Source organism: Avrilella dinanensis, assembly GCF_002807015.1.
GTDB lineage: Bacteria > Bacteroidota > Bacteroidia > Flavobacteriales > Flavobacteriaceae > Flavobacterium > Flavobacterium dinanensis.
This window is the reverse complement of the sequence record NZ_NIPO01000001.1, coordinates 1,379,542-1,437,212: the sequence shown is the minus strand read 5'-3', so window position 1 is coordinate 1,437,212 and position 57,671 is coordinate 1,379,542. Positions and strand designations below refer to the sequence as shown.

General features: G+C 36.7%; 55 protein-coding genes and 1 tRNA gene (2 of these 56 only partly in view). 28 read left to right on the top strand and 28 right to left on the bottom strand.

The window, feature by feature from the left end:
- The 5 genes in view from porL to CDL10_RS06795 are tightly spaced (at most 58 nt apart) and all read left to right on the top strand, a layout consistent with a single transcriptional unit that may run on beyond the window.
- Positions 1-409 carry the 3' portion of a type IX secretion system motor protein PorL/GldL gene (gene porL, locus CDL10_RS06815; RefSeq protein ID WP_100677835.1) on the top strand. 347 nt of this gene lie to the left of the window's left edge, so the window shows 409 of its 756 coding nt (coding positions 348-756); its start codon lies beyond the left edge, outside the window; it ends in the stop codon at positions 407-409.
- Between the two features lie 22 nt (positions 410-431).
- On the top strand, positions 432-2,012 hold the full coding sequence (porM, locus tag CDL10_RS06810) for a type IX secretion system motor protein PorM/GldM (RefSeq protein WP_100677834.1): 1,581 nt from the start codon (positions 432-434) through the stop codon (positions 2,010-2,012).
- 14 nt (positions 2,013-2,026) lie between these two features.
- Positions 2,027-2,917, top strand: coding sequence for a type IX secretion system ring subunit PorN/GldN (gene porN / locus CDL10_RS06805; RefSeq protein WP_100677833.1), 891 nt, complete (start codon positions 2,027-2,029; stop codon positions 2,915-2,917).
- A gap of 58 nt (positions 2,918-2,975) precedes the next feature.
- On the top strand, positions 2,976-4,037 hold the full coding sequence (locus tag CDL10_RS06800; protein WP_100677832.1) for an NAD(P)/FAD-dependent oxidoreductase: 1,062 nt from the start codon (positions 2,976-2,978) through the stop codon (positions 4,035-4,037).
- 6 nt (positions 4,038-4,043) lie between these two features.
- Positions 4,044-5,966 carry an ABC-F family ATP-binding cassette domain-containing protein gene (locus CDL10_RS06795; protein ID WP_100677831.1) on the top strand — a complete coding sequence of 641 codons (1,923 nt, stop codon included), beginning with the start codon at positions 4,044-4,046 and terminating at the stop codon, positions 5,964-5,966.
- Positions 5,967-6,015: 49 nt separating this feature from the next.
- Here CDL10_RS06795 and CDL10_RS06790 read toward each other — a convergent pair whose 3' ends face one another.
- The 9 genes from CDL10_RS06790 to lysS all read right to left on the bottom strand — a co-directional run bounded on the left by CDL10_RS06790 (position 6,016) and on the right by lysS (position 17,055).
- The gene (locus CDL10_RS06790; RefSeq protein ID WP_100677830.1) at positions 6,016-6,402 is read right to left on the bottom strand and encodes a hypothetical protein; all 387 of its coding nucleotides are present in this window, start codon (positions 6,400-6,402) and stop codon (positions 6,016-6,018) included.
- Between the two features lie 183 nt (positions 6,403-6,585).
- Positions 6,586-7,395 (bottom strand): T9SS type A sorting domain-containing protein, encoded by an 810-nt coding sequence (locus CDL10_RS06785; protein ID WP_100677829.1) that lies wholly within the window; start codon positions 7,393-7,395, stop codon positions 6,586-6,588.
- A gap of 81 nt (positions 7,396-7,476) precedes the next feature.
- On the bottom strand, positions 7,477-7,812 hold the full coding sequence (locus CDL10_RS06780) for a T9SS type A sorting domain-containing protein (protein ID WP_100677828.1): 336 nt from the start codon (positions 7,810-7,812) through the stop codon (positions 7,477-7,479).
- Positions 7,813-7,920: 108 nt separating this feature from the next.
- Positions 7,921-9,093: a hypothetical protein gene (locus CDL10_RS06775; protein ID WP_100677827.1), complete on the bottom strand. Its 1,173-nt coding sequence runs from the start codon at positions 9,091-9,093 to the stop codon at positions 7,921-7,923.
- A gap of 154 nt (positions 9,094-9,247) precedes the next feature.
- Positions 9,248-11,977 carry a TonB-dependent receptor domain-containing protein gene (locus tag CDL10_RS06770; protein WP_100677826.1) on the bottom strand — a complete coding sequence of 910 codons (2,730 nt, stop codon included), beginning with the start codon at positions 11,975-11,977 and terminating at the stop codon, positions 9,248-9,250.
- A 156-nt stretch (positions 11,978-12,133) separates the two neighbouring features.
- A complete protein-coding gene (gene rnpA / locus CDL10_RS06765; protein ID WP_243389303.1) occupies positions 12,134-12,523 on the bottom strand; it encodes a ribonuclease P protein component in 390 nt (129 codons plus the stop codon).
- A gap of 28 nt (positions 12,524-12,551) precedes the next feature.
- Entirely contained in the window at positions 12,552-13,937 is a 1,386-nt protein-coding gene (gene aspA, locus CDL10_RS06760) for an aspartate ammonia-lyase (protein ID WP_100677825.1), read from the bottom strand.
- Between the two features lie 96 nt (positions 13,938-14,033).
- On the bottom strand, positions 14,034-15,155 hold the full coding sequence (locus tag CDL10_RS06755) for a Fic family protein (RefSeq protein ID WP_100677824.1): 1,122 nt from the start codon (positions 15,153-15,155) through the stop codon (positions 14,034-14,036).
- Between the two features lie 211 nt (positions 15,156-15,366).
- Positions 15,367-17,055 (bottom strand): lysine--tRNA ligase, encoded by a 1,689-nt coding sequence (gene lysS, locus CDL10_RS06750; RefSeq protein WP_100677823.1) that lies wholly within the window; start codon positions 17,053-17,055, stop codon positions 15,367-15,369.
- Between the two features lie 115 nt (positions 17,056-17,170).
- Between lysS and CDL10_RS06745 the strand changes: the two genes are divergently transcribed.
- Both CDL10_RS06745 and lipB read left to right on the top strand, forming a co-directional pair.
- Positions 17,171-17,335, top strand: coding sequence for a YqaE/Pmp3 family membrane protein (locus CDL10_RS06745; RefSeq protein WP_100677822.1), 165 nt, complete (start codon positions 17,171-17,173; stop codon positions 17,333-17,335).
- 4 nt (positions 17,336-17,339) lie between these two features.
- Positions 17,340-18,038, top strand: coding sequence for a lipoyl(octanoyl) transferase LipB (gene lipB, locus CDL10_RS06740; RefSeq protein WP_100677821.1), 699 nt, complete (start codon positions 17,340-17,342; stop codon positions 18,036-18,038).
- Between the two features lie 39 nt (positions 18,039-18,077).
- Here the strand turns inward: lipB and CDL10_RS06735 are convergent, their stop codons facing one another.
- The gene (locus CDL10_RS06735; RefSeq protein WP_100677820.1) at positions 18,078-18,770 is read right to left on the bottom strand and encodes an SCO family protein; all 693 of its coding nucleotides are present in this window, start codon (positions 18,768-18,770) and stop codon (positions 18,078-18,080) included.
- A gap of 275 nt (positions 18,771-19,045) precedes the next feature.
- On the opposite strand from CDL10_RS06735, the gene CDL10_RS06730 reads away from it, so the two are divergent.
- Positions 19,046-19,453 carry a DUF2059 domain-containing protein gene (locus CDL10_RS06730; protein WP_100677819.1) on the top strand — a complete coding sequence of 136 codons (408 nt, stop codon included), beginning with the start codon at positions 19,046-19,048 and terminating at the stop codon, positions 19,451-19,453.
- A gap of 98 nt (positions 19,454-19,551) precedes the next feature.
- Here the strand turns inward: CDL10_RS06730 and CDL10_RS06725 are convergent, their stop codons facing one another.
- Together CDL10_RS06725 and CDL10_RS06720 are read right to left on the bottom strand one after the other, a co-directional pair.
- Entirely contained in the window at positions 19,552-20,247 is a 696-nt protein-coding gene (locus CDL10_RS06725) for an ABC transporter ATP-binding protein (protein ID WP_100677818.1), read from the bottom strand.
- A gap of 2 nt (positions 20,248-20,249) precedes the next feature.
- Positions 20,250-21,740, bottom strand: coding sequence for a DUF5687 family protein (locus CDL10_RS06720; protein ID WP_100677817.1), 1,491 nt, complete (start codon positions 21,738-21,740; stop codon positions 20,250-20,252).
- Positions 21,741-22,075: 335 nt separating this feature from the next.
- Here CDL10_RS06720 and CDL10_RS06715 point away from each other — a divergent pair, with 335 nt between their 5' ends.
- From CDL10_RS06715 to CDL10_RS06695, 5 genes are read left to right on the top strand one after another with little or no spacing between them, the layout of a single operon-like run.
- Entirely contained in the window at positions 22,076-22,420 is a 345-nt protein-coding gene (locus CDL10_RS06715; protein WP_100677816.1) for a PadR family transcriptional regulator, read from the top strand.
- On the top strand, positions 22,420-23,109 hold the full coding sequence (locus CDL10_RS06710; protein WP_100677815.1) for a hypothetical protein: 690 nt from the start codon (positions 22,420-22,422) through the stop codon (positions 23,107-23,109). Before CDL10_RS06715 ends, CDL10_RS06710 begins: the two co-directional genes overlap by 1 nt.
- On the top strand, positions 23,094-23,774 hold the full coding sequence (locus CDL10_RS06705; RefSeq protein WP_100677814.1) for a hypothetical protein: 681 nt from the start codon (positions 23,094-23,096) through the stop codon (positions 23,772-23,774). The genes CDL10_RS06710 and CDL10_RS06705 overlap by 16 nt, the downstream gene beginning before the upstream one ends.
- On the top strand, positions 23,771-24,448 hold the full coding sequence (locus CDL10_RS06700) for a hypothetical protein (RefSeq protein WP_100677813.1): 678 nt from the start codon (positions 23,771-23,773) through the stop codon (positions 24,446-24,448). The genes CDL10_RS06705 and CDL10_RS06700 overlap by 4 nt, the downstream gene beginning before the upstream one ends.
- Complete coding sequence (locus tag CDL10_RS06695) at positions 24,445-25,146, top strand: hypothetical protein (RefSeq protein ID WP_100677812.1); 702 nt, start codon at positions 24,445-24,447, stop codon at positions 25,144-25,146. The genes CDL10_RS06700 and CDL10_RS06695 overlap by 4 nt, the downstream gene beginning before the upstream one ends.
- Before the next feature lie 248 nt (positions 25,147-25,394).
- Here the strand turns inward: CDL10_RS06695 and CDL10_RS06690 are convergent, their stop codons facing one another.
- The 5 genes from CDL10_RS06690 to CDL10_RS06670 form a co-directional block, all read right to left on the bottom strand.
- Complete coding sequence (locus CDL10_RS06690; protein WP_100677811.1) at positions 25,395-25,949, bottom strand: hypothetical protein; 555 nt, start codon at positions 25,947-25,949, stop codon at positions 25,395-25,397.
- Position 25,950: 1 nt separating this feature from the next.
- The gene (locus CDL10_RS06685; protein ID WP_100677810.1) at positions 25,951-26,637 is read right to left on the bottom strand and encodes a hypothetical protein; all 687 of its coding nucleotides are present in this window, start codon (positions 26,635-26,637) and stop codon (positions 25,951-25,953) included.
- Between the two features lie 218 nt (positions 26,638-26,855).
- On the bottom strand, positions 26,856-27,125 hold the full coding sequence (locus CDL10_RS06680; protein ID WP_091102980.1) for a hypothetical protein: 270 nt from the start codon (positions 27,123-27,125) through the stop codon (positions 26,856-26,858).
- 56 nt (positions 27,126-27,181) lie between these two features.
- The gene (locus CDL10_RS06675; protein WP_133119465.1) at positions 27,182-28,198 is read right to left on the bottom strand and encodes a hypothetical protein; all 1,017 of its coding nucleotides are present in this window, start codon (positions 28,196-28,198) and stop codon (positions 27,182-27,184) included.
- A gap of 95 nt (positions 28,199-28,293) precedes the next feature.
- The gene (locus CDL10_RS06670; RefSeq protein WP_091099120.1) at positions 28,294-28,620 is read right to left on the bottom strand and encodes a hypothetical protein; all 327 of its coding nucleotides are present in this window, start codon (positions 28,618-28,620) and stop codon (positions 28,294-28,296) included.
- Between the two features lie 226 nt (positions 28,621-28,846).
- Here CDL10_RS06670 and CDL10_RS06665 point away from each other — a divergent pair, with 226 nt between their 5' ends.
- A complete protein-coding gene (locus CDL10_RS06665; protein ID WP_100677808.1) occupies positions 28,847-30,664 on the top strand; it encodes a hypothetical protein in 1,818 nt (605 codons plus the stop codon).
- Positions 30,665-30,935: 271 nt separating this feature from the next.
- On the opposite strand, the gene CDL10_RS06660 is transcribed toward CDL10_RS06665, so the two are convergent.
- The 9 genes from CDL10_RS06660 to CDL10_RS06620 form a co-directional block, all read right to left on the bottom strand.
- Positions 30,936-31,388 carry a carboxymuconolactone decarboxylase family protein gene (locus CDL10_RS06660; protein WP_100677807.1) on the bottom strand — a complete coding sequence of 151 codons (453 nt, stop codon included), beginning with the start codon at positions 31,386-31,388 and terminating at the stop codon, positions 30,936-30,938.
- Positions 31,389-31,455: 67 nt separating this feature from the next.
- Entirely contained in the window at positions 31,456-32,031 is a 576-nt protein-coding gene (locus CDL10_RS06655) for a Crp/Fnr family transcriptional regulator (RefSeq protein ID WP_100677806.1), read from the bottom strand.
- Positions 32,032-32,215: 184 nt separating this feature from the next.
- On the bottom strand, positions 32,216-33,583 hold the full coding sequence (locus CDL10_RS06650; RefSeq protein ID WP_100677805.1) for a hypothetical protein: 1,368 nt from the start codon (positions 33,581-33,583) through the stop codon (positions 32,216-32,218).
- 48 nt (positions 33,584-33,631) lie between these two features.
- Entirely contained in the window at positions 33,632-36,169 is a 2,538-nt protein-coding gene (locus CDL10_RS06645; protein ID WP_100677804.1) for an ATP-dependent helicase, read from the bottom strand.
- Between the two features lie 24 nt (positions 36,170-36,193).
- Positions 36,194-37,555 carry a DNA recombination protein RmuC gene (locus CDL10_RS06640; protein WP_100677803.1) on the bottom strand — a complete coding sequence of 454 codons (1,362 nt, stop codon included), beginning with the start codon at positions 37,553-37,555 and terminating at the stop codon, positions 36,194-36,196.
- Positions 37,556-37,729: 174 nt separating this feature from the next.
- Positions 37,730-38,278: a DUF3575 domain-containing protein gene (locus CDL10_RS06635; protein WP_100677802.1), complete on the bottom strand. Its 549-nt coding sequence runs from the start codon at positions 38,276-38,278 to the stop codon at positions 37,730-37,732.
- A gap of 537 nt (positions 38,279-38,815) precedes the next feature.
- Positions 38,816-38,889 (bottom strand) — tRNA-Asn (locus CDL10_RS06630).
- 155 nt (positions 38,890-39,044) lie between these two features.
- Positions 39,045-40,394 (bottom strand): RIP metalloprotease RseP, encoded by a 1,350-nt coding sequence (gene rseP / locus CDL10_RS06625; RefSeq protein WP_100677801.1) that lies wholly within the window; start codon positions 40,392-40,394, stop codon positions 39,045-39,047.
- 187 nt (positions 40,395-40,581) lie between these two features.
- Entirely contained in the window at positions 40,582-41,103 is a 522-nt protein-coding gene (locus CDL10_RS06620) for a HugZ family pyridoxamine 5'-phosphate oxidase (protein WP_100677800.1), read from the bottom strand.
- 195 nt (positions 41,104-41,298) lie between these two features.
- On the opposite strand from CDL10_RS06620, the gene rpsO reads away from it, so the two are divergent.
- The 3 genes from rpsO to CDL10_RS06605 all read left to right on the top strand — a co-directional run bounded on the left by rpsO (position 41,299) and on the right by CDL10_RS06605 (position 44,915).
- Positions 41,299-41,568: a 30S ribosomal protein S15 gene (rpsO, locus tag CDL10_RS06615; RefSeq protein ID WP_100677799.1), complete on the top strand. Its 270-nt coding sequence runs from the start codon at positions 41,299-41,301 to the stop codon at positions 41,566-41,568.
- Positions 41,569-41,787: 219 nt separating this feature from the next.
- Positions 41,788-43,947, top strand: a complete 2,160-nt coding sequence (locus tag CDL10_RS06610; protein WP_100677798.1) for a polyribonucleotide nucleotidyltransferase — start codon at positions 41,788-41,790, stop codon at positions 43,945-43,947.
- A gap of 83 nt (positions 43,948-44,030) precedes the next feature.
- Positions 44,031-44,915: a carboxypeptidase-like regulatory domain-containing protein gene (locus tag CDL10_RS06605; protein ID WP_100677797.1), complete on the top strand. Its 885-nt coding sequence runs from the start codon at positions 44,031-44,033 to the stop codon at positions 44,913-44,915.
- A 30-nt stretch (positions 44,916-44,945) separates the two neighbouring features.
- On the opposite strand, the gene CDL10_RS06600 is transcribed toward CDL10_RS06605, so the two are convergent.
- Positions 44,946-45,533: a riboflavin synthase gene (locus CDL10_RS06600; protein WP_100677796.1), complete on the bottom strand. Its 588-nt coding sequence runs from the start codon at positions 45,531-45,533 to the stop codon at positions 44,946-44,948.
- Positions 45,534-45,588: 55 nt separating this feature from the next.
- Here CDL10_RS06600 and pdxA point away from each other — a divergent pair, with 55 nt between their 5' ends.
- The 11 genes from pdxA to CDL10_RS06545 all read left to right on the top strand — a co-directional run bounded on the left by pdxA (position 45,589) and on the right by CDL10_RS06545 (position 56,697).
- The gene (gene pdxA, locus CDL10_RS06595; protein ID WP_100677795.1) at positions 45,589-46,644 is read left to right on the top strand and encodes a 4-hydroxythreonine-4-phosphate dehydrogenase PdxA; all 1,056 of its coding nucleotides are present in this window, start codon (positions 45,589-45,591) and stop codon (positions 46,642-46,644) included.
- A 64-nt stretch (positions 46,645-46,708) separates the two neighbouring features.
- Positions 46,709-47,260, top strand: coding sequence for a YceD family protein (locus CDL10_RS06590; RefSeq protein ID WP_100677794.1), 552 nt, complete (start codon positions 46,709-46,711; stop codon positions 47,258-47,260).
- Between the two features lie 8 nt (positions 47,261-47,268).
- Complete coding sequence (gene rpmF, locus CDL10_RS06585) at positions 47,269-47,469, top strand: 50S ribosomal protein L32 (RefSeq protein ID WP_100677793.1); 201 nt, start codon at positions 47,269-47,271, stop codon at positions 47,467-47,469.
- 169 nt (positions 47,470-47,638) lie between these two features.
- A complete protein-coding gene (locus tag CDL10_RS06580; protein ID WP_100677792.1) occupies positions 47,639-48,637 on the top strand; it encodes a beta-ketoacyl-ACP synthase III in 999 nt (332 codons plus the stop codon).
- Positions 48,638-48,662: 25 nt separating this feature from the next.
- A complete protein-coding gene (gene accB, locus CDL10_RS06575) occupies positions 48,663-49,148 on the top strand; it encodes an acetyl-CoA carboxylase biotin carboxyl carrier protein (protein WP_100677791.1) in 486 nt (161 codons plus the stop codon).
- Between the two features lie 93 nt (positions 49,149-49,241).
- Positions 49,242-50,588, top strand: a complete 1,347-nt coding sequence (gene accC / locus CDL10_RS06570) for an acetyl-CoA carboxylase biotin carboxylase subunit (protein ID WP_100677790.1) — start codon at positions 49,242-49,244, stop codon at positions 50,586-50,588.
- Positions 50,589-50,770: 182 nt separating this feature from the next.
- Positions 50,771-50,968, top strand: coding sequence for a cold-shock protein (locus CDL10_RS06565; RefSeq protein WP_100677789.1), 198 nt, complete (start codon positions 50,771-50,773; stop codon positions 50,966-50,968).
- A gap of 99 nt (positions 50,969-51,067) precedes the next feature.
- Complete coding sequence (locus CDL10_RS06560; protein ID WP_100677788.1) at positions 51,068-51,661, top strand: lipoprotein signal peptidase; 594 nt, start codon at positions 51,068-51,070, stop codon at positions 51,659-51,661.
- A 100-nt stretch (positions 51,662-51,761) separates the two neighbouring features.
- Positions 51,762-53,711, top strand: coding sequence for a tetratricopeptide repeat protein (locus CDL10_RS06555; protein ID WP_100677787.1), 1,950 nt, complete (start codon positions 51,762-51,764; stop codon positions 53,709-53,711).
- 4 nt (positions 53,712-53,715) lie between these two features.
- Complete coding sequence (locus tag CDL10_RS06550; RefSeq protein WP_100677786.1) at positions 53,716-54,477, top strand: LytR/AlgR family response regulator transcription factor; 762 nt, start codon at positions 53,716-53,718, stop codon at positions 54,475-54,477.
- Between the two features lie 105 nt (positions 54,478-54,582).
- Positions 54,583-56,697 carry a DUF7619 domain-containing protein gene (locus CDL10_RS06545; RefSeq protein WP_100677785.1) on the top strand — a complete coding sequence of 705 codons (2,115 nt, stop codon included), beginning with the start codon at positions 54,583-54,585 and terminating at the stop codon, positions 56,695-56,697.
- Positions 56,698-56,769: 72 nt separating this feature from the next.
- Here CDL10_RS06545 and dprA read toward each other — a convergent pair whose 3' ends face one another.
- Positions 56,770-57,671 carry the 3' portion of a DNA-processing protein DprA gene (dprA, locus tag CDL10_RS06540; protein WP_100677784.1) on the bottom strand. The gene runs 205 nt beyond the window's last position, so the window shows 902 of its 1,107 coding nt (coding positions 206-1,107); the start codon falls outside the window, past its right edge — the gene reads right to left on this strand; the stop codon is at positions 56,770-56,772.

Genomic DNA, 57,671 nt, shown 5'->3' with positions numbered 1-57,671 from the left:
TGTTGGTGGCGGAGCTGTTGCACCTGCACCGGAAAGAGAAATGCTTTCTGACAAATTAGACAACATATTAAAAGAAGCTAAAATCGACGGACAGTTGATGGAAAGCCTTAGAAACAGTATTCAAAACTTCGAGGCGGCAGCAAAAGGAATTGCACCTACAGTTGACGCGGTAGCATCTTCTAACAAATATGCTGAAGAAATGAGTACGGCAGCTGCACAATTAGCGTCGTTGAATGAAATGTACAAATCTCAGTTAGACAGTGCTACTAAAAATGCAGACATCAACAGAGAAGTAGCAGAAAACAATTTGAAATTGAAAGAGCAAATGCAAGTCTTAGGTGCCAACCTATCTACATTGAATGCAGTGTATGGCGGTATGCTAACAGCTATGGGAAAAACAGCTCTTTAATAATATAAACTTAAACTAAACTATGGCTGGAGGAAAATTAACAGCAAGGCAAAAAATGATTAACCTGATGTATCTGGTGTTTATCGCAATGATGGCACTAAATATGTCAAGGGAAGCATTGACCGCCTTTGCTATGATGGACGCAAAATTTGTTGAATCTAATAAAGATGCTCAAGACCAAAATAAATTTTTACTTGAGCAGCTAGACCAAAGAGCTGGCGATGAACCAGTTAGATATGGAGAACCTTATGAAAAAGCTAAACAAATTAGTGCTTTGTCTAATGAGTTTTACACTTACCTTGGAGAATTGAGACAATCTGTCATCGAACCATTTGAGAAAAACAAAGATGAAAACGGAAATTTGCCTTATGAGCAAATGGACAAAGCAGAAGTAATTGATTATGGCTGGTTCGTAAAAGACAAATATTCTGAAAAAGGAGAAGAAATCGTAGCTAAAATTAATGGATTTAGAAACTCTTTCAACGAAATATTAGGTATTGACGCAACTTTCGACTTCTTAAAAAGAAAGTTAGACGACAGATTTAACACAGACAATGTTATTGATGCTGATGGAAACGATAGACAGTACCTGGATTATCATTACAAAGGATTGCCTTCAGTATCAGCTATGGCAAAACTATCTGCGATGCAGAATGATATCCGCCAAGTAGAACAAGAAGCCTATAACCTTTTCTTAGGCAACTCATTAAAAGAAGCAGCTTCATTTAGCAACTACAGGGCGATGGTATTTACAGATAAATCAGTGTATTTTGAAGGAGAACCAATCACAGGAAGTGTTGCTTTAGCAAGATTCGATGACAGAACCGTTCCTACTAAGGTAGTAGTAAACGGTCAGGAAATAGATTTGAAAGACGCTAAATCATTCAAAGATGGGCAAGTACAAATTAATACCAGAGCAGGAAGAATTGGCGAGCATAAGTTTGTAGGGCAATTTACTTTCTTAGAAGACGGTAAAGTTATTCCTGTTGATATCCAAAGCTCTAACTATGTGGTTGTACCAAGACCAAATTCGGCGACAATCGCAGCAGACAGAATGAATGTGGTGTATATGGGATTAGATAACCCAATATCTGCGTCATTTGCAGGAGTACCAAGTGACAAAGTAACTGTTACGACATCAAGCGGTAGTCTGAGAAAAACAGGTGATGGTAAATACATTTTGACCCCATCGGCAACCAGAGAAGTTGTTATTACAGCCAAAGCTACATTACCTGATGGTACATCTACCAGTGATCAACAAACTTTCAGAGTTAAGCCTGTACCAAGACCATTTGGAACAATCAGAGGTACAGAAGCTGCTCAAGGTCCTATTAATAACTTAAAGATATCAACTATTGGTGCCAAATTTGATGATTTTGAATTTGATGTATCATTACAGGTTACAGAATATACTATTATATTCCCGAGAGGATTAGGTTCAGAAGTAGTTAAAGGAAGTACCAGCTTGTCTGAATCCGCAAAAAGAAAAGCAGATCAGTTAAAATCAGGGGATATTGTTAGAATAACCGGTATTAAAACAAGAATTTCTGGTGTTGACATGAGAACTAAAGATGCAGCAGATGCAACTTATACCATTCAATAATAAAAGTATAGATTATGAGATTAAATAAATTTTTTCTTAGTGCTTTGTTCTTAGTAAGCAGTTTTGGCGTAATGGCTCAAAACTACCTGCTAAACGCAAAATCGCCTGACGAAATCACAGACAAAGGTATCGAAGATATTATGGCTGAAGCCGATGGACCAATACCTTACCCGCACATCAACGAAAACGACATTTTGTTTTCAAAAATGGTATGGGAAACTATTCCGTTGGACGAAAGAGCAAACTTGATTTATTACTATCCGGAAAGAGAAACAGAAGAGAGAAAACCTCTTTTTAAAGTTTTGTTAGACGCAGTAAAATCTAAAGATATTACGGAAATCTATGAATCAGATGATTTCAAGGTTAAACTTAATTTTGAGCAATTAAAAGATAAGTTTACCCGGAAGGATACAATGCCTGAGGGCTTTGATCAATTATTGTTCGGTGAACAAATTGACCCTCAATTTATTGTCGAATATACTTTAGAACCAACAGATGTGGTAGAATATCATATTAAAGGAGTATGGTATTTTGACAGAAATGCAGGAGAGTTAAAATACAGAATTCTCGGTATTGCCCCTGTCGTTTATGACATCAACACCAAGCGATATGCTAAAGAAGAATGGCAAGCCATCGAACTGTTTTGGATTTTCTATCCGGATCCAAACGTGAGAAACGTATTGTTCAGTAACTACGCTTTCAACGAGAAAAATCCACGTAAGAAAATAAACTTTGACTACTTGTTCAACGCACGAAGATTTTCCGGGACTATCTATAAAGTAGAGAATATTCAGGATATCACAATCTCAGAGCAAGTCGGCGAAAATGCATGGTTCCAATTGATGGAGGCAGAGCGTATCAAAGAAAACATTCGTAACATGGAAGATGATTTGTGGTCAAACTAAAACATAAATCACTTTAAAACTATAGAAAACTCTTACCTTTGTAAGAGTTTTTTTATTTATGAAAACAGATTATATCATTGTCGGAGGAGGTTTGGCCGGATTGTGTTTTGCTGCATATTGCCGCCAAAACAATAAATCGTTCATACTGATTGATTCCAGTGAAAACAGTAAATCTTCATTAGTTGCCGTCGGGTTATTTAATCCGATTATACTAAAAAGATTTACCGCCATTTGGAACGCCGATTACCAAATGAATCTCGCCAATCATTTCTATACAAAACAGGAAAAAGTCCTCAAAAGCAAGTTTTTTCATTACGTACCACTATACAGAAAATTTGCTAATGTCGAGGAACAGAACAATTGGTTTGCTGCTTGTGACAAAGCCACTCTACGAGAGTTTCTCACAGATAAAATTATCTATGAAAACATCAATGGGATTGATGCACCATTAGGTTACGGAGAAGTACACCAATCCGGCTATTTAGATACGCAACAGTTTGTTCGTGTCTTTCATCATCATTTAGCCAACAACAATCAACTACAAACAGAATCGTTTGATTACACTCTTTTGCAAACAGAAAACAATAAAATTGTTTATAAAGACATCACAGCCGCGAAAATCATTTTTGCCGAAGGCTTTTCGATGCACAATAATCCTTATTTTAATCAACTACCTCTTGACGGAACAAAAGGCGAAGTGCTGACTGTTCGTATTCCGGATTTAAAATCGGACGTTATTCTTAAATCGAATATTTTTGTACTTCCTATTGGCAATGATTTGTATCGCGTGGGAGCAACCTACGATTGGGAAGATAAGGATGACAAAACCACCGAAGAAGGAAAAAATCAACTGCTGAGCGACTTAAAAGAACTGACAAATCTTCCGTTTGACATTGTGGAACACAAAGCCGGTATTCGTCCTACCGTCCGGGACAGAAGACCACTTGTCGGAACACATTACAAACACCAAAATATACATTTGCTCAACGGATTGGGAACACGAGGTGTATTACTCGGACCTTATTTGGCAGAACAACTGTTTAATCATCTCGAAAACAACACCGATTTACCTAAAGAAATCGACATCAACAGGTATTATAAAAAACAAAATTTAATATAATCAGCCATGCTAAACATACATAATCTGACGGTTTCATTTTCCGGAGAAAACCTTTTTGAAGGAATTACATTTCGTTTGAACGCCGGAGACAGAGTCGGCTTAATCGGAAAAAACGGTGCCGGAAAATCAACTATGCTTAAAGTTTTATCCGGAGAAATCGCCCCGGACGGAGGAAGCATTGCAACCGAAAAAAATCTGCGAATCGGTTTCCTGAAACAGGATTTGGATTTTGAATCCGGAAAAACCGTTTTGGAAGAAAGCTATCAGGCATTTACAGAAATAAAATCCATTGAATCACAGCTCGATAAAATCAACAATGAACTGGCAACCCGTACAGATTACGAATCGGAATCTTACAATGATTTGATTGAAAAGCTCAGCGAACTTACCCATCAATATGATATTCTGGGCGGATACAACTACCAGGGACAAGCCGAAAAAGTTTTGTTAGGTCTGGGGTTCAAACCCGAAGATTTTGACCGGTACACCGAAACTTTTTCGGGAGGTTGGCGAATGCGTATCGAACTGGCAAAATTATTACTTCAGAACAACGATGTGTTGCTACTGGACGAACCGACGAACCACCTCGATATTGAAAGTATTTTGTGGCTGGAAGGTTTCCTGAATAATTTTCCCGGAGCGGTTGTTTTGGTTTCCCACGACAAAACATTTCTAGATAATGTAACCAATAGAACCATTGAGATTTCTTTGGGAAAAATCTATGATTACAATAAGCCTTATTCACAATATCTCGTGCTCCGCGAGGAAGTGAGGACCAATCAGCTGGCAGCACAAAAAAACCAAGCAAAAATGATAGAGGACACCGAAAAGCTTATCAATAAATTTCGGGCGAAAGCCAACAAAGCATCAATGGCACAGTCATTAATCAAAAAACTGGATAAAATCGAGCGAATTGAGGTGGACGAAGAAGACAATGCGGTGATGAACATCTCATTCCCTATTTCGGTTAATCCCGGAAAAGTGGTATTGGAAATAGAAAATTTTACCAAGGCTTTCGATGATAAAATTATTCTGCAAAACCTCAACCTGAATATCGAACGAGGTGACAAAGTGGCTTTTGTGGGGCAAAACGGCGAAGGAAAATCTACGTTGATAAAAGGTGTTCTCAACGAATTTGATTACCAAGGAACTATCAAACCGGGACACAATGTACAGATAGGTTATTTTGCCCAAAATCAGGCAGATTACCTCGATGGCGAAAAAACGATTGTGGATACAATGATTGACGCCGCAGACGATTCTAACCGGGCAAAAGTGCGGGATATGTTGGGAGCATTTTTGTTCAGAGGCGATGATGTAGAGAAAAAAGTAAAAGTGCTTTCGGGAGGCGAACGAAACCGATTGGCATTGTGCCTAATGTTGCTCAAACCCATCAATGTTTTGCTGATGGACGAACCAACCAACCACCTGGATATCGCATCGAAAAACGTATTGAAAAAAGCCCTGAAAAAGTTTGAAGGAACGCTTGTGATTGTTTCGCACGACCGGGATTTTCTGGAAGGGCTGACCGACAAGGTATATGAGTTTAAAAACCGAACCATTAAAGAATATCTAGGTGATATTAACTATTTCCTCGAGGAGCGAAAAATGGCAGATATGCGGGCTTTTGAATCCGAACAGAAAAACAGACAGAAACTCAAGGAACAACCAACCGGCGAGAAAAAAACGAAAATGAGTTATGAGCAACAGAAAGCACTAAAATCTTTACAAAATAAACTTTCAAAGCTGGAAACTCAAATCAGTGATTTAGAGAAAAAAATAGAAAAATCGGATAAAGAACTGGCTCAAAACTATGAAACACTGATGAATGACACCCAATGGTTTTCAAAATATGAAAAGCAAAAAAATGAATTGGAACAGGCGATGACAGATTGGGGAAATGTTCAGGAAGAATTAGACAGGCAATAAAAAAAGAGAGTGCTTTTCAACCACTCTCTTTTTAACTAAATGTGTTGCGTTAATTCTGATGTCTGACAAACAAACTCAATCCGTTGAGTTGTCTGATAACTTTCGGGTCTTTGGCTACTTTTTCAAACTCTTCGCCGAGTAACACTTTAAATCTTTCTGTAAGCGAATGGCAGAACTGTTCGATTTTATCTTTGGGAATATCCGCATTCGTTGAGGCTAATTTATCATATTTTGCTCTCAACAGATTTCGTGCTTCTACCAAATTAGCTTGCGGAACTTTATCTACATGCTGCTTTAATAAATTCATATCCTGCTCGACAAATTCAGCAAATTTATTGGTGTTTTTTCTTACCTCTTCAATAGTCAAGTTATTAATCTGAGCTTCTGCCTGCAAACCAAATGCAGCAAACATGGCTAAAAACAATATTTTCTTCATAATTTCTATTTTTTAATTTCAACAGAATCAAATATATAAATTTTTTCTGAGAGTTTGTTATGTTTTTATTTTTTTTACCACAGACGCAGAAATATTCACTTTCAGGACAAATGACCTGAAAAACAGATTACAAAAAAAAGCAACTCCGTATGAAGTTGCTTTTATATTTTGAATAATCATTGATTATTTCACTACTAATTTTCTTGTAGCAGATTTTCCGTCTTGTGTGATTTGCATCATGTAAACACCTGATTTAAGCGATGAAATGTTTACTGACTGGCTTACGTTTGCTTTCAAAACTGTTTTTCCTAACAAATCTGTGATTACGATATCTTTGTTAGACAAGCTGTTCGAAATTACGTTTACCACATCAGATGCAGGATTTGGATAAATGCTCAACCCCTCGATGCTATTCTTTTGTGTAGAAGTTGGTTGTCCTTGATACACTTTAACATTATCTAAATAAATATCACTGCTATTTGCGTAATTTCTAAAGTTCACCCGTATGCCCACAGCACCTTCTGGTGCAACCTCAGAAACTACTACTTCTGTCCATTCTGAAACCGCAACATGAGAATCTGCTGGTTGAAAAGTTTCTACGTTTTCTGGTAGATTAACATTGGCTCCCTCTTCATTCAATGTTCTCCATTGAAACCAATGTTTGAAGTTTAGTTCGCTTCCTTCTGATTTGTACCAAAAGCTAACGGTGTAAGTTTCTCCTGCTGTTACTTCAATATCTTGTAATCCTCCATTGTTATTTCCGCTGGAAGCTGCTCTTGCTTCTATTTTTACCGAGATATTGCCATCTTGTGCATCTCCTTCTACCTTAGAAATGATTCCGTTTGACAAGTTATTAGGAGAAAAGAACCAGCCTTCTGGAGCCATTGTCCCATCTTCCCAAGTCTCTAAACTACCATTTTCGTTAAGCAACGTTTGTGCCTGTACGGTAAATGCCATAGCTACAATGGCGATTGCTGTGTAAAATTTTTTCATAATATTTTTGTTTTAATTTTGCTCTGCAAAGTTACAAATATTCTCTTTATTTATTTTCTTCTAATATCAAGAAATCGTTAACTATTTAAGCACTAATTTGCGGGTTACAGTTTGTTTTTTCTCTGTAACTCTAATCAAATAAATGCCTGGTTTCAAGTCTTCGAGTTGTAAAACCACCCGTTCTGCGTCGGATTGTGTGGCATACACTTTTTTGCCGAGCAAATCGAACAATTCAATCTGCTTGGTGCTATTTGACGATGTGGAAACCACAACCTGCTTGTCGGTAACCGGATTAGGATAAATTTGCAATCCTTCAATCTGATTGTCTTTTTGGTTATCTTTTGGTTGATTTTGAGCGAATCCGCTTAGGTTTATCGTCAAAAACAGGATAATTATAAAGAGATACTTTTGCTTCATAGTAAATAAATTGTAGGTAAATATACAAAATATATTTCAAAAGTAATGCCAAAAAAATTACCTGTCATTATTGACAGGTAATTTTAGGGTTATTTTATGATTGTATTCTTACAAACCTACAGACCAGCCTTGTGCCCAAGATGGGGTTGCTGTTCCGTTTCCTGCTCCGGTTGCTGTTCCGTTTTCGGTATAAATACCTTCGGCTGTCGCATTGGCAGGCGTAGTTACGTTTTCAAATTTAACATTCGTAGCTTTCAGTTCCGTACCAACATAACCTGCTGATAAATCCGGTGCAGCCTGAACGTCGAAACCAGTTCCCCAGTTTTTCAACACTACATTGTCGAATTGTGCTTTTGTTCCCACTCTCAGTTTGATAGCGTGGTTTTCTCCTCCGCCATTATTACCAATCAATGTTAAATTTTTGATAGTAGGGTTAGAGATTGGCGTAGCAGCTTCGTTATTCGAGTTATTATCTGCTTCGATACCTCTGTTTCCGTCGTTGGTTCTGATTCCGTACCAGTTTTCTCCGGTTCCGTTCCAGCCTTCTGTCCAGTCAAATAAATCATCGCCTACTTCAGATGCGTAGTTGGTAACGATTAAGTGAGAAGCATCTACTGTACCTCCGAACCACTCGAAACCGTCGTCTGAACCTTCGTGAACTTGCACATAATCAATAGTTGTTCCATTACCAACACCAAACATAGAAAGTCCGTTGAATTCTTTGTCTGCGTTGTAAGCATATCCTGAATATTCAATTCTCAGATATTTGATAGAGCCTGAATTATCGGTTACATCTGTTCCTCCATAAGTTAATTCAGAAACCTCTGCAGTAGCTGTTGTCCCTTTATTGATAGGTGCCTTTCCACAAAGTACCAAACCACCCCATTTACCTGGTGTTTTTTCTTCTGCAGTCATTACCACAGGATTAGATGAAGTACCTTCTACGAAGATTTGACCTCCTTGCCCTACTGCAATATAACGAACTGCGTTAAAATCGTTGTCTGAAGAAAGACTTGTAGCCTCAATTTTTACTCCGGCTTTGATGGTTAATTTTCCACCGTTGGCTACAACTAATTTTCCGGTTAATTTGTATGTTCCGTCTGTCAGGGTAACGTGTTCTCCGCTTTTGATTTCGCCTCTAAGGTCATTTCTGTCCACGACAAAATCTCCAGGGTTTTGTTCTTCCGGTGTGTTGTCATCACTTGAACAAGAAACTGTTGTTGTTGCAAAAGTGAAAGATAATAAAGCTAAACTAAATAGTCTTAAAATTGGCTTTTTCATTGTTTTTCTAATTTTGATTAATGTTTGTACAAATTTGATTATAAATTATTTAAGCGATATTAAGCAAGTGTAATGAAATTGTTACGGGTTGATGAAAGTTGGAAAGTTTTAAAGTTGAAAAGTTACAACATTAAACTTTTCAACATTAAACCCATCAAAATGTATATTTCGCACCAAGCCCTATGAACATTCCTCTTTTGTATTTGATAGCGTCTATATCGCCTGAAGCATTTTGCTGTACTCGTCTGAATTCCGGATTAAGCAGGTTTCGTGCTGTGAAATCAATTGCGATATTTTTATGAATTTTAGTTTTCAAAACAAAATCCAGCGTGCCCATTCCTTTATCTACCAGGTTTCCTTTTTGCTCTACACCCAGAGCGTATAAGCGGTCGGAATAATGCGCGTAGGCTAAAGTAGCTGTCATACCACGGTCATCGCTCCATTCTTTGGTATAGGAAACATCTGCATTAATCAGCAAATCGGAAGCTCCGGTAAACGATGAACGTTCGTCTGTGAAATTGGTATTAATTAATCCGTTTGTTTCACGTTGTATTTTTTCTCTGTCAATTTTTTGGTCGGTTTTCATGTAAGATACATTCAATCCGGCAACAAGCTTGTTCTCATAATCGCCACCAAAATCAGCAATTCTTTTCTTGATTTCAAATTCAGCTCCGTAAGCATATCCTTTGTCGCCAATGTTTACCCACGTAATATCGTTGGTCGAAGACGCCATCGTGATTTCGTTAATCGGGTCGATGATGTATTTACCGAAAGCGGTAACTGAAATGACCTCATCGTTCATCGGGAACATTTCCCATTTTAAATCAACATTGTAATTTTGCGACGGATATAAATAAGGATTACCCACTTTGATTTCCGTTACGTCTTCATAGATAAACAAAGCACGTTCTTTGAATTGCGGCAAAGTGTAGGTTTTACTGGTTGCGAAACGTAAATTCTGGATTGGGTCAAGTTCGTATTTCAATGATAAGGTTGGCAAAAATTCATTCCTTTCAAAAGTATTTGAATCACCGGCTGCGTCCAATTGCGTACGCCAGTTTACGGTTTGGTCGATTCTTTCAAACCGCAGACCGACAACAGTGCTTAATTTTTCCGACAAACGGTATTCCAGATTGGCGAATCCGGCATGAATGTTTTGTTCTCCCGAATAAGTCTGCGGTGTCATACCCGCAAAAGATTCTGTACGAAACAATCCGTTGCTGAAATTCTCTGCATTGAAAAACGAATCCAAATTATTCGGATTTACAACAGTTTGAAGTGCATTACCCGAAATACGGAAATTGAACTGAATCGCCTCAAAATCTCTTTGTTTCATTCTTCCGTTATATCCTAAACTCAATTTTCCCTTGGCATTACCGAATTCATCAACGCCTAATTTGTAATTCAAAGCTAAGTTCGCTGCGATTTCATCTTCTTGCAGGTGTTGGAAATAACGATGATTGTCCGTAATAGTGTTTTGTGCCAAGCGATAAGTATCGGTATCGCTCCAGTGATACAATTTATTCTGCGTTCTGTCTGGCATATCACTTTCAATCGTATTGTAAGCAACCGCCCAGTCCAATCCTAATTTTTCATTCAATTTGTGTGAACCTAAAAGCTGGTTGATTAAAACGGTATTCTGAATAAATGTTCCTCTTTGAACAATATGGTCATCGTGTGTACCTTCAAAATCACGGTCATATCCGGTATAAGTATCTCTTGATAAATCAGATGAATTCACGTACAAAAGGTTGTAAGCCAGCTTGTGATTGTCGTTGATATGATAATTCGCATTAAACATACCAGTTGTATTGGTCGTATGCGAAAATTTTTCCTGACGGAAAGATTTTAATTTTGACCCTTGGGCATTCAAACTTTGATTCAGACCTTCTCTGAACTGGAAGCCGTTGTCAAAATTGGCTGTAGCAAATAAATTCAACCTTCCTTCCTGCCCGATGTTGAATGATTTTCCGGCTTTCAGACCAAAGTTTCCGCCAACCTGCCCGACGTGTTTCGGGTTTAAGCTGTTTTCAAAACTGTAATTTGTCAGCGGATTTGCCGGAACGCCATAAGAAGCATATCCCATTGAACTCGGTCCCTGAGGCAATAAAAACTCACTTCCTTTGCTGGTGGCATTGGTGTTGATTTTTGTACCCAATTCGATTTCAAGCAAACTGTCGTCCTGAAAATCTTTGGAAAGAATATCGATATTTGCCCCACCGAAATCTCCCGTGTTTTTTGCACTAAAAGTTTTATCAATGGAAATATATTCTACAATATCCGTTGAAAAAAGCTCCAGGTTTACATTCTTTTTTTCCGGGTCGTTGGACGGAACAGGTAATCCGTTTAAAGTGGTAGAATTGTAACGGTCGCCCAAACCACGTACATATACATTATTGCTTCCTTCCTGCTTGGAAATTCCCGACGTTTTAGCAACAGCCGAAGCAACGTCGCTCACTCCTTTTCGCGAAAGCTCCTGTGCACCAATTTGTTGTTTTATTTCCAACGATTTTCGTTGTTCATTTAATAAAACACTTTCGTCGGCTTTGTTGCTCGACACGGTAATAACCAAGTCTTCCAAATCGTTATCTTCCGGGAAAAGCTCAAACAGCAATTCATCGGATAATTCCGTTATGGTTTCGGACACCGTGCCGTAGCCCAGATATTCTATATCCAGCTGAGCAGGTATTTTTTTCAAGGTTAATGTAAAACTTCCGTCCTCTTCGGTTTCCACACCGATCTCCTGTTCTGCAACTATCACAGTTGCGTAAGGCAACGGTTCACCGGTAGCAAAATCAATCACTTGCCCTTTAACCGTCAATGTGCTTTGAGCGAAAAGACCGCCCGAAAATAATAGCACAATCATTGATAAAAAAATTCTCATACTTACTTGTTTAAAACTTCGGCAAAGGAAACAAGTGTATGTAAATAAGGTGTTAGCTATTGTTTAAGACTATGTGATAAAAAGAGCGGTAAGGTTAATTTTATTTAAAGTTATATGTCAGGTAACGAATATATTTGTGTGTTTCGTGACTTTCTCTCACACGCCCCTTACCTCTTCTGAAAACTTTTCCATTAACTGCACCATTTTTTCCTGAATTTCGGCAAAAGTCAATTTGTCTTTGGTTTGATATAGAAACATGAGTGCGTAGGGCTGATTGAGGTCAGTTGGCAAAAGTGTTTTATTCAGCCGGTAAGCCTCTCTCAACAAGCGTTTGAAACGGTTTCTGTCCACTGCTTTTTTGAAATACCTTTTCGACACCGAAACGCCTGTCTGAAAAGAGCTTTCTGCATCAGAAACAGGAGCAAAAACCAATCGCAGAGGATATTTGGATACCGATTTTCCTTCTGAAAACAACAAATCGATATGTTTTTTCTTTTTCAGTTTTTCAGTTTTCGGATAGCCGCAGGTTTTTATCGTTTGTTTCAAATTTTGATTTTTTCTGATTTTCAATCGGTTATCTCGAAGCAGTCATATTAGCCGGATTAAGGTAATCGTCCAGTTGTTCTTTGGTCAGCAAGTTTTCTTCCAACACAAGCTCGTAAACACTTCTGCCTGTCTCTAAGGCTTTTTTAGCAATAAAAGTACTTGCTTTGTAACCAATATATGGATTAAGAGCCGTTACAATTCCGATACTGTTTCTGACTTCTTTTTCCAGATGCTCCGCATTTGCCGTGATACCGTCCACGCATTTTTCTCTCAGCGTCAGCATACCGTTGGTCAGGTATTTAATCGATTCCATAATAGACAACGCAATTACAGGTTCCATTACGTTCAGCTGTAACTGCCCCGCCTCCGATGCTATCGCCACCGTTAAATCATTACCCATTACTTTAAAACAAATCTGATTGACCACTTCCGGAATCACAGGATTTACTTTTCCCGGCATGATAGAAGACCCGGGCTGCATCGGCGGTAAATTAATTTCGTATAATCCTGTTCTTGGCCCTGAACTCAGCAATCGCAAATCGTTACTTATTTTAGATAGTTTTAAGGCTAATTTTTTTAACGCTGAAGAATATTCTACAAAAACGCTGGTGTCTGAAGTCGCTTCCACCAGGTTTTCTGCCAAAGTAACCGGCTCTCCGGTAATTTGTGCGATTTTTTCGATACACAATTCAGCATAGTCTTTCGGGGCATTTAATCCGGTTCCGATAGCTGTGGCTCCCATATTCACTTCCAAAAGACGGAAACTCACTTCCTGGAGGTTTTTAACTTCTTTTTTAAGCATATAAGCAAATGCTTCAAACTCTTGCCCTAAGGTCATCGGCACAGCGTCCTGCAGCTGCGTGCGTCCCATTTTAATAACCATTCGGAATTCCTCTGCTTTTTTATCAAAGGCAAAATAGAGTTTTTCCAACGCATCAATCAGAATTTTGTTTTGCTCAAAAAGGGTTAGTTTCAACGCTGTGGGATAAGCATCATTCGTAGATTGAGATTGATTCACATGGTCATTAGGCGAGCAATATTTATACGCTCCCCTGCTCTTACCCATTTTTTCGAGGGCAATATTGGCAATCACTTCGTTGGCTGCCATATTCACAGATGTACCGGCTCCGCCCTGCATCATATCAATAGGAAATTCTTCCGTGTGTTTGCCGTCTATAAGCTCCTGCGATGCAATAGCAATAAAATTGAAAATTTCTGTGGGTAACAATCCCAGTTCGTGATTGGCTTGTGCTGCACCCAACTTGACTACGCCCAGTGATTTGACAAACAAAGGGAACTGCGACAGTTTGTGTGTTGATATATTAAAATTGTTTATGGCTCGTTGTGTCTGTACTCCGTAATAAGCTTTTTCGGGTACGTCTAATTCTCCTAACAAATCTGATTCTTTTCTCATGAGTGCTGTATTTGCTAATGAAGTATAAAGGTACTGATTTTTTTTAAGTTTTGTTTTATTTGCCTATTGAATCTACCGTTTGTCTCATAACTACCATTAGAATAATTTAATATAAGGTTCGAACATAAATATTTGCCCTCTTTTACCGCCCGTCATTTCTTTTAATATATCATATTGTTCCATTTCATCAATAATTTTGTAGGCAGTTGGCATTGATACGCCTGTAAATGCTACTACCTGTTGGGCATTGATGATGGGACGTTGATATAAATGTTCTAAAATATTGAGTAAATGGTGGCTTCGTGTGCTGTTCTTTTGTATTAATTCTTCTTTTTCCTTTTTCAATTTTAATATGGCATCGAATGTAGCAACCCCACTTTTCGCTGTTTCTATGATGCCTACCAAAAAAAACTTCAACCACTGTTTCATATCGCTATGCGTACGAACACGCATCAAATTATCGTAATATAGTCCTCGGTTGCGTTCAAAAAAATCCGATAAATATAAAATAGGTTTTTTAAGAATTCCCTTATCGACTAAATAAAGCGTAATCAATAAACGCCCTACACGACCATTTCCATCTAAAAAAGGGTGAATGGTTTCAAACTGGTAATGTATCAATGCAATCTTTAACAAATCAGGAAAAAAGTATTCATTGTTATGAGCAAATTTTTCCAGATCATTCATCAATTCCGGCACAGAAGTATGTACAGGTGGTATAAAAGTAGCGTCATTTATACTGGCACCACCTATCCAATTTTGACTGGTACGGAATTCGCCAGGCAATTTATGTTCTCCACGGACACTTTGCAATAATATACGATGTGTATCACGGATCAACCGAGATGAAAAAGGTAAATCGTGGAGTTTCTGAATGGCTTTGTTCATCGCCTCTATATAATTATGGACTTCTACCCAATCGTCTCTTCGCTCAACTCCTAGATCTTCTTTATCCAAAAAAGCATCTTCTATATTAGTTTGTGTACCTTCAATCTTGCTACTCTGTGTAGCTTCCTTGGCTACGTGCATACTGATGAACAAGTCGATATTGGGGATATATTCGGAATACATATCCAAACGCCCCATCTGTCGGTCAGCTTGGGACAGCAATTGTTGTATCTCCATATCGTCCAATAACCATTGCTTGTTCAGTTCGGTAGGCTGAAAACTTTTGTAATATCCTTGGTTAATATAGGTCCCTGCTTTGAAATCTTTCATTGGAATTGAATTTATAAGAGTATTTTAAATAAGCCATAGCCTTATTTAAAATACGATAAGCTAAATTAAATAAAAAAATCCTTATTTAAAAATGTGTGATAATTTTTAAATAAGCCGAATCTTATTTCATAAAGTCCCAAAAACATATCGGGAAGAGAGTTATAGTTAACTTTCTTCCCGATATAATTTCAGTAAAATACCTAAACTATGCTTATATAGCTTCCACCATCAATCCATCGTCGGTTTTTTCTACCTTCGCCAACTTATTGCTGGTCAAATCTTTAATCGCTTTGTCCCATTTTTTGTTAGACAATCCCGATTCACTTTTCAGGTTATCTAAAGTCGTATTTCCTAAAGATTGAAGTAAATTAAAAACGGCTTGGGCGTCATCTGAAATTTTCGGTAGTTGTTTTTCCGGTTTCATCTGTGGGAAAAATAATACTTCCTGAATAGATTCATTGTTGGTTAAAAACATGGTTAACCTGTCCATTCCGATACCTAAACCTGATGTTGGCGGCATACCGAATTCCAAGGCACGCAAAAAGTCCTGGTCAATAAACATGGCCTCGTCATCGCCTTTTTCGGATAGTTTTAATTGTTCCTCAAAACGTTCTCTTTGGTCGATTGGGTCGTTCAGCTCAGAATAAGCATTTGCAATTTCTTTACCGCAAACCATCAGCTCAAATCGTTCGGTTAGTTCCGGATTATTTCGGTGTTTTTTCGTTAATGGTGACATCTCAACGGGATAATCCGTGATGAAAGTCGGCTGAATAAAATTCGGTTCACATTTTTCCCCGAAAATTTCGTCAATCAGCTTGCCTTTGCCCATGGTTTCGTTCACATCGATTCCCATCTCAACAGCGGCTTTTCTGATTGCCTCTTCCGATTTTCCGTCGATATCAAAACCGGTATATTTAAGAATCGCTTCACGCATAGAAACTCTCGGATATGGTGCTTTCCAGTTGATTTCATGTTTACCGAAAGTGCTTGTTGTAGTACCGTTTACTGCAACCGCACAATTTTCCAGCAACCGTTCAGTAAAATCCATCATCCAGTTGTAATCTTTATAAGCTACATAAATTTCCATCACTGTAAACTCAGGGTTATGTGTTCTGTCCATACCTTCATTTCTGAAGTTTTTGGCAAATTCATATACGCCGTCAAATCCCCCAACAATTAATCTTTTTAGATAAAGCTCATTGGCAATTCTTAAATACAATGGAATATCCAAAGCATTGTGATGAGTCGAAAAAGGTCTTGCAGCTGCACCACCTGGAATAGATTGCAAAATAGGTGTTTCCACCTCCATGTAACCAGCATCGTCAAAAAAGTTACGCATTGCTTTGAACAATTTGGTGCGTTTCACGAATGTTTCTTTGTGTTTTGGATTCACGATTAAATCCACATAGCGCATACGGTAACGTAATTCCGGGTCGGTAAAAGCGTCAAACACTTTTCCGTCGGCATCGGTTTTGGGTAATGGCAACGGTCTTAAACTTTTACTCAGCAAAACCAGATTCTTTGCACGCAAAGTTTTTTCGCCGACCTGCGTGGTAAACAATTCGCCTTCCACCCCGATAAAATCGCCTAAGTCGATGAGCTTTTTGAAAACTTCGTTATACAAAGTTTTGTCTTCACCCGGACAAATTTCATCTCTGTTGATGTATAATTGCACTCTGCCTTCGCTGTCCTGTAACTCGGCAAAAGAGGCTTTCCCCTGCACGCGTGCAGACATCAACCGTCCGGCAACAATCACTTGCTTGCCTTCCTTGAAATCATTCTTTATCTGTTTGGAAGTGTGGTTAACCGGATACAACTCGGCAGGGTACGGATTAATACCCATCGCCTGAAGTTTGTTCAACTTCTCTCTTCTGATGATTTCTTGTTCTGACAATTGCATAATGATTGTAATTAAATTTAATGTGCAAATATAACAAAACTATTGGCTAACTTTTGCGGATAATTATGCTGAAAAATCGGTTTAAAATCCCGAAATTTGAAGAAAAATTCATCCAATGAGTATTTGGAGGGTAATATTATCTATTATTTTTCCGCCTTTGGCAGTGATTGACAAAGGTTGCGGCTCTGTTGTAATCGTTGCTCTGCTGACGATTGCCGGGTGGATTCCGGGAGTAATCGCGGCATTAATTATATTAAACAATCCAAAACACCAAAATTAAATCTATGAACAAGCAAGTACAACTCATCGACTTAGGCACCAAAGATTATAAAGAAACCTGGGATTTTCAGGAAGGACTGTTTAAAAGTATTGTGGATATAAAATCTGCAAACAGAGATAATGACACGCCTAAACCAACGCCAAACTACCTGTTGTTTGTAGAGCACCCGCATGTTTATACCTTGGGAAAAAGCGGGGATATGAGCAATTTACTACTGAATGAGAAACAGTTAGAAGAAAAAAATGCTACATTTTATAAAATCAACCGTGGAGGCGATATTACTTATCACGGTCCCGGGCAGATTGTCGGTTATCCGATTCTGGATTTGGACAATTTCTTTACCGATATTCATAAATATTTACGTTTGCTTGAAGAAACCATCATTAAAGTTCTGGCTGATTATGGCATCGAAAGCGGGCGGAGTGAAGGCGAAACAGGTGTCTGGCTCGACGTCGGGACGCCGTTTGCCCGAAAAATTTGTGCTATGGGCGTACGGGCATCACGCTGGGTAACTATGCATGGGTTTGCCCTCAATGTCAATGCTGATTTGGGATATTTCGATAATATTATTCCGTGCGGTATTCGCGGAAAAGGCGTAACTTCTATGCACGCCGAACTCAACCGAAAAGTAGATGAACTCGAAGTAGAAAAGAAAATTATCAAATATTTTTCGGAGTTGTTTGAGGCGGAAGTTGTTGTTTGATAACCTAAAGTGTATTTGTCGGTATATCAAAAGAGTTGATTAGTTATTTCTAAGCCATTGAATATCTTCCAAAAGTTGTTTTACATTTTTGGTATCGTCTTGATTTTCATCTAGTAATGTACCATCATAAAAGCCTCTGATTCGTCCTTTTTTATCAACCAGAACAAAATTTTCGGTATGAACCATATCATATAATTCGTCCGGACTTCCTGTTTTAACCGCCAAAAAAGACTGACGAGCCAAATAATAAATATCTTTTTTATCACCGGTAACCAAATTCCACTTTTCATCAATTACCCCTTTTTCATCGGCATATTTTCTCAGGACTTCGGGCGTGTCAATATCTGGAGTAACAGAAAGAGAAAGCAACTTCACATCGTCCATATCTTTAATTTGTTCCTGTAACCAAGCCATGTTATCGGTCATAATCGGACAAATGGTCGGGCAGGTAGTGAAAAAGAAATCCGCTACATAAATCACATCTTTATAATCATCTTGCGTAATGGTTTTGTTATTTTGATTCTGAAAAGAAAAATCAGCTATTTTATGCCTGAATTTGTTGTTCTGATATTGAATAAGGGTATCTACCAACTCCGGATTAACCATTGCCGGCGTATAAACCGGTAGTTGTTTGACAGGTTTGAGTGCGTTGTAAAAAAGTGTCAAAACCACCGCACTAATCAAAGATAAAACCAGAAAAAACCAGCGATAACGCTTAAATATGTCAATCATGTTTTTGTTTTCAAAATTACACAATGATTACCCGAAAAACGTTAATTATTATTTAATATGATTGTTTAAAGTCAAATTGAGTTTTGAAAACTGAAAAAACAATTGAATAATTTGAAATTTCGAACGTGAAATTCTAACTTTGGTTGTAGCGATAACAGCCTGAAACAAAAAAACCTTAAGCTTTCAACAAGCACAAATTAACACACATTAAAACATGAATTCGCCAAGAAATCAGACTTTTTTACTATCTTGGTCGAAAATTTAAATCGATTATAATGAAAAAATTAGTTTTTACAGTCGCTTTTTTGAGCGTTACTGCTTTTGGTTTTGCACAAACCAACGACTTTAAACAAGACGTATTGAAGATGATGGAGGTTTCGGGTGCAAACGCTTCTCAGGAAGAATTAATCAAAAATCAGATTTTACCTATGGTCGCAGAAGAAAAAAGAGACGACCTGAAAAAAGAAGTACAAACTGTTTTTGGCGAAATCAATAGTGATGTGGCTGACTTATATATGAAAAAATTCACACACGATGAGGTTAAAGAAATATTGAAATTTTACGAATCGCCTGTCGGGAAGAAAATGAGTGAAGTAACTCCCGAAATCACTTCCGAATCGATGAAAGCCGGTGAAAAATACAATATGAAATTTCAGCAGATTATCATGAAATACATGAACTAATTTGTGTGTTTAATATCTTAGGTTTCAAAAAACAGAAAAAGAGGTTGTCCAAAATATTCGTTTAGACAGCCCCTTTCTCTTCCTAATTCAAAAAATAATTATACGGCAAACAGGTTTTCCAGTTCGCTCATAGTGTTTTCGTCGGTTTGAATATCTTTGACCACCTGCCCTTTCTGCAAAGCTACAATCCGGTTGCTGACCTCAACGGTATGTTGCAAATCGTGGCTGGAAATGAGCATTGTTGTATTCTTTTGTTTGGCTAAATCCTTCAGTAAATTTTTCAAACGGATTTGTGTTGTCGGGTCAAGATTAGCAAACGGCTCGTCCAGAATCACTACCTTCGGGCTGCCGATAAAAGCTCCGGCAATACCAACTTTTTTCTGGTTTCCTTTTGATAAATCCCTGATATATTTGCTGTTATCTAAAACTTCATCTTTAAAAAACGGAGCAAAAGGTTGTAAAAACACTTCCAAATCAGTTGGCGAAACACCTCTCAAATCTGCAATGAATTTAAAATATTCAGTTGGTGTGAGGTAACCAATCAAAAAGCTTTCGTCCAAGAAAGCTGACGTGAAATGTTTCCAATCTTCTGACTGGCTGACATTGATACCGTTGCTGGTCACGTGTCCGGTTGTGGGCTGAATTAAATCCAGCAACAAACTGAACAAAGTTGTTTTTCCGGCTCCGTTGTTACCGACCAAACCAAAACTTTCGCCTTCGGCAATTTCGAGACCGTCAATATGCAACACTACATTTTGCCCGTATCTTTTGGATAGATTTTCGATATGAATCATATTTATTTTCTTTTATATGCTTGTAAAGTTGAATATTTTTCTTTTTGATATACTTTCTGGATTTGATTAAAGAAATAATCTTTGAATGCAAACCCGATTATTCCTGCTAATGCTACCAACAAACTACCAAACCACGAAGTGTACAGAATTGCTCCTATACCATATAAAACCATCGGAACAAGCATTTTAGGCAACGCCAGTAACAAACTTCGGACATTGAATGCAGATTTATCGCCCATCAGGTTTTTGTTGGTCGTGAGGTCAATCGGTGTTTTGATATAAGCCCCACTCAGCATGACCAGATAACTGTTCACACCGATGTTAAAAATCGCTGCGGAAACGACCATCAGATAAATTTCCCAGCCAAAATAAATGTAGAAAGCACCTATCAGCGTACACGCTATGGTGGCAATAACCATCAGCCACCATTTTGCCTGCAAATAATCTTTGTAGGTAACATTTTGGGTCATCATTAATGGATAATAAGCTGAATCCCAGCTCGGAATATAGTTTCCGAATGAAAAAACAAAACCTCCGCTGACAAATATCGCGGCGAACATCTTCATTCCTCCGGAATCGCCAAACGTAGAAAATCCTGTAAAGAAAAGTAACCCATAGAATACAAACAAAAAGCTGGCAAGCATGGTGGATTTTGAGCGTTTGTTCCGGGTAAGCATTTTTACATCTAATTGTAGAAAAGAGCCGATTTTTCCATATCTGTTCAGCCAGGAAACATTAAGATTATTCACTTTTTCGGTTTGGGCAATCACACCTTTATCCAAATACAGATTGCTAAGTATCATTTTTTGGGCGGCACGATACAACAAAATTACTATCGGAACAAAGATTAGCGACAATCCTGGATATTGATAAAAAGGGTAAAAAATTGCACGGGAAACTTCCAAGATATTGATTAGGTCAAAATAATTTGCCGCGATACCCAATGCTAAGATAACAACGATTATGGCAAAAACCGTGTTGTTTTTATTGACAAACAGATTGATGAAGTTATTGACCTGAGCCAAAAGTAAACATGCAATTGCCAATGAAAAAACCGCTATTTTTTGTGGTTGATCAATCAACAAAACAACAAAAAACGGAATAAAAAACAAATAAGAAAATAGTGCGTAAACCGAGAACATACTTTGGGTGAGCATTTGCCCGACTATTTTTCGTTTCGGGATATTGGTCAACAACAAAGGCTTTATATTCAAGTAATTAAACTTTTGAAAAAAGTACCGCAATACCAAATCAAACAGAAAATAAAACAGCAAATAGGCACAGATTGTTTCTATTGTACTGCCAAATTGCGTGAACGGATTGCTTTCACTATCCTCAGTAATAACCATCGGCAAAACAATTCCCGCTATCAGGAACATCAGGGAAAAGAAAAAGTAATTAACCGCCATTAAAATAGTAACCAACAGGTTTCCGACAAACTGCGGATTCCTTAAAAACTCTTTTTTTCTCAGGTATAAAAATCGTTGAAACATAAACTGCTTGTTATTTTACAGTACATAAGTAGCGACCCGAACGCCTTTGTTACAGTTTTTAACAAAAAAAGAGTTGCACAAAACGGCAACTCTCTCTCTTCAACAACGCAAGACATTATCTTTTCGTTGAGAAGCAATCTAAATTAATAAAAAACAACTAAATATCCTTCTTTGACAAATATAATAAAATTTTGTTAACGTCCAAATATTTTTTTGAGTTTTTAAAGTCCGGTCATCGTGATTGAAAAATTAAAAAAACAATGCCTAATATTTTTATGTATAAGAATTTTAGGTATATTTGCATACCTAAAACTCATAAGTATATAAATCAGGAAATGAAAAAGCAACAACAACTGTATAAAGGAAGTTTGAATACGATTATTATGAAACTTCTGGAGCAAAACGGAAAAATGTACGGCTACGAAATCACACAGAAAGTGAAAGAAATCACGCAAGGCGAAATGAATATTACCGAAGGTGCGTTGTATCCGGCATTACACAAAATGGAAGCAGAAGGTTTTCTGGACGTGGAAATGGACAGGGTGGACGGACGTATTCGCAAATATTACAAGCTGACGGAAAACGGTGTGAAAGAAACAGCATCGCGACTGGAAGAGTTGGAAAACTTTATCCGCAACATGCAAACGATTGTAAATCCTAACTTTAAAACTGCTTTTTGATGAAACTGACAGATGAGCAAATTCAACAAATAGAACTCAAATTGTATAATGATTATGAGTTTTACTACGATGATGCAAAGCACGAAATTATCGACCATATTGCCTCAGAGATTGAAAACCGGAAAGAAAATGAGTCTTTTGAAACTGCATTTGAACGGATTTTTACTCAATGGGATTCCCGATTGAAAGATACGGAATGGAACGGCATACACTTTTACGGAAAAATAAAAATACCGGCATTTTATAAACAAAAAATGCAGAAATCACTTCGTACAGATTTGATGTATTACGTGTTGGCTGTTTTGTTTTTTCCTGTGGCAATTTATTTGCTTAAAGACTTCATAACGCTCGAAACGCTAAACCGCACTGTTTTTGTTTATAAGATTCTGCTTGTAACCACAGCTGTTTTTGGCAATCAATATGTGTTGAGAAAATATGAAACAGATAAATACACAACGGTTTATGGAGAAATTGCCCAATTTGCAAACAAAAGAAATTTAGCTCCATTATTACTCCTTTCGTTTGTTACCCTATCAAGTCAAGAGCTCAGATATTGGGCAACGTTCAATATATGGTTATTATCTTTGACCTTTATAAATGCTTTTTATTTTTTGTTTATTATAAAATATTGTAACTATTTCCGGCACTTGTCGATGGTAAAAAAAATACGAAAATGGAACGTCGCTTAACCAACGAACATATCGAACAACTGTTTGCTTTTACCAAAAAACATTTGGTAGAGCATTACGATGTGCAAGTTGAATTGGTCGATCATTTGGCAAATGCCATTGAGGCACAATGGAAAACGAATCCAAACATTTCGTTCGAAGAAGCTTTGGAAAAAGAGTTTAAAAAGTTTGGCGTGTTTGGTTTCAGCGGTTTGGTCGAGCAAAAACAAGCGGCGTTGCAAAATCATTATTGGCAAATCATCAAAAAAGAGTTTATCAACTATTTTTCGGTTCCAAGAATTGTATTGTCGGGTGCATTCTTTTATGGCTTGTTTTTGGTGTTTTCGGATTCAGATACGTTACATAACGACATTTTATTTGGGTTAGAAATTCTATTAATGGTTGCAGCGGCACTTTTCTGGTATTTACAGTACCGCACCTTGAGAAAAAAGCACAAAAAATGGTTGATTAACAGCGTTTCCAACTATTTTTACAGTCTTCCTATCGTGATGATTGCCTTTGTGACCTTTGGTGCAAATAGACCTGACAGAAATCTTTTTGAAATTATTTTAGAAACCGTTTTTACTGGCGTATATCTGTTATTTTGCTTGATATTATTCACCAAAATCATTCCTTTACTGAAAAAAGAAATCATGCTAATTGAGCAGAAATTCCAAAAAATATGAGAAAAATATCCGAAGTTGAAATCAACCAATTATTCGATTTTACCAAAAAACATTATGTAGAACATTACGATGTGCAGGTAGAACTCGTTGACCATCTGGCAAATGCGATTGAGCAACAATGGAACGAAAATCCGACCATTTCGTTTGAAGATGCTTTGGAAAAAGAATACAACAACTATGGCGTGTTTGGTTTCAGCGGTTTGGTCGAGCAAAAACAAGCGGCGTTGCAAAATCATTATTGGCAAATCATCAAAAAAGAGTTTATCAACTATTTTTCGGTTCCCAGAATTGTATTGTCGGGTGCATTCTTTTATGGCTTGTTTTTGGTGTTTTCGGATTCAGATACGTTACATAACGACATTTTATTTGGGTTAGAAATTCTATTAATGGTTGCAGCGGCACTTTTCTGGTATTTACAGTACCGCACCTTGAGAAAAAAGCACAAAAAATGGTTGATTAACAGCGTTTCCAACTATTTTTACAGTCTTCCTATCGTGATGATTGCCTTTGTGACCTTTGGTGCAAATAGACCTGACAGAAATCTTTTTGAAATTATTTTAGAAACCGTTTTTACTGGCGTATATCTGTTATTTTGCTTGATATTATTCACCAAAATCATTCCTTTGCTGAAAAAAGAAATCATACTAATTGAGCAGAAATTCCAAAAAATATGAGAAAAATAACCGAAGTTGAAATCAACCAATTATTCGATTTTACCAAAAAACATTATGTAGAACATTACGATGTGCAGGTAGAACTCGTTGACCATCTGGCAAATGCGATTGAGCAACAATGGAACGAAAACCCGACCATTTCGTTTGAAGATGCTTTGGAAAAAGAGTTTAAAAAGTTTGGTGTATTCGGTTTTACGGGATTAGTAGAACAAAAGCAGAATGAACTACATAAATATTACAATAAAAAAATGTGGAAAGAAATCGTACAGTTTGTTTCCATTCCGAAAATAATCCTAACTATTTGCCTGTATTTTATCTTGTATAATTTTCTGAAAAGCTTTCAGCCCTGGAGCGACATTGTTTTGTATGTGTTGCTACTGATAAGTTTTATTTATATGTTAGTTGACGGTTTCCGGTTTATCTACCAAATGAAAAAACAACAAAAGCAAACACAAAAAAGCTGGTTGATTCAATCTGTTGCGAGCCAGGTTTATTCTATGCCCACAATAGGTTTTGTTCCTGTATATATCCAGTTTTTTCTCGACACAGATAGCGGCGTAATGTCTTTAGCTTATTTACACTTTTTGACAGCATTTTGTTTGTTTCATTTCATCGGCTTTTACATTTTGATATTCAAATTAAAACCAGCCTTAAAAAGCGAAATTTCAAGAACCGAGAATAAATATCAGTTTGTATAAACATTTAGGGTGACACCGAAAAGGACACCTCGAAAGCTGTTCTTCATCTCAAAATCTATCTTTGCTCAAAATACTGCAAATTAACAATTTGACAAACAATACTTCTATTCACCAATTTTAAATCTAAGTAATTCCATTATACTTCTACATATTTTCTTGATCAATCAATTCTTCTAGCATTCCACAATTTAATGCGATGCATTTCGTTTAATTAATCATCGTAACAATCCCTTTTATGAATTGAATATTCACCACCAATTAGCCGTCGGAAACGCATAAAAGGCGGTATCTTGTTTATCCTGCCACGGTGCCTGATGAAAAAACCAGCAGTTTTCTATTTTGTCGAATGCCTTGCTCACGTTGCGTTCACCCCAGCGATAACCTGTTTTGTACGTTTTGCCCTCAAAAGTGATCGTACCGAATATAGTAGGATACGAGGATCCTGAAACGCCGTTGGTGTATTGGATTGCCTTTTCCAACTTCAATACTGTGCCTTTCGGGAATGTAATTATCTCTTCGATATCTCCAATGCTTTTTTGCTCATCGACATACCGCCATTGCGGATGCAAGCTGTCCAACAGCATATACGGATAATCACTATTGTTGTTCATAGGGATTTTGTCTTTGAACAGCACCGTTTCCTTATTCAACGTAACGGTTTTGCCAATCCATTCCTTGAATGGTTCGTATTTGTTGAGACTGGTAGATTTGGTCTTTATCGTAGCATAGAGAATAAAAATAAATCCTGCTATAACTACGACAATAACCAATGCTATGATACCCATTATTCGTTTTGTGGTCATATTATTTTTTGTCCGTAATGTATATTTCTGTCAGGTCATCGTCAGATACGAAACGTATGTTATAGCCTGTTTGTTCCTTTAGTTTCACCAAAGGCATACTTTCTGTTTCAAAATCGACGCTGTTGAGCTGTTCTTTTGGTTTATGTCCTCTGTTCATCTCGGTCGACTTGGCGATATGATAAACATCGCCATCCACCTTGAGGACTTTAAACCAGCCAAAACGGATTTCTGCTCCAATCGGAGTTCCTTTTTCTTTATAGATCTCATACTTGCCAAAATAGATATCGCCCTCTACAGGAGCTTGCTCCATGGCTACATATTCGGCTGGTTTTGGTATAGGCGGTTTCATTTCTTGATAGACAATCAATCCCATAGCGGTCATCATCAACAAGACAAATATCCAGCCTACGATCGTCAATTTGAATATAAAAGGTGGTTTCGCCGCTTCAGCAACCTTCTGATTAGCAAAAGCCTTCATTTCCGGTGTCCAAAACCGGCGGGCAATTTTCTTTTGTGTCACTTCATCCCAAAATTCGCCATACGCTTTTTTGGAATGTACTGAAAAAAGTGCCGTACGGGTCAATTGCCTGTAAACACCAAGTATCATTGGATTACCGGGATTTTTCGGGTTTTGTAATTTTTCATTACGATGAACCCCTTGTTCTATTTTGTTGATTACAAAAAACATAATTTTTCTTTTTTTAGTTCAATATCTTTATTCGTTTTTATTTCTCTAAAAGTTCAAACAACAAGGTACATCCCTCTACACAAATCAAGTCGTGACCTTCTTTTTCCTCCAATGGAACAAGGTATAGCTTTCGCTGTTCTTTATTGAAAAGAAGCGGTAATAGTAGCCGTCATCCATTTTAAAAATAGCAAATGCCGGTTGCTTCCCGTCATCTATTTTTAATGACAGAATCCTCCCCCCTTTTTGTAGTGGGTTTCTAATGCACATCTTCCGTTGGATTCAAAAACATAAGTATCCTCTCCGGAACAGGGCTGTACTTCTTCGGACGACGCAATTATTTTGGTGTTCTCGTTCCAAATCACTACTTCTACAAATTTCCAAACACCGACAATGCTTTCTGCATCTGAAATTCGCGTAGGTTCATCATCTTTGGAACAGGAAATGAAAAAAACACAAAAGCCGACTAATAATAAGGATATATTTTTCATTTGATTTTTCTAATCTTAAACAAAATTTGTGGTGGAATAACAACTACTTTAGAATATTACTCTTTAGGAACAACTATCATTGACTGAAATTCAGAATAACCAGATTCAACAGATAAGAAATCAATCTCTTTGCCGTTTTCCCAAATGATATTTGCTTGTTTGCCATTTCTATATTCACTTCCTAAAACATACACCTTTTCATCAACAACCTGTACGGCAAAAGCGTAGGTGTGTCCGGATGCAGTATGTTGAATAGGCAGCAATTCGTTGTTTTTAAAAACTCTCGGAACATATTTATTACCCACTTGTTCGTATCCGGCTGCATAAACATTTTCGTTTTCTACTGTTAAGTCAAGTCCACGATTAATTCTTTCTCCTGAAATTAATTTTGTCGGCACGCCGTTCTTCCACAGCTTAAAACTTCTTTCACCAATAGCATCAGTATAGCCTACAATATAAACATTGTCTTGATCTACATAAATACTCTTTGCATACGTCAGTGTATCAATATTTGAAATCGCCGATCCTATACCGTTTTTCCAATATTTAGATATGATTCCTCCTTCGTGCCTTTCATATCCTACGATATGAACTTCGTTATTTAAAACAAATATATCTTCAAGACGTGTGCTCACATCATTTGACCCAATATGCGTGAATTCTCCATTTTTCCATACTATCGCCCTGTACGTTGCATTTTCTGCTTGTGGCAGGTAGCTTCCTATAACATACACGTCGTTGTCCTTAACAAACACCGCCTTAGCTGTAACACTTTTTGAGTTAGGAGCATTTAACTCTTGTGCCTGCCCATTTACCCATAACAATGCTTTTACAGATTCTTGCTCTTCATTTAGTTCTTCGCCAACGACATATACATCGTCACCCGACACTTTAATATCACGAGCAATTGTAGAGCCACCCGTAACAGAAGGAAGAACTACTTTTTGTCTATTCTTCATGTACAAAGCACTATATCTGTCTTGATGCATTTCTACACCGGCACGATACACATAAACAGATAAGGTATCCGTTATTTCTTCTTCATTAAAACCATCATCTTTTTGACAAGACATTGTTATAAGAGATATAACAATCGTCATAATCATCACCCAAATTCTACTACTCATTTTTCAATTAATTAAATATTAAAATTTTATTTGTGTTCTTATTATTTGTCAATAAAATCAAATTTGTCTTCAAATAATTTTCCAATTACGGGCAAAGGTTTTTTGACTTCGTTGGCAACGTTGATGATTCCTACAATCATAATAATGAAAAACAGGATTCCAGCATAGCTCACTAAAACTCCGAGTGTAGCAGAAAAAATGGAAAGTACATAAACCGCAATGTTGAAAAGGATTGCCAAAACCAGCAAACCCAATCCTTGTTTCAGATGATATATGCTAAAACTGTCTCGTTGCTCTTTTCCGACAAAATAGGCTATCAGCCACAAAATACCGAGGTAACTGAGAATGGATTGAACTTTTGGTGTCATAATTTATTTATTTTTATGTTTATCCAAATTTATCCATAACAAGATTATTATTTCTCTTTTGCCCTTGAACAAAACATCTACAACATTTAAAATTGTATATACAAAACATCTACAAAAACCATAATTATTTAATAATCAATTTTTTGAACATATAAGTTTAACACGCTTATATTCGGTTTTGATTCAATTTTTTCATTATTTTGTCTCTGTTTGTAGATATTAAAGAATGAAAACACTATCGGTTTTATATATTTTAGCTGCTTATTTACTTTGTACCGCCACAGTGAAAAGCCAATCTTTGAGTCCATCTACCACCAAAGTGTTAGACCAGTTGGAATATTTTCATTTACATAATCAACCGGAGGAAGCACTAAACTTATTGGCGACAGAAATTGAAAACACATCTGAAACAACAGATTTAGCCTATTTCTATTCCTATCAAAGTACAATTTATACTACAAAGGACAGTCTTTTACTCTCCAAAAAACTGATTGATTTAAGCATGGAAAACGCCAGAAAATCCGGCAATAAAAATGCTTTGGCGATGGCATACAGAGGGAAAGCTTTTTTGGCAAATGCAATGAATATGCCCGATGTGGTGGTAAAAGATGCGATAGAAGGATTAAAACAAATTGAAAATAATGACGAAGATCCGACCACGAAATATTCTCTCAATTATCTTCTTTATGGTGCGTATAGCAAATGGGACGATAGCGAGAAGATGGAAACCTACATCCGAAAAGCTCAACATTATGCTTTAATGGCTGAAAACGTGAATCTTCAAGTAAATGTAAACAACGGTTTGTCAAGTATGTACCAGGCACGTTTCAAAAAAACAAGCGAGTCGCAATTATTGGACAGCAGCTATTACTACCTGAGTCAATCCTTTGCTTTGCAACAGAAAAATCCTGAAAAAGTGAGCGGCAATACTTTTGTGATTACCTGTATCAATCTGGCGAACTACTATTTGGATTATTCGCCGGAAAACCTTGCCGAACGCAAAGAAAAAGCGTACCGTTATCTTGATCTTGCCGAAGAAAAGCTGAAAGCTGACAAAGCTTCACAGGAAAAATGGATGAACGTTTTCGGAATTAAAAGTGGTTTTGCCAAAAAAGAAGGAAACCCAGCTCTTGCCGAAAAGTATTTGTTGCAGGGTTTAAGCCATTTAGTAGCTTCCAACAAAAATTATTACCGGTTAGAATATGCTGTAAATAAAGATTTGACCGATTTGGCATTCAAAAGAAACGATACGAAAGCCGCTTTGCAATATCAGCAAAGAGCGGAGGAATTGTTAAAAAAATCGTTTAACGAGCAACAACTTTTCAACGTACAAAAATTGGAAGTACAATATGAAACAGAGAAAAAAGATAAGGAGCTACAATTGCTAAAGGAGCGGGAAGCATTTAACCGAAAGCAAAATTACCTGTATGGCGGAATTGCATCGGCATTGCTTTTCGGGCTGGGTTTTATGTTTGTTTCTTACCATTTCAAGTTGCGTTATTCCATTGAACGAGAGAAAAAATTAGCCCAAGAAAAAGAAGACGCCGAACAACAGGCAAAGATGCAGATTTTGCTGGAAAAAGAAGAACAAGCCCGGCTGAAAGCAGAACAGGAATTACTGGATTTGCGGAAACAACAATTGGAGAAAGAAGCATTGGCAAACTCATTAATTATCGACAGAAAGAATGAAACCCTAAAACAGATTCAGAACAAGATACAAAGTGGAGAAGCAAGTCATATTCAGAAACTTATTAAAGAAGAAATGCTACTTCAGACCGATTTTGAAGACATTAAACTTCAGATACAAGAACTCCACCCCGATTTCTTCAATCGGTTGAACGAAAAAGCCGTTCAAAAGTTAACGCCGCTGGACTTGAAATATTGTACGTACCTCTACCTAAAAATGTCCACCAAGCAAATTGCCCAGATCCTACACGTAGAACCGCAAAGCGTTCGGATGTTCAAATACCGTCTGAAACAAAAATTCGGATTGGGAAAAGAGATTAGCCTTGAAGAGTTTTTGCTACATAGTGACAGAACATAATAAGTAATGGAATAGTTTTTACCTCCAGCTTCTAAAAAGGGTGTCACCGAAAAAGACACCTCGAAAGTGCTATTTTATGTGATATGCTTAATTTTCGTCTTCAACCAGCATATTTTAGATTTAAACAACCCGTTGATTTTTAACAATTTAGCTAAAAACAAAAAATCCTAACCATTGCTGATTAGGATTTTTGCTCTGACCAAATGGGGCAATTTACATCGAAAAAAAATCACAGGGGTTTAATCCTGTGATTTCATCTTGTACTGCTTGTTTATGCAAAGGCTTGCCCGGGTTGGAAATGTCCGCTAAGGGCAATTCTGTTCCACGCATTGATGGTAATGACCGCCATAATGATTTCAGCGATTTGGTTTTCACTAAAAAACTGTAAGGCTTTTTCGTAGGTTTCATCAGACAAACCGTTTTGATGAATTAAAGTTACTTCTTCAGTTATCATTAGTATGGCTCTTTCTTCATCGGTAAAAATATCACTTGTTTCTTTCCAAGCATTGAGCAAGAAAATACGTTGATTGGTTTCGCCATTTTTCAACGCATCTTTGGTATGCATATCAATGCAGTAAGCACAGCCGTTGATTTGCGAAGCTCTGATTTTTATAAGTTCTTTCAATGTTTTGGAAATAGAAATATTGGAAAGATATGTTTCCAAACCCATCATTGCCTTTAAAGCATTAGGTTCTGCCGAGTTGATGTTTACACGTTTTTGCATTGTTTATTATTTTAAAATTGTTCAATGCAAAGTTGAAAAATGGTCAACGGAAAAAACTTAAACTGGTTTAAGAAACAATTCGCTTGCGGATTTCACTCAAATATTCTGGCGTAAACCCCAGGAAAGAAGCAATGAGATATTGTGGTACACGCTGCACAAATTCAGGGTGCTTGCGAAGTAATTCAAAATAAAATTCTTCTTTGGAAAGTGAAAAGAGGTATTTGATACGCATTTGAGCTGCTGCATAAGCTCTTTGATAAACAAACCGAAAATAGCGTTCCATTTTGGGGAATGCCTTCAACAATTTTTCCTGATTGTCTTGCGAAATATAAAGTATCTGTGATTTTTCTACAGCTTGAATGTAAAATTCAGTAGGTAGTTTTCGTTCATAGGCAATATTATCGGTAAGCCACCAATTCTCGATAGCAAATTCAGTCGTCTGTTCAATACCTTTTTCGTTAATGTAAAATTTGCGTAGCAATCCATTCAACACAAAATAATGGTATCTGCAAATTTGTCCTTCTTCCAGTAAATTTTCTTTTTTCAACACCTGTTTTGTTTCAAAGAATTTCAAAATCTCTTCAAATTCTTCATCAGAAATTTGTGCGAATTTGTCTATATGTTTTTTGAAGATTTTGGACATTTTGTTGTTGTAAGGTGTTGTTGTAAGATCGCAGGAACGTTTCGAGGCTTGTGCAAGCCAATTTTCTATTTGCTAATTTACAGTTTAAAAACAAATAAAAAATGGTTTTGCGGATAGAAAGTACAAAATTCAAATTTTGCACTTAATCACGTATTTCGCCAATACGATGTTGGCAGTAGTTTTTTTACATTATGCAATTCCTTAATTCAGTCAAAAAGTCTTGTTTTTTATTCTTTAAGTCTAAATATACCGAAATCGGTTTTTGTACCCTAAATGCTCTTTGTTTGTCAAATGTAGTTTTTTCATTTTTGTACAACCAAGCTAAAGATGTTACAGCTAATGGTAAAATCGAAACTTCATTTATAATTAATGGAACAGCAACATTTGCTGACGCCCAATATTGTCTTGATAAATTTGCTTGTTTTTTTATCAAATCCCATTCTGATTCCGCTTTTTTAATTTCTTCTGTAAAGCCTTCTTGAATAAATTTTATCTTTTGTTCATCCAGTTCATTAATATCTATTTTAGATAATTCACCATATATTTTTTTTAGTTCTTGCCTAACACCTTCTAACCTTCCTTCTTCACGCATTTTTAACGCAAAAGCGGTGTCAACATTGTTCAAAAAAGTTAAGGGAATTTGCGAGTATAAATGATTAGTTTTTGTCCAGAAGTCATTTACTCCTAATTGTTTTATTTGATACCAAGATGTTTCAGATGGCGTATATATATTTCCTCCACTTATTTTAGAAACATATAACATAGCTTCAATTGAACCTCCACTTTTTAACGGTGTAATCATTCCATCTCTATTAAAATTGCTTTTATCAATCTTGTTCCATAATGGATTTGTTTTAGATATATGTTCTAATATTTTATCTGCAAAGGATTCAGCTTCTTTATTTGTGAAAACAGGATTCTGTAAAGACAAAATATCTTGAATGATTTCTTCTTTATTTTTATTTTTCGAATAAATAGCAAACTGTTCAGCCAAATGATTTTCGGCTGATTCTTTTCCTATTTCAAAAAAATCGTCACGATTTATTTTTAAGACTCTTTCTTTGATTCGTTTGTCTATTTCATCCCTTAAATCTAAATCGTATTCACAAGGGTTTACAACCAGCTTTACAATTCCTGCTTTCACCCATTTTTGAATAATTATATAAAAGTATAGAGCATCTAAAAAATCAGGCAACCATCTTTTTGCATTTATTCTTGGGTCAATATCTTGATTAGTTACTGAAGGATTCTGTAATGGATGAAAAACCAATATTTTATCTGAATAAAGAGAAAATCGTACAATTTCATCAATAATTCTGTTTGCTTTTAGTGTTGAATAATGAATACTAGAAAATGTACTTTTTAAATTTCCTAATTCGGTTGAATAGTCAAAGTTTCTAGTAAATAATTTAGCAAATACTCGATAAGTTCTTTTTACTTTTAATTGCGTAATATTTTTGGCAACATCATCCCAAGTTTTACACTTCCTTAAATCAAAAGTTTGATAAAGGAAATCATATAATTTCGCATTCTGTTCATCGAAATAATCCATTCTGTTCAAAATTACTGCCAACGGTCTAGCATAAGAGCAGTGGCGGATTTAAGACCACAACTTTTTCCACCAAGACTGACCTTTATTAGTTGAATTATCTTTTGATTTATCACTTTCCCCGCCATTGCTTTTATGCATTGTTGGGCTTAGTATTTTTTCTTCACTTTCTTTTATTTCCTCAGTTTCATTTTCTGAAATTTCCGAATCAATATTCAATTCCGGCTTAGCTTTTTTTAGTTCGGCTTTTTCTTCTTTTAAATCAGCTATTCTTCTTCTAATCAATTCTTTCTTTTCCTCTGTGCTAGTTTCTTGATTTTCTGTTATTTCTATTTTTAGGCTTTCTTTAATTTGAATTTCGTTTTCTACAAATGAATTCCAATCATCTTCTGATTTAGATTTTTCATCCTTTTCTTCTTCTGTGAGGTCAATTGGTTTCTCGATTTTTGTTAATCCTCTAAATTCAAAATTTATTGGTTTAGTTTTCCCCGTTTCGATAAACTCAATTTGATATTCTCCTTTTTCTTCATTTACCTCAATTACTTTACCTTGTTTCCAAATCAAGTGATTTACCAAATCTCCAACATCAAATTTCTTTTGAATTAATTGTCGACTTGCATCAAGTTTAAGTTGTTCTTTAGCTTCATTTATGATTTCTTGACTTAATTCTCCTTTTCTCACAAAATAATTGTCGCTTATTTCAAATAAAAAACGAGAAGGATATTTATTTAAACCTGTACTGAAATTGAATCCTTCTGATTCAGTCATATAAAATGCTTTTTCGGCTCTAGTAATTGCAACATAGGTTAAACGTCTTTCTTCTTCAATTGCTTTTGCTCTTCTTTCTTTAATTGACATTGCACTTGGTAATACGCCTTCAGTGAAGCCACAAAGAAAAACGTAAGGAAATTCTAAACCTTTAGAAGTGTGAATAGTCATTAATTTAACTCGGTCATTTCTATCATCTTCAATATCCATATCTGTGTAAAGTGCAATTTCTTGCAAATATTCAGTAAGGTTTATTGGTTCTTCGTCTTGTGTTTCTAATAAAATTATAGAGTTCTGAAGTTCTTTAATATTATCTAATCTATCTGTGTCTCCATCAGTTCTATAATAAGCAGACAATCCGCTTTCGTCCATTATTTCTTTTACTAAATCGGAAATAATTAAATCTACTTTTGATTTTTTATACTTTTCTATAAGTTCAACAAATTCAATTGCACCTTTCCTACTTAAATCTTTGTCAGTTATATTTTGTTGCAAGGCTGAATAAAGAGAAATACTTTCTTTTTCGGCAATTTTCGCTACATTTTCAATGAACTTTTTCCCTAAACCTCTACTTGGTGTATTTACAACTCTTAAGAAGGAAAAATCATCTTCAAACTCAATCAATCGTAAATATGCTAAGACATCTTTAATTTCTTTACGTTCAAAAAATCGAATACCACCAAAAACCGAATAAGGAATATTTTCTCGAATTAGAGATTGTTCAATACTACGTGAAATATGATTTGCTCTGTATAATATTGCAAAATCGGAATATTTACAGTTTTCATCTTTTACAAGTCTTTTGATTTCATTTGCGACCCATAATCCTTCTTCGTAATCATTTTCTCCGTGAAAGTGAACAACTTCAACACCTTCTGGATTTTGAGTGAACATATCTTTATCTACTCGAACTTTATTGTTTTTAATTATATGATTCCCGAGACTTAAAATATTTGGTGTCGAACGATAATTTTGATTCATTATGATTGTTTTTGAATCAACAAATTGTTTGTCAAAATCAACCAAAATTTCAGGTTTTGCACCTCTCCATTCGTAAATGGTTTGGTCTGGGTCGCCAACAACGAAAAGATTTTTATGGAACTGAGAAAGCATCTCAATTAGCATAAATTGTTTTTGCGAACTATCTTGAGTTTCGTCAACTTGAATGTAATGTAATCTCTTTTGCCACTTTTCAAGAACGTCAGGATTATTAACGAATATGTAAAGAGCAAAATTGAGTAAATCGTCAAAGTCTAAAGCGAAATTTCTTTGTTGCTTTTCTAAATACCTAATAAAGATTTTTTCTATTTCATTATCAGTTTCTTTTTTCTTTGATTCAAGGATATATTGCAAATATTCTTGCGAAGTTTTTTGTTTGCTTATATATCGTAGAACTTGTTTGAAAGTGAACACTTTTGATGTTAAACCCAATTCATTATAAACTTGACGAAGTACAGTTTTTTGGTCTTCAACGTCCATTATTATAAAGTTCTTTGGGTATTTGATTTTGTTTATGTCCTCTCTTAAAACTCGAACACAAAATCCGTGATAAGTGGTTATGTAACTTAAATCTGAATTTTCTCCAACTAAACGTTTTACCCTTTTTCGCATTTCTTGTGCAGCCTTGTTTGTAAAGGTTACACACAGAATATTGGAAGAGTTAATTCCTAATGCTTCAACAATGTAGGCATATCTTTGAGTAAGAGCTTTAGTTTTTCCCGAACCTGCACCTGCAATTACTCTAACAAAACCTTCCGTTTCTGTTACAGCTTCTAACTGTTGTTCGTTTAAATTTTCTTTTAATCTCTCTACGCCATTCATTGAAAGTTACTTTAAGTTTTGTTACTAATCTTCGTCATCAAAATCTATAATTCCCTCTTTCAATTCAGGAAATACTTTGGTTGTCTCAATCTCATTTATGGAAGTAACATCTTTTAGTTTCCTTTGAATTGCTCTCGTACGAACACCCATTACATCATCTAGTTGGTTCAACCCTGTTCGTATATTATTTTGTGCCTTTGACATCATACCTCCAAAATTTTCAAATTCTTTTTTTACTGCTCCTAAAACGTGCCAAACTTCACTACTTCTTTTTTGTATCGCAAGTGTTTTGAATCCCATCTGTAAACTGTTTAAAATGGCAGCTAAAGTTGTTGGTCCTGTTACGATTATTTTATAATCTCTTTGTAAAGTTTCTAATAAGGAAGCCTTTCTAACTACCTCTGCATAAATTCCCTCAAATGGTAAAAACATAATTCCAAAATCTGTTGTATTTGGTGGGTCGATATATTTTTCGCTAATGTCTTTCGCCATTTTCTTTATTGTGTTGTCCAATTCTTTTTGTGCAAACTGAATTTTGTCCAAATCTCCATCTTCATAAGCTTCTTGAAGTTTTTCATAAACATCTTTAGGAAATTTAGCATCTACAGGTAGCCAAACGACCGATTCATCTTCATTTTTTCCTGGTAGTTTTATGGCAAACTCAACTGTTGCTGAACTTCCTTTTTTTGTTTTTACATTTGCTTCATATTGGTCTGGTGCAAGGATTTGTTCTAAAAGCATTGCAAGTTGGACTTCTCCAATTCCTCCACGCATTTTTACATTACTAAGTACTTTTTTTAATCCACCGACATCAGTTGCAAGGTTCTTCATTTCTCCTAAACCTTCCTGAACAGATTTTAACTGTTTTCCAACCGTCTCAAATGATTGAGTTAAACGTTCGTTTAAAGTTTTTTGAAGCTTTTCGTCAACTGTTTTTCTTACTTCGTTGAGTTGTTTCGTATTATCCTCTCTTATTTCTTTTAGTTGATTTTCAACTGTTTCTTTTACTTCTTTAATCCTTTTTTCGGATTCTTGATTTATTTCGGTTTGTTGTTTACTAAAGGCATCAAATCTTTCTTTTAAAAGGTCATTTAAGCGTTTGGTATTGTTGTCAAATCCTTCTTTAAAACTATCAAGCGATTTAGTCAATTCTTCCCTTTGATTTTTTGCAGAACTATTTGATTCTACTCTATTTCTTTGAAATTCATCTTTTATTGACTTGTCGGTTCTTTCCAATGTTGAATCAAATTTCACCAATGAAGTTTTCGTTTCATTAAAATTTCCTTCAATGTCAAAATCAAGTTTTATCTTTTTTAATAAAGTTATAATCAGATTTACTGCAAGTAAGATTATCAGTATTATGAGTAGTATTATTTCTGTCGTCATATTTGTTTTTTCATATTAAGCCCAACGTCCTGTGGCTTTGCGACTGTTGCGGAAATTGGAACTGAGTTCGCTCGGCTGGACGAAACGAAGTTAGGAAATTATAATTTAATTTTATAACTTATTGAGCAATAGCGCAAAACCGCTGTTGTGCGACGTTTTTATGCAGTTATTGTATTAAAATCGATAGCCTAAATTTAAACCAAATTTAGCAACTATGGTATGGTCGGTTTTTTCTTCATTAAATAACATTTTTCCATAACCTAGGTTAGCACCATAGACAAATCCACTTTTAGTAATGCCTTTCCAACCTAAGCCAACACCAACGGAAAAATTAATAACATCAGGGTTTTCAGTAAATGTTATTTCCTCTGGTGTATCATATATTTTTTTTCCATCAACAGACATAATCATCCCAAATCCTTCAACAAAAAAGCCTGAAGCATACTTTTTACCAAAATACATTCTGTAATATGGAGAAATCGAATAATTCATATCTTCATCCTTACTATTATCGTAAGTATACATAAAAGAAGTTCCCAATGATGACTTTTTGTTTAAATGTCTTTCATAACTTACATTAATCCCTCCCGCTAAAGGTGCAATTAAATTCACTATAACTTCATTTTTCTTTTCATTAGGATTCACAATGGAGTCATTTTTATTTTGTGCCTTAGCAACAAAAAACGAAAACAGTAGTACAACTGCTAAAAAGGTTTTCTTCATAATTTTTTATTTGATTAATTCAAGACAAACCTATAGTAATTTTCTTTCACAAATGTTATGTTATTCATAAACGCCTCGTTAAATAAAGCATAAATAAAAGCAAAGTAAAATTTGTATAAAGATTTTGTAATTCTAGTTCGGTTTTGTAAAATGACGCACAACACCCAAATATACGAAACTATTTATATTTACAAATGGCTATAAATGTTTAAAATTATCTTTTTTTCCATTACATATCAAAAAATCCCCCGAAGGGGATTAAATGTTAGTAACTGAACCTGTAACCGTGGGTTTGCTTACGTTCACCACGGCAACATCTTGTAATGTATAATGATATACCGCTTATTTACTGACTTGCAGGGGTGACACCTGTTTCTAAATAGGGGTGACACCGAAAAGGACACCTCGAAAGTGCTATTTTATGTGATATGCTCAATTTCGTCTTCAACCAGAATATTTTCGATTTAAACAACCTGTTGGTTTTTAACGATTTAGCTAAAAACAAAAAATCCTAACCATTGCTGATTAGGATTTTTGCTCCCCCTCTTGGGCTCGAACCAAGGACCCTCTGATTAACAGTCAGATGCTCTAACCAACTGAGCTAAGGAGGAAGTTGTTGTTTAAATCGGTTGCAAACTTAAATGCTTTTTTTAATATCTGCAAACAATTTTTTTATTTTTTTCTTCTTGTTGAAAGAACTTGTTTTCGTTATTGCGAGTGCAAATGTAGCACATTTTTTTACTACTGCAAATTTTTAAATAAAATTTTATTTAAAAATTGCCTTGTAAATATCATTTCCGTTGGCAAATAACAGCAAAGCAATCAGAATGAAAAAGCCAGCCGTTTGGGCATATTCCATAAACTTGTCACTTGGCTTTCTGCCGGTAACGATTTCATACAGCAAAAACATCACGTGCCCGCCGTCCAGTGCCGGAATCGGTAACAGGTTCATCACACCAAGCATGATAGACAACAAGGCGGTAATATTCCAAAAATGCTCCCAGCTCCACGTATCAGGAAAAACATCATAAATTGCTTTGAATCCGCCCACGCTTTTGTATGCTCCGGTGTCCGGATTAACAATTTTCTTTAATTGCTGTCCGTAATCCACCAGCCTTTCGATACCTTTATTTATCCCCACAGGAACAGACTCAAGCAGGGAGTAGCTTTCATGAGAAATTTCATACAGCCCCAAACGCTCGGCGTCTTTTTCTCTCAATCTTTTCGGATAAGCAAACCCTAATTTCCCTTCTTCATTGATAACAAGCGGCACTTTCAATTCTTCGTCGTCACGTTTTACGACAGCCGTTACTGTCTGGTTTTTATGTTTCTCAAGAATCGGCACAATTTGGTCTGCATATTCTATTCGGATATCATTAAGTGCGGTTATAAAATCCCCCGGCTGTAGAGCATCTTTGTTATGAGAATCTTCCGGAACAACTGACACAATAAGCGGAATTCGAGGAGCAACCGGGAAAATATCTTGCTCTCTTTCTGTAGCAAGTTTGTCTAATATATTAACAGGCAAATCTATTTCAACATCTGCCCCGTCACGGTTAACAACCAAATGCTGAGCCATCATAATTTTATAAGGCAACTCATTGGCTCGCTCTATTTTGTCCCCGTCCGCCAGAACAATTTTATCTCCGGTTTGTAGCCCTGCCTCTTGCAAAACTTCCGATTGCACCCACACACCATCTTTTAAACTTTCATTGGCAATATATTTATCCCCATAATAGCTTACCATTCCGATGTAAATCACAAATGCCAGAATAAAATTCACAGTCACACCACCAAGCATAATAATTAATCTCTGCCATGCCGGTTTCGAGCGGAACTCCCACGGTTGCGGTTCCTGCTTCATCTGTTCGGTGTCCATACTTTCGTCAATCATTCCGGCGATTTTCACATAGCCGCCCAATGGCAACCAACCAATACCATACACGGTTTCGCCGATTTTTTTCTTGAACAAAGAAAACTTAACATCAAAAAACAGGTAAAATTTCTCTACCCGGGTTTTGAATATTTTTGCGGGAATAAAATGCCCCAGCTCGTGCAAAACAATGAGCAGCGACAAACTCAGTAAAAATTGAGATATTTTGATAACGAATTCCATATTTTCTTACTTAAAAACCGCACAAAAATACGGTTTTAATTAGAAGTTTACACCTTTAGTCTTATTTTATCATTTTTTTAGGGCTGATTTTTCCGCAAACAGAGAAATCTGGGTATAAACAAATATGCGAATTCGCCTATAGGCAAATTCGCATATTTCAATCTCTATTTTGTTGTGTACTGTGTGTTTATTGATGATTTACATCATTACGGTGCTCAAGAATATTCAGGTTTTCATCAACGAAATACGCACTACCGAATCCGTTTACGTAGCTTCCTTTGGTTGGCTCAAGTTTTATTACGATAAAATCTTTCATCTCAGAAATGATATCTACCACTTTTCCGTGACGATCTTTTAATGATGCAACAACTGTTTTCCACAAATCAGAATCTCTTTCCACTTCCGACGTAGTTGTTTCCATAGTCAGTCTTTCTCTTGCATACACTTGTTTTGTTGCCGATTCATCTTCGATAAACATCATAGATGCATATCCGTTCAACAAATTTTTGGTGTGTTTTGCCATAAAAGAAACCAATACGTAAAAATCTTTACCTTCCTGCACATAAGGAGCATAGCTGGAAGTCGGCACACCTTCACTGTTCGTTGTTGCCAATATAACCGATTTTACCGAAGCGACTAACTCCTTTACCTTTGGAGCCAATGGCTTGGTTTTTTTCTGTGCAGTTGTTGCGTTTGTATGTGAATCCATATTTGATATAAATTTAATTGGGTACAAATTTAGTTATTTGGATTAAATAAAGATAATTATTTCCGAATAATCTTGATAAAAAGATGAGAATAAATTTATTACGTCCGAAAAGTTGCAGATTAAAATTATTGCTGTACATTTGCACCGAAATCAGAAAACCTGATTCTACATAATAATCATTTAAATAATATTAGCATGTATTTGACTAAAGAGAAAAAAGAAGAAATCTTCGCACAATACGGCGGAGAATCGAAAAACACAGGTTCTGCCGAAGGGCAAATCGCGTTGTTCACTTACCGAATCAACCACCTGACTGAGCACTTGAAAAGAAACCGTAAAGATTTCAACACCGAGCGTTCATTGGTATTATTGGTAGGTAAAAGACGTAGATTACTTGATTATCTTAAAAATAAAGAAATCAACAGATACCGTGAGATTATCAAACAATTGAACATCAGAAAATAATTTTCAGAGGTGCTTTTTGCACCTCTTTTTGTTTTTTATAACTTGAAAAAAAATGTTTAAATTATAAAAAAATTGTTTTTATTGTCATTCCGACAAAGGAGGAATCTCTCTAAAAATCAATAGTTTAAACAAATACTTAAAAAAGCTGTTTTTCATTGGGCCACAACTACACAACAACAACGCAACTGTCCATTATTAATTAAAAACATTTTTTAAGGTATGATACCGAATGTATTTCAAGAAACCATCGATTTAGGAAATGGGAGAACCATCGAAATCGAAACCGGAAAATTAGCCAAACAAGCTGATGGTTCCGTAGTAATTAAAACAGGAAACTGCGTATTGTTGGCAACAGCAGTATCTGCAAGATCTGCCAACCCAGGCGTCGATTTTTTACCACTTACGGTAGATTTCCGGGAAAAATTTTCCTCTGCCGGTAGATTTCCGGGAGGCTTTTTCAAAAGAGAAGCCCGACCAAGCGACCACGAAATTCTGACGATGCGTTTGGTTGACCGCGTGTTGCGTCCGTTATTTCCGGACGATTACCACGCCGAAACACAAATCATGATACAACTTTTGTCTTATGACGAGGAAGTAATGCCCGATTCATTGGCAGGATTAGCCGCTTCGGCAGCCCTGGCAGTATCTGATATTCCTTTCTACAACTACATTTCAGAAGTGCGTGTAGCAAGAGTAAATGGAGAATTTATCATTAACCCGAACAAATCTCAACTTGCTGAAGCCGATATCGATATGATGATTGGAGCATCTAAAGATTCGGTAGCGATGGTAGAGGGAGAAATGAAAGAAATCTCTGAAAAAGAAATGGTTGAGGCAATTAAATTTGCCCATGAAGCCATCAAAAAACAAATCGAAGCTCAGGAAAACTTGCGGGCAAAACTCAATTTGTCTTACCGCGAATATGAGTCTGAAAAAGCGGACGAAACTATCAAAACAAAAGTATTTGATTTCGCTTACGACAAAACTTTCGCTATTGCAGCTGAAGCCAGTGCAAAACATGAAAGAAGCGAAAAATTTGCCACATTAGAGGAGGAAGTAAAAGCCCTTTTCACTGAAGAAGAATTGGAAGAAAACGGCGATTTAGTACACAAATATTTCCACGACGTTCAGAAAGAGGCAGTAAGAAACCTGATTCTCGACAAAGGAATCCGTTTGGACGGAAGAACCACTACCGAAATCAGACCGATTTGGTGCGAAGTGAATTATTTACCATCTACGCATGGTTCGTCAATCTTTACTCGTGGAGAAACACAGGCGTTGGCTTCCGTAACTTTAGGTACGTCAAGAGATGTAAACGTGATTGACCTTCCGAGCGAACAAGGCGAAGAAAAATTCTATTTGCACTATAACTTCCCACCGTTTTCAACCGGAGAAGCAAGACCATTAAGAGGTGTTTCTCGTCGTGAAATCGGACACGGAAACCTGGCACAAAGAGCTTTGAAAGGAATGATTCCGGAAGATTGTCCTTATACTATCCGATTGATGTCAGATGTATTGGAATCGAACGGTTCGTCGTCAATGGCAACCGTTTGTGCCGGAACAATGGCATTGATGGACGCTGGTATTCAAATGAAAAAACCGGTTTCGGGTATCGCCATGGGATTAATTTCTGATGCCAAAACAGGCAGATGGGCAGTGCTTTCAGACATTTTGGGAGATGAAGACCACTTAGGAGATATGGATTTCAAAGTAACCGGTACAGCAGACGGAATTACCGCTTGCCAGATGGACATCAAAATCGAAGGTTTGGCATATGACATTATGGAAAAAGCCTTGGAGCAAGCTCGTGACGGAAGATTGCATATCTTGGGCAAATTAACAGAAACTATTGCACAGCCAAACGAGCAAGTTAAACCTCATGCACCGAAGATTATTAAAATCACTATTCCGAAAGATTTCATTGGAGCAATCATCGGACCAGGCGGTAAAAATATTCAAGGATTGCAGGAAGCTACCGGCACTACGATTGTGATTAACGAAGAGGGTGACACCGGAATCGTGGAAATCCTCGGAACTTCTCAGGAAGGTATCGACACAGCCATTCAAAGTATTCAAAACAGTACTTTTGAACCGGTTGTAGGTGAAACTTATAAAGTAACCGTAACAAAAATGCTTGACTTTGGAGCAGTGATTGAATTCGTTCCGGGTAAAGATTCGTTATTACATGTTTCTGAGTTTGACTGGAAACGCATCGAAAACCCTTCTGATGTTCTTAAAGTAGGCGATGTTCTTGATGTAAAATACATCGGTATCGACCCGAAAACAAGAAAGCCGAAAGTTTCTCGAAAAGCCTTAATGCCGAGACCACCAAGACCCGAGCATAAAGACAATCCAAGAAACAACGAGAATAATAAATAATTCTTAAAACCGCTTCAAATTGAAGCGGTTTTTATTTTTGTTAACAAGTTAGCCATTATTTTTGCCATCAAAACAATAAAACGATGAAAAAATTACTTTGGCTATTTTTACTTTTACCTTTTTGTGCACAAGCACAGATTTCAGGACGGTTGTTGGACAGCGAAACGCACGAACCTATTCCGTATGCACAAATCACGATTGCTAATCCGAAAGTACAGACCTACTCTACCGAAAACGGTCAGTTTAATTTTACGCAATTGGATTACGACAAAAATTATACCCTATCCATTGATGCTTTAGGCTATTTCAACAAAGAGATTAACACGTCTGAACTGAGCAATAGCCCGGATATTTTATTGGATCTCAACGAAGAAGTTTTACCGGAACTATACATCATTCCCGAAAATGCAAAAACCAAAATCAGGACGTATGGTCAGACAAAAGAAGGGTCGAAAAACACATTGATTGGAGCTTGTAATTCCGATTATTTGAAACTTATCGATAAAGAAAGCAAAGAAAGTGATTTCGAAGATGGAGAATATGGTATTTTATTCAGAAACAAAGGGTTAAGTAAAATTCTTTCTGCACATCTACATATACATCAAAATACATTAAAAAGGGCTTTAATAAAAATTCAGCTTTATGAAATATCAGGAGGAAAACCAATAAAACCGATTGTTCATGAGCCAATTATATTTGATATAAGAGATAAACAAGTAGGTTGGTTTAAAATCAATTTGGAAAATCAAAATATCTACCTTGACAAAGGCATTAAGAAGGTTGCAATGTTTATAAAAACGGTAGATACCGAATATTATCAAGATAAAGAAGACAATTGCTTATATTTTACTGGCATTTTCCCATCTTTGAACAATACAATAATTTACAGACACTTAAATGATGAAGGGTTTAGTAAAATTCCTCTTAGTTTTCCGTTATACTTAACAGTAGAAACTTACAGCTGGTAGATTTTTTCGGTTATGTAAATTAAATTTCGGTTAATTCTTACCTATCAAACGGGCAACATATTTCCCGATGACATCAAATTCGAGATTAACTCTCGTACCTGTTTGATAGGTTTTAAACAAAGTGTTTTCCAATGTATATGGAATTATCGCTACACTGAAAGTATTTTTGCCGGAATTAACCACAGTAAGACTTGTACCATCAACGGTTATCGAACCTTTTTCGATGGTTACATTTCCTTTGCTGGCATCATATTCAAAAGTAAAAACCGTACTGCCATTTTGTGACTGAATGTTTGTACAAACGGCGGTTTGGTCCACGTGTCCCTGCACAATATGCCCGTCCAGCCTTTCTGTTAGCAGCATTCCTCTTTCGAGATTAACCTCCTGCCCGACTTCCCAGTTACCGATCGTTGTTTTTTCTATAGTTTCCGCAATGGCAGTAACCTTATACATATCGCCTTCAATTGCTACAACAGTCAGACAAACACCATTATGGGCTACACTTTGGTCAACTTTTAACTCTGAAGTAAAAGCAGATTTTATCCACAAGTGTAAATTACCTTGCTCAGCCGACATTTTAACTATTTTCCCAAAAGACTCTACGATACCTGTAAACATTTTCCGAATATTTTTTTAACTTTGTTCAAAAGTAGCAAATAATCAGACAGGTGCAATGGTAAAAACAGGAGAAAATATTATAGTCGGGATTTCTGTAGGGGATATGAACGGGATTGGCCCTGAAATCATATTAAAAACCTTTGAAGATGCCCGCATGCTTGAGCTTTGCACACCGGTATTGTTTGCCAACAGCAGAGTTTTTACCTTTATCAAAAAGTATTTAAAAAGTAAAACCAATTTCATCTATACCGACCAGCCGGATAAAATCCAATACGGGAAATTCAACATTTTTAATGTCTGGAACGAGCCAGTAGATATCAATTTCGGAAAAACAGACCCAATTGTAGGAGGCTACGCCATTGAGTCGTTTGTTTCGGCGACCCGGGCACTCAAAGAAGGCTTGATAGACGTTTTGGTTACCGCCCCTATCGACAAGCACAATGTGCAATCGGAAAAATTCAACTTTCCCGGACACACCGATTACCTCAATCAGGAACTGAACGGCGAAGCGTTAATGCTGATGGTCAACGGGAATTTGCGGGTTGGATTGCTTACCGAGCATTTGCCGCTGAGCGAAGTAACCGCACACATCACACCGCAGAAAATCACAGAAAAAGTAAAAATCATACACCAAAGTCTGGTGCAGGATTTCAATATTTTAAAACCGCGAATTGCTGTTCTCGGACTTAATCCACATAACGGAGACCATGGCGTAATCGGCAATCAGGACGATGAAATCATTAAACCAACAGTGGAAAAATTATTTGACGAAGGTTATCTCGTTTCCGGTCCATTCCCGGCAGATGGTTTTTTTGGTTCGGCACTTTATGAAAATTTTGACGCTATTCTTGCCTGTTACCACGACCAGGGATTAGTGCCTTTCAAAACGTTGTCTTTCGGAAAAGGCGTGAATTTCACTGCCGGATTAGACAAAATCAGAACATCGCCCGACCACGGAACCGCATTTGACATTGCTGGCAAAGGAATCGCTGATTTCAGCTCGTTCAGGGAGGCAATATATATGGCTATTGACATTTATCAAAACCGTTTTGCTTACGAAGAAAGCAATAAAAACCCTTTAAAAATAAACATTAACAGCCGAAAAGAATAAAAAACCGTATTTTTTGTATATAATAACAAAAGTTTTTTATCTTTGCACGCTCAAATAGATGATTATGTCCGGTTTAAAAAATTATTTAATCCCGTTTTTGGGGCTAAAGCTCGGCAAACATCAATTTGAATATCAGATTGATAAAGAGTTCTTAGAATTATTTGATTACAACGAATTTCAAGCATTGAATGTGCAATGTATGGTTGAACTCAACAAGAAGGAAACTATGCTGGAACTCAGTGTTTTTCACAAAGGAACCGTTTTGGTAAATTGTGATTTGACCAACGAAGAGTTTGAACAGCCGATAGAAGGCACATTGAAAATGATTGTGAAATTCGGCGAGGAATACAACGACGACCACGATGAAATTCTCATATTGCCCTACGAAGAACACCAATTGTCCGTAGCACAATATATTTATGAATCGATATTGCTGTCTGTTCCGTCAAAAAGAATACACCCCGGTGTACTGGACGGCACGTTGGAATCAAAAGCACTGGAATATCTCGATTATCAACCTGAAGAAGATATCGAAGAAGAACAATCTGACAACGAAGAAGAATCAGAGACAGACCCAAGATGGGATAAATTAAAACAACTATTAACGGATAAATAATACAAGTTATGGCACATCCTAAAAGAAAGATTTCTAAAACAAGAAGAGATAAGAGAAGAACACATTACAAAGCAGTAGCACCAACCATCGCTACATGTCCAACAACCGGAGAGGCTCATTTGTTTCACAGAGCACACTGGCACGAAGGAAAATTGTACTACAGAGGACAAGTAGTTATTGACAAAGCTGAGGCTGAGACCGAAGCATAGGTCTATATTGCGTGTAAAAAAGCTAACTCTCGACGGAGTCATTTGTCGAGAGTTTTTTTTATATGAAATAGTTCAAAAAACACGAAAATTGGTCGAAAAAACAATCATTTGCATTTTTTTTCGTAATTTTCGGGTCTGAATACAAACTAACGATAACAAGATAGTTCTTATGACAAGAGTAACTGCAGCAATTACTGCTGTCGGAAAATACGTTCCGGAATATGTTTTATCCAATCAAATTCTGGAAACAATGGTTGATACCAACGACGAATGGATTACAACCAGAACAGGTATCAAAGAACGTCGGATTCTGAAAAAAGAAGAAGGAGAAGGCACTTCGTATATGGCAATCAAAGCCGCTCAGGACTTAATCGCCAAGAAAAACCTCAATCCGGAGGAAATTGATTTGCTTATTCTTGCTTCAGCAACACCAGATATGCCCGTAGCGTCAACAGGTGTTTTTGTAGCTACAAAAATCGGGGCGGTAAACGCTTTTGCATACGACCTGCAAGCTGCCTGCTCAAGTTTTTTGTATGCCATGTCAACAGCAGCTTCTTATATCGAATCCGGTCGCTACAAAAAAGTATTGGTCATCGGTGCAGACAAAATGTCCTCTATCATTGATTATGAAGACAGAGCCACTTGTATCATTTTCGGAGACGGTGCCGGAGCTGTATTATTTGAGCCCAACGAAGAAGGTCTTGGTCTTCAGGACGAATATCTCAGAAGCGACGGTGCCGGCAGAGATTTTCTGAAAATTGAAGCCGGAGGTTCCATATTACCTACTTCAGAAGAAACCGTAAAAAACAAACAGCATTTTGTTCATCAGGACGGAAAAACGGTATTCAAACACGCTGTTGCAGGTATGGCTGACGTTGCCGAAAAAATTATGGTCAGAAATCAACTGACCAAAGAAAATGTCAACTGGCTTGTACCTCATCAGGCAAACAAGAGAATCATCGATGCGACTGCCCACAGAATGGGGCTTGATGACGACAAAGTGCTTATCAACATTCACAAATACGGCAACACTACTTCAGCGACCTTGCCGCTTTTGCTCAACGATTACGAAAAACAAATCAAAAAAGGAGATAATCTAATTTTTGCCTCATTCGGAGGTGGGTTCACATGGGGCGCCATCTACCTAAAGTGGGCATACAATAGTTAATCAAAATCAACAAAATTTCTAAACTATGGATATTAAAGAAATTCAAAGCTTAATCAAATTTGTAGCCAAATCAGGCGCTACAGAAGTGAAACTGGAAATGGACGATTTCAAAATCACCATCAAAACCGGAACCGAAGGAGGAACAGAAACCGCCTATATTCAACAAATTCCGGTCGGAAATCCAGCTGTTGCACAACCTGTCGCTCCGGCTGCTACGCCAACTGCTGAAATGCCTGCTGCACCTGCTCAGGAAAATGCAGACAATGACAAATACATCACCGTAAAATCACCTATCATTGGTACATTCTACAGAAAACCATCACCGGACAAAGCTCCGTTCGTGGAAGTAGGAAGTGATATCAAACAAGGAGATGTGCTGTGCGTTATCGAAGCAATGAAACTATTTAACGAAATCGAATCTGAAGTGTCTGGTAAAATCGTAAAAGTTCTGGTTGACGACTCTTCACCGGTAGAATTCGACCAACCACTATTCTTAGTTGATCCTTCTTAATTTGATTATTTGAAGATGTGCAGGTTTTGATAACAATTACCACACTTCAAAAATTTTCAGATTTTCAAATTGTTTAATTTTCAAATTAAAGAGATGTTTAATAAAATACTAATTGCCAATCGGGGAGAAATCGCTTTGCGGATTATCCGTACCTGTAAAGAAATGGGGATAAAAACCGTGGCTGTTTACTCTAAAGTTGATGCAGACAGTTTGCATGTAAAATTTGCAGATGAAGCCGTTTGTATCGGCCCGGCACCAAGTAGCGAATCCTACCTGAAAATACCGAATATCATTGCAGCGGCAGAAATTACCAATGCTGATGCTATTCACCCGGGTTATGGTTTCTTATCCGAAAACGCTAAGTTCTCAAAAATCTGTGCAGAACATGGCATAAAATTTATCGGAGCTTCGCCCGAAATGATTGAACAAATGGGTGACAAAGCCACCGCCAAAGAAACGATGAAAGCTGCCGGAGTACCAACAGTTCCCGGTTCTGACGGGTTGTTAAAGTCTTTGGAGCATGCCAAACAAGTTGCAGGAGAAATTGGTTATCCGGTAATGATGAAAGCTACTGCCGGTGGCGGTGGTCGCGGAATGCGTGAAATCTGGAAAGAAGAAGACCTTGACAAAGCATGGGAAAGTGCCCGCCAGGAAGCTGCTGCGGCATTTGGCAATGACGGAATGTACATGGAAAAACTTATCGTTGACCCGAGACATATCGAAATCCAGGTGGTTGGAGATGCTTACGGAAAAGCCTGCCATTTGTCTGAAAGAGATTGTTCTATCCAGCGTCGTCACCAGAAACTGACTGAGGAAACCCCGTCACCGTTTATGACTACGGCTTTACGTAAAAAAATGGGAGAAGCCGCTGTGAAAGCTGCAGAATATATCAAATACGAAGGTGCAGGTACTATCGAATTTCTGGTAGATAAAGACCGTAATTTCTATTTTATGGAAATGAACACCCGTATTCAGGTAGAGCACCCGATTACCGAGCAGGTAATTGATTACGACCTCATCAGAGAACAAATATTAGTTGCTGCCGGCACACCGATTTCCGGAAAGAACTACACCCCGAAACTACACTCTATCGAATGCCGTATTAACGCGGAAGATCCTTATAACGGATTCAGACCGTCGCCGGGAAAAATCACGACTTTACACGCTCCGGGAGGGCATGGAATTCGTCTGGACACCCATGTGTATTCAGGCTATACCATTCCGGCAAACTACGATTCAATGATTGCCAAACTGATTACCACAGCTCAAACCCGCGAAGAAGCCATCAATAAGATGAAAAGAGCCTTAGACGAGTTTGTGATTGAAGGAATCAAAACAACCATTCCGTTCCACAGACAGCTGATGGACGATCCGAATTATGTGGCAGGAAACTACACCACTGCATTTATGGAAACTTTTGAAATGAAAGATGAAGAATAGGAAGAAGCCGGACTGATTTGTCCGGCTTTTTTGTTGGATATCGGGTGTTTGATGTTTGGTGTTCTGCCTGCTGAAATCTGCCTGCCGACTGCTAATTATAAAAAAAATGCCTTATTTCGTTGTGTACCTGCATAATTGTACTATCTTTGGCACAATTATTAATTTTATTATTTTTTATTTAAATGAGAACAGGTACAGTAAAGTTCTTTAATGAAACCAAAGGTTTTGGTTTTATTACCGACGGAGAAACAGGAGAAGATATCTTTGTACACATTAGCGGTGTCAAAGGTCGTGTAATCAAAGACGGAGACCAGGTTTCTTACGAGGAAGCTGACGGAAAAAAAGGAAAAATCGCTACAGAAGTTATTATCGTTGAATAATCATATCAGTATTAGAATTTCCGAAAAACACCTCAATATGCTTGGGGTGTTTTTTTGTAACTGAAAAAAAAGTTACATTTGTCGCTCAATAAATTAATTATGTCTTTGAAAAAAGCTTTGTTTTGGACGTTTGTCGTGTTGCTGATAGACCAAATCAGTAAAATATATATTAAAACCAATTTTCTTTTAGGAGAAGAAATTCACGTTTTTGACTGGTTCAGAATACGGTTTATTGAAAACGAGGGCATGGCTTGGGGCGTAAAACTACCCGGAGATTACGGTAAACTGGCTCTGACACTGTTCCGGATTGTTGCCGTAGGCGGAATTCTGTACTGGCTTAACGACACCGTCAAAAAGAACAGCCCTAAACTGCTCACTTTTGCCATAGCACTTGTTTTGGCAGGGGCTTTGGGTAATATCATCGATTCTGTTTTTTACGGCGTTATTTTCAGCGAAAGCACACCTTATCACTTGGCAGAGGCTTTCTCGGACAACGCTTATGGCAGTTGGTTTCACGGTAAAGTGGTTGATATGCTGTACTTCCCGATTTGGCAAGGCAAACTACCAGAGTGGCTACCGATTTGGGGCGGTCAGGATTTTCTCTTTTTTAACGCCATATTCAACCTGGCAGATTCTGCCATTACTGTGGGTGTTGCCATAATGATTTTGTTTAATAAGCGGTTGTTTAAGTAAGCTCGCCAAAAAGCTACAAAATCTAAATCAACTCTGTCTAATTCTAATTGGCATTAGCTATAATGGATTTTTGTTTTTAAATTCGACAAAAATCTGATGTATGTATAGAGTTGTTTTATTTTTTATTTTGTGTTTACCTCTAGTCGGTTTTTCCCAAAACGCAATCATTGACAGTTTGCTACAACGCAATCAAATAATCAATGATGATACGGAGAAAATAAATAACTGGAACAAAATTTCAGATTTATATAAAACACAAGACCCTAATCAAACGCAACACTATGCCCAAAAGGCTCTTCTTTTAGCAGAAAAACTGAATTTTGATAAGGGCAAGGCAATTGCTTATATGAATCTCGGCAATGCTTCGGTTGTTTTGGGAGATTATGTTTCAGCCTTAGAATTTTTTACCAACGCCAAAAACATCTATGAAGATTTAAACCTTATTTCTGAAGATTTTGATAATGGTTTGGCAAGGGCTTATGGAAGCATCGGAGTTGTTTTCTCGGAGCAGGGAAGCTATACCAAGTCTTTGGAATATCATTTGAAAGCTCTGAAAATTTATGAAGCGACAAACAGAGACGACATGTTGGCAAAAGTCTATAACAATACAGGTATTGTATATAAGGCAAGAGGAGAAAACTTCAAAGCATTAAATTACTTCCAGAAAGCAAAAGAGATTCAGGAAAAACTCAATGATGGTACCATCGGAATTACTACAACTAACATAGGCAATATCTATTTAGACCTTAACGATTACGAACAGGCATTTTTATATTATGATGAAGCCAAGTCTTATTTCAATAAATACCCGAATTATAGAGGCGAAGGAGAACTTTATAATAATTTAGGTGTATATTACAATCGTACGAATAATCCGGATAAAGCCCTTGAAAGTTGGGCTGAAGCGACCGATAAATTCAACCAAATTGATGATAAATTCGGTTTATCAGACACATATTATTATTTAGGTAATTTTCATTTTGAAAACAACAATTACCACGAGGCGTTGTTATATACCAAAAAAGCAAACGTTTTGGCAGAAGATGTTGGTATTCTTACCATGAAAGTATTCAGCGAAAAATTACTCAGTGATATTTATGAAAAACAGAACAATGTAGAAAAAGCACTATTACACTATAAAAAATACGCCATTTCCAAAGACAGCCTGACGAATTATGAAAACATTAGAAAAAGTGTACAATCAGAAATGACTTTCGAATTTGAGAAAAGAGAATCCCTACACAAAAAAGAACAGGAAAAGAAAGAAATATTGCTAAAAGAGCAAGCAAAAAGACACACGCTACAACTGTTTTTCGGACTATTGACCATTATACTGATTGTAGGCATCGGATTTTTGTACTACAACAGAAATCAGTTGAAAAAAACACTTACCTTACAAAAAGACCTTGCCGATTACGAGCAGAAAGCACTGCATTTGCAGATGAATCCACATTTTGTATTTAATTGTTTGGGGTCGATATCAAGCTTTATTGTTCAGAACGGAAATGATGCAGCGGTAAAATATTTAGCCAAGTTCTCCAAATTAATGAGACTCACGTTAGATTATTCTAAAGAAACATTAATTTCCGTCGATAAGGAAATAGAAGGACTTCAAAACTATCTTGAGCTTGAACAACTTAGATTTAATAATGCATTTGACTTTTCTATCACAAAAGCAGATAATATTGAAGACGACATAGCACTCCCTCCTCTTTTGATACAACCCTTTGTTGAAAATGCAATCATACATGGACTTATTCCGAAAAAGGAAGGGAACCTCAAGGTTCTGATTGACTTTTCTCTGACTGAAAATAACCTGATATGCACTATTACAGACAACGGAATTGGTATAAATGTTTCAAAAAAGAGAAAGAAAAATTCTGTTCAGGTACATAAATCTCTGGCAATAGAAATTATAAAAAAACGGTTGGAAATGATGGACAATGCAAAACAAAAAACCTTCTTTTCCATTGAAGAACAAGAAAAAGACGGTATTACATCGGGCACAAAAGTATTACTTGAATTACCTATTCAATATCTAAAAACATAAAAAGATGATTACAGCAATATTAGTAGATGACGACGTAAATCTCAGAAAAGGCATGAAAAAACTTATTCAGCGGTATGCTCCGGAAATTAATATTTTGGGAGAAGCCGAAAGTGTTGAGGAGGCTATCGAGATTTTTAACAAAGTGAACCCTCAGGTATTGTTTTTGGATATTAGGCTAAATGACGGAACAGGGTTTGATATCCTGGAAAAACTTACGGCAGCAAGCGGAAAAGTAGAATCTCAGGTCGTCTTTATCACCGCTCATGAAGAATACGCTATCAGAGCATTCAGGTTTAGTGCCTTGGATTTTTTACTAAAACCGGTAGATCCGGACGAACTGATAAAAGTTCTCGAAAAAATAAAAAATACCATAAGAAAAATGGATACTTTCGGACACATTGATTTACTGCTGGAAAATATCCGGAATAAAGTAGATAATTTCAAAAGAATTGCCTTGTCCACCATAGACGGAATTCATCTTTTTGACATCAGCGACATTATCAGATGTGAATCGACAGATAATTACACTACGTTCTATATCCAAAATTCAAAGCCTGTTTTAATATCTAAAACACTCAAAGAATATGAGGAGCTACTGGCGAAACATGGGTTTGAACGCATACACCAGTCTCATTTAATCAATTTAGCCTATTTAAAATCCTATATCAAGAAAGACGGTGGATATGTTATCATGACAGACAATACACATTTACCGGTTTCTCAACGGAAAAAGGATAGATTACAAGACATTATACGTAACTTATAAAAGGAAAATATCTTTATTCTCAGCCAAAATAAGCAAATTCTAATTAGCCCATCACAGAAAAACGAATGATGATTAATTTTATAGAAACAAAAAAATATAAATATCATGAAAAAATTATTACAAATCACAGCAGCCTATTTCGTCTTAACAGCATTTAACCCTGTTTCTGCACAGATAGTAAATATCCCCGACAATAATTTTAAACAAAAATTATTAACATCAAGTACTGGTAACGATGTTGCTAAGGATGTTGACGGGAACAACATGAAAATAGACGTTAATAATGATGGGGAAATTCAAGAAAGTGAAGCACTAAATGTATATGAACTGAGTATATACAATTCTTCAATAGCCGATTTGACAGGTATTGAGGCTTTTACAAACCTTACTCTTTTGGGTGTTTCACACAATGATTTATCAACAATTGATTTGTCCAATAACCCTAACCTTGAATATTTTAATTGTAGTTCTAATGATTTAACTGTGATTGATTTATCCAACAATTCAAATATTTACCATTTGGATTGTGGCTCTAATAATTTAATCACAATCGATTTATCCAACAATTCAAATATTTACTATTTGGATTGTGGCTCTAATAATTTAACTACAATCGATTTATCTAATAATCCTAATATTTATACTCTTTCGTTATACGACAACCCAAACCTAACCACTTTAAACCTTCATAATGGAACTTTATTAAATACTGAAATTTTTGAGAATGGTTCGTGGAGCGAAATGTGGAATTTACCAGATAACGTGTACATTTGTGCAGATGAAGAAGAAATTTCTATTATTGGTCCTTATTTAAATACGATGGGGAGTTCCGGTCAGGTAATATCCTCTGCATGTAGCTTTTTACCGGCGGGCGATTATAACACTATTAAAGGGGTTGTTTATAGCGATTGGGACAATAATGGTTGTGAAGAGGGTGAAGAGGTGAATTTTAGCGGAGTAAAGCTTCAAAAAGATAGTGACTACATTTATTCTTACACCAACTTTGATGGTGAGTATCATTTTTTTACCAACGACGGAACATTTAACCTCAGTCTTGGAGATATTAACCCGGATTGGTTCACAGTAACTCCGGAAGATTATTCTATTGTTTTTGATGCTGTTGATGGGAGCGTTTCAGAACAAGACTTCTGTATTACACCTAACGGCAACCACCCTGATTTGGAAATTCTAATTACACCGCTTGGTGGTGCCATTCCAGGGTTTACATCGGTATATAAAATCGTTTACAGAAACATCGGTAACCAACTAATGTCTGGAGAATATGGAATAAATCTTTTCTTTGATGACAACCTCATGGATTTCGTTTCTGCAGACGTTACCCCAGAATCAACTGGTACAGGAACCCTAAGCTGGTCATACGAAAACCTCAAGCCATTTGAATCAAGAGAGATAATTGTAGATATGGCTATTAATACCCCTACAGACCCTGATTTTCCTGTAGAGATTGACGACGAACTGACCTTTACCGTAAACATATTGCCTGTATCAGGAGATGAAAACCCTCTTGACAACACATTTATTTACAACCAAACAGTTGTGGGAAGCTTTGATCCTAATGACATTACTTGTTTAGAAGGAAAAGAAGTCGGCACAAATTATATTGGAGAAGACTTGCATTACCTTGTTAGATTCGAGAATACAGGCACAGATGTAGCTCATAACATCGTAGTAATTATGGATATTAATGAAGATTACTACAACCCGGATTCATTAGATATATTACGCAGTTCGCATGATGTTGACGTTCGTTTGCATGGCAACACAGCCGAAATGTATTTCAATAATATTATGTTAGAAACATCTGGGCACGGAAATATTTTATTGGCACTGGAAACCAGAGATACGCTTGAAGAAAACGATTTTGTTATCAGCAAAACCGATATTTATTTCGATTTCAATTACCCGATAACAACCAATGATGCCCAAACTACTTTTTTAGCCAGCCTAAGCATAGTAGAAAATACAGAAAATATCAATCTTAATATCTATCCGAACCCGGCAAAAGATAAATTCACAATAAGTACCAAGTCAAAAATCCGTCAGATAGAAATATTCGACATGACCGGAAAACTGATAAAAATAAGCACTGTGAATGATAACGAATCCGTTCAGGATATTAACTACCTCAGTAACGGTGTTTATCTGATGAAGGTAAAAACAGACGATGGAAATATAACTGCCCGATTGGTTAAAGAATAAATATTCTTATTCCGATTTCAGCCAAAGACTTCCCGAAAACGCCATTATGATTTTCGGGAAATCTTTTGTTTTTTATATCCACTGATAATATTTCCCTTGCAATGGTTTGACCAACCCTTTCATTTCGAGATTAAAAAGCAAAACCATCAGTTGATGAACAGGTATTCCGGTATCTATGGAAATCACGTCGAGTAATTCTTTTTCCTTTTTGCCAAGATAATCTGCAATAATTTGTTCTTCATCACTCAATTCCACAAAAAGCTGAGGCTGAACAGCCTTAGGTTTAGAATTTGCGGGATTTATCCAACCCATCAGCTGAACGATATCTTCATGTGAAGTTATCAAATGAGCCTGATTGGTTTTAATCAAATGGTTGCACCCAGCACTATACGGGTCGGTAATTCGACCGGGAACCGCCATCACTTCACGATTGTAGTCATTCGCCAAACGAGCGGTAGATAACGAGCCACCCCGAACGGCACTTTCCACAACCACCGTTCCGGCAGATAATCCGGCAACGATGCGATTCCGCCGGACAAAATTTTCTTTATTAACCGCATCAGAACTCCAGAATTCGGTCAGGAATCCGCCATTTTCAATGATTTTTTGGTTGTATTTTTTGTGCATCGCCGGATAGGTTTGCTGTAAACCGTGACCCAAAACAGCAATCGTTTTCAGGTCGTTATCAACAGCGGCAAGGTGTGCGTGGATATCTGCCCCGAAAGCATATCCGCTAACGATAGTCGGTTCATAACTTTGGATATTTTTAATGGTTTCTTTGATAAACGAAATGCCATTTTGCGTGATATTCCGCGTGCCGACAACGCTGAGCATGTTTTTATAAACGGAAAAATCAATTCCTTTGTAAAACAAAAACAACGGAGCATCAACACATTGTTTCAGCAAATATGGATAATTATCATCAAAAATCGTCAGGATTTCTATTTGATTATTTTTTGTGAATTTCAACTCAT

Bases quoted from the DNA above. Each gene is read 5' to 3' on its own strand.
- porM (WP_100677834.1), top strand. From the start codon at position 432: ATGGCTGGAGGAAAATTAACAGCAAGGCAAAAAATGATTAACCTGATG.
- porN (WP_100677833.1), top strand. From the start codon at position 2,027: ATGAGATTAAATAAATTTTTTCTTAGTGCTTTGTTCTTAGTAAGCAGT.
- CDL10_RS06800 (WP_100677832.1), top strand. From the start codon at position 2,976: ATGAAAACAGATTATATCATTGTCGGAGGAGGTTTGGCCGGATTGTGT.
- CDL10_RS06795 (WP_100677831.1), top strand. From the start codon at position 4,044: ATGCTAAACATACATAATCTGACGGTTTCATTTTCCGGAGAAAACCTT.
- CDL10_RS06790 (WP_100677830.1), bottom strand. From the start codon at position 6,402: ATGAAGAAAATATTGTTTTTAGCCATGTTTGCTGCATTTGGTTTGCAG.
- CDL10_RS06785 (WP_100677829.1), bottom strand. From the start codon at position 7,395: ATGAAAAAATTTTACACAGCAATCGCCATTGTAGCTATGGCATTTACC.
- CDL10_RS06780 (WP_100677828.1), bottom strand. From the start codon at position 7,812: ATGAAGCAAAAGTATCTCTTTATAATTATCCTGTTTTTGACGATAAAC.
- CDL10_RS06775 (WP_100677827.1), bottom strand. From the start codon at position 9,093: ATGAAAAAGCCAATTTTAAGACTATTTAGTTTAGCTTTATTATCTTTC.
- CDL10_RS06770 (WP_100677826.1), bottom strand. From the start codon at position 11,977: ATGAGAATTTTTTTATCAATGATTGTGCTATTATTTTCGGGCGGTCTT.
- aspA (WP_100677825.1), bottom strand. From the start codon at position 13,937: ATGAGAAAAGAATCAGATTTGTTAGGAGAATTAGACGTACCCGAAAAA.
- CDL10_RS06755 (WP_100677824.1), bottom strand. From the start codon at position 15,155: ATGAAAGATTTCAAAGCAGGGACCTATATTAACCAAGGATATTACAAA.
- lysS (WP_100677823.1), bottom strand. From the start codon at position 17,055: ATGCAATTGTCAGAACAAGAAATCATCAGAAGAGAGAAGTTGAACAAA.
- CDL10_RS06745 (WP_100677822.1), top strand. From the start codon at position 17,171: ATGAGTATTTGGAGGGTAATATTATCTATTATTTTTCCGCCTTTGGCA.
- lipB (WP_100677821.1), top strand. From the start codon at position 17,340: ATGAACAAGCAAGTACAACTCATCGACTTAGGCACCAAAGATTATAAA.
- CDL10_RS06735 (WP_100677820.1), bottom strand. From the start codon at position 18,770: ATGATTGACATATTTAAGCGTTATCGCTGGTTTTTTCTGGTTTTATCT.
- CDL10_RS06730 (WP_100677819.1), top strand. From the start codon at position 19,046: ATGAAAAAATTAGTTTTTACAGTCGCTTTTTTGAGCGTTACTGCTTTT.
- CDL10_RS06725 (WP_100677818.1), bottom strand. From the start codon at position 20,247: ATGATTCATATCGAAAATCTATCCAAAAGATACGGGCAAAATGTAGTG.
- CDL10_RS06720 (WP_100677817.1), bottom strand. From the start codon at position 21,740: ATGTTTCAACGATTTTTATACCTGAGAAAAAAAGAGTTTTTAAGGAAT.
- CDL10_RS06715 (WP_100677816.1), top strand. From the start codon at position 22,076: ATGAAAAAGCAACAACAACTGTATAAAGGAAGTTTGAATACGATTATT.
- CDL10_RS06710 (WP_100677815.1), top strand. From the start codon at position 22,420: ATGAAACTGACAGATGAGCAAATTCAACAAATAGAACTCAAATTGTAT.
- CDL10_RS06705 (WP_100677814.1), top strand. From the start codon at position 23,094: ATGGAACGTCGCTTAACCAACGAACATATCGAACAACTGTTTGCTTTT.
- CDL10_RS06700 (WP_100677813.1), top strand. From the start codon at position 23,771: ATGAGAAAAATATCCGAAGTTGAAATCAACCAATTATTCGATTTTACC.
- CDL10_RS06695 (WP_100677812.1), top strand. From the start codon at position 24,445: ATGAGAAAAATAACCGAAGTTGAAATCAACCAATTATTCGATTTTACC.
- CDL10_RS06690 (WP_100677811.1), bottom strand. From the start codon at position 25,949: ATGACCACAAAACGAATAATGGGTATCATAGCATTGGTTATTGTCGTA.
- CDL10_RS06685 (WP_100677810.1), bottom strand. From the start codon at position 26,637: ATGTTTTTTGTAATCAACAAAATAGAACAAGGGGTTCATCGTAATGAA.
- CDL10_RS06680 (WP_091102980.1), bottom strand. From the start codon at position 27,125: ATGAAAAATATATCCTTATTATTAGTCGGCTTTTGTGTTTTTTTCATT.
- CDL10_RS06675 (WP_133119465.1), bottom strand. From the start codon at position 28,198: ATGTCTTGTCAAAAAGATGATGGTTTTAATGAAGAAGAAATAACGGAT.
- CDL10_RS06670 (WP_091099120.1), bottom strand. From the start codon at position 28,620: ATGACACCAAAAGTTCAATCCATTCTCAGTTACCTCGGTATTTTGTGG.
- CDL10_RS06665 (WP_100677808.1), top strand. From the start codon at position 28,847: ATGAAAACACTATCGGTTTTATATATTTTAGCTGCTTATTTACTTTGT.
- CDL10_RS06660 (WP_100677807.1), bottom strand. From the start codon at position 31,388: ATGCAAAAACGTGTAAACATCAACTCGGCAGAACCTAATGCTTTAAAG.
- CDL10_RS06655 (WP_100677806.1), bottom strand. From the start codon at position 32,031: ATGTCCAAAATCTTCAAAAAACATATAGACAAATTCGCACAAATTTCT.
- CDL10_RS06650 (WP_100677805.1), bottom strand. From the start codon at position 33,583: ATGGATTATTTCGATGAACAGAATGCGAAATTATATGATTTCCTTTAT.
- CDL10_RS06645 (WP_100677804.1), bottom strand. From the start codon at position 36,169: ATGAATGGCGTAGAGAGATTAAAAGAAAATTTAAACGAACAACAGTTA.
- CDL10_RS06640 (WP_100677803.1), bottom strand. From the start codon at position 37,555: ATGACGACAGAAATAATACTACTCATAATACTGATAATCTTACTTGCA.
- CDL10_RS06635 (WP_100677802.1), bottom strand. From the start codon at position 38,278: ATGAAGAAAACCTTTTTAGCAGTTGTACTACTGTTTTCGTTTTTTGTT.
- rseP (WP_100677801.1), bottom strand. From the start codon at position 40,394: ATGGAATTCGTTATCAAAATATCTCAATTTTTACTGAGTTTGTCGCTG.
- CDL10_RS06620 (WP_100677800.1), bottom strand. From the start codon at position 41,103: ATGGATTCACATACAAACGCAACAACTGCACAGAAAAAAACCAAGCCA.
- rpsO (WP_100677799.1), top strand. From the start codon at position 41,299: ATGTATTTGACTAAAGAGAAAAAAGAAGAAATCTTCGCACAATACGGC.
- CDL10_RS06610 (WP_100677798.1), top strand. From the start codon at position 41,788: ATGATACCGAATGTATTTCAAGAAACCATCGATTTAGGAAATGGGAGA.
- CDL10_RS06605 (WP_100677797.1), top strand. From the start codon at position 44,031: ATGAAAAAATTACTTTGGCTATTTTTACTTTTACCTTTTTGTGCACAA.
- CDL10_RS06600 (WP_100677796.1), bottom strand. From the start codon at position 45,533: ATGTTTACAGGTATCGTAGAGTCTTTTGGGAAAATAGTTAAAATGTCG.
- pdxA (WP_100677795.1), top strand. From the start codon at position 45,589: ATGGTAAAAACAGGAGAAAATATTATAGTCGGGATTTCTGTAGGGGAT.
- CDL10_RS06590 (WP_100677794.1), top strand. From the start codon at position 46,709: ATGTCCGGTTTAAAAAATTATTTAATCCCGTTTTTGGGGCTAAAGCTC.
- rpmF (WP_100677793.1), top strand. From the start codon at position 47,269: ATGGCACATCCTAAAAGAAAGATTTCTAAAACAAGAAGAGATAAGAGA.
- CDL10_RS06580 (WP_100677792.1), top strand. From the start codon at position 47,639: ATGACAAGAGTAACTGCAGCAATTACTGCTGTCGGAAAATACGTTCCG.
- accB (WP_100677791.1), top strand. From the start codon at position 48,663: ATGGATATTAAAGAAATTCAAAGCTTAATCAAATTTGTAGCCAAATCA.
- accC (WP_100677790.1), top strand. From the start codon at position 49,242: ATGTTTAATAAAATACTAATTGCCAATCGGGGAGAAATCGCTTTGCGG.
- CDL10_RS06565 (WP_100677789.1), top strand. From the start codon at position 50,771: ATGAGAACAGGTACAGTAAAGTTCTTTAATGAAACCAAAGGTTTTGGT.
- CDL10_RS06560 (WP_100677788.1), top strand. From the start codon at position 51,068: ATGTCTTTGAAAAAAGCTTTGTTTTGGACGTTTGTCGTGTTGCTGATA.
- CDL10_RS06555 (WP_100677787.1), top strand. From the start codon at position 51,762: ATGTATAGAGTTGTTTTATTTTTTATTTTGTGTTTACCTCTAGTCGGT.
- CDL10_RS06550 (WP_100677786.1), top strand. From the start codon at position 53,716: ATGATTACAGCAATATTAGTAGATGACGACGTAAATCTCAGAAAAGGC.
- CDL10_RS06545 (WP_100677785.1), top strand. From the start codon at position 54,583: ATGAAAAAATTATTACAAATCACAGCAGCCTATTTCGTCTTAACAGCA.